The sequence below is a fragment of the Moheibacter sediminis genome, assembly GCF_900176425.1.
GTDB lineage: Bacteria > Bacteroidota > Bacteroidia > Flavobacteriales > Weeksellaceae > Moheibacter > Moheibacter sediminis.
In genome coordinates this window covers 173,015-214,824 of record NZ_FWXS01000007.1, presented here as the reverse complement: position 1 = coordinate 214,824, position 41,810 = coordinate 173,015, and the positions used below count along the sequence as shown (strand labels likewise).

Annotated in this window: 35 protein-coding genes (1 of these 35 cut by a window edge); 18 read left to right on the top strand and 17 right to left on the bottom strand. The window is 37.0% G+C overall.

Features of this window, described 5'->3' with window-relative positions; translation table 11 throughout:
* Window positions 1-113: 113 nt before the first annotated feature.
* Together B8977_RS11550 and B8977_RS11545 are read right to left on the bottom strand one after the other, a co-directional pair.
* Window positions 114-1,448, bottom strand: coding sequence for a PQQ-dependent sugar dehydrogenase (locus B8977_RS11550; RefSeq protein ID WP_084017873.1), 1,335 nt, complete (start codon window positions 1,446-1,448; stop codon window positions 114-116).
* A gap of 150 nt (window positions 1,449-1,598) precedes the next feature.
* Window positions 1,599-2,291 (bottom strand): SDR family oxidoreductase, encoded by a 693-nt coding sequence (locus B8977_RS11545; RefSeq protein ID WP_084017872.1) that lies wholly within the window; start codon window positions 2,289-2,291, stop codon window positions 1,599-1,601.
* 434 nt (window positions 2,292-2,725) lie between these two features.
* Between B8977_RS11545 and B8977_RS11540 the strand changes: the two genes are divergently transcribed.
* Window positions 2,726-4,378 carry a BamA/TamA family outer membrane protein gene (locus tag B8977_RS11540; RefSeq protein ID WP_084017885.1) on the top strand — a complete coding sequence of 551 codons (1,653 nt, stop codon included), beginning with the start codon at window positions 2,726-2,728 and terminating at the stop codon, window positions 4,376-4,378.
* 85 nt (window positions 4,379-4,463) lie between these two features.
* Here B8977_RS11540 and B8977_RS11535 read toward each other — a convergent pair whose 3' ends face one another.
* On the bottom strand, window positions 4,464-4,976 hold the full coding sequence (locus B8977_RS11535) for a YceI family protein (RefSeq protein WP_084017871.1): 513 nt from the start codon (window positions 4,974-4,976) through the stop codon (window positions 4,464-4,466).
* 212 nt (window positions 4,977-5,188) lie between these two features.
* Between B8977_RS11535 and B8977_RS11530 the strand changes: the two genes are divergently transcribed.
* From B8977_RS11530 to B8977_RS11480, 10 genes are all read left to right on the top strand, one after another.
* Complete coding sequence (locus tag B8977_RS11530; protein WP_084017870.1) at window positions 5,189-5,671, top strand: hypothetical protein; 483 nt, start codon at window positions 5,189-5,191, stop codon at window positions 5,669-5,671.
* Window positions 5,672-6,862 carry an efflux RND transporter periplasmic adaptor subunit gene (locus tag B8977_RS11525; protein ID WP_084017869.1) on the top strand — a complete coding sequence of 397 codons (1,191 nt, stop codon included), beginning with the start codon at window positions 5,672-5,674 and terminating at the stop codon, window positions 6,860-6,862.
* A 12-nt stretch (window positions 6,863-6,874) separates the two neighbouring features.
* Window positions 6,875-10,039, top strand: coding sequence for an efflux RND transporter permease subunit (locus tag B8977_RS11520; protein ID WP_084017868.1), 3,165 nt, complete (start codon window positions 6,875-6,877; stop codon window positions 10,037-10,039).
* A 21-nt stretch (window positions 10,040-10,060) separates the two neighbouring features.
* Complete coding sequence (locus B8977_RS11515) at window positions 10,061-11,461, top strand: efflux transporter outer membrane subunit (RefSeq protein WP_084017867.1); 1,401 nt, start codon at window positions 10,061-10,063, stop codon at window positions 11,459-11,461.
* Between the two features lie 689 nt (window positions 11,462-12,150).
* Window positions 12,151-13,524, top strand: a complete 1,374-nt coding sequence (locus B8977_RS11505; protein WP_084017865.1) for a glycoside hydrolase family 28 protein — start codon at window positions 12,151-12,153, stop codon at window positions 13,522-13,524.
* Window positions 13,525-13,573: 49 nt separating this feature from the next.
* Complete coding sequence (locus tag B8977_RS11500; protein ID WP_084017864.1) at window positions 13,574-14,800, top strand: serine hydrolase domain-containing protein; 1,227 nt, start codon at window positions 13,574-13,576, stop codon at window positions 14,798-14,800.
* A gap of 61 nt (window positions 14,801-14,861) precedes the next feature.
* Window positions 14,862-15,350: a hypothetical protein gene (locus B8977_RS11495; protein WP_084017863.1), complete on the top strand. Its 489-nt coding sequence runs from the start codon at window positions 14,862-14,864 to the stop codon at window positions 15,348-15,350.
* 55 nt (window positions 15,351-15,405) lie between these two features.
* On the top strand, window positions 15,406-16,515 hold the full coding sequence (locus B8977_RS11490; RefSeq protein ID WP_084017862.1) for a DNA alkylation repair protein: 1,110 nt from the start codon (window positions 15,406-15,408) through the stop codon (window positions 16,513-16,515).
* 188 nt (window positions 16,516-16,703) lie between these two features.
* Window positions 16,704-19,943, top strand: a complete 3,240-nt coding sequence (locus tag B8977_RS11485; protein WP_084017861.1) for a T9SS type A sorting domain-containing protein — start codon at window positions 16,704-16,706, stop codon at window positions 19,941-19,943.
* 165 nt (window positions 19,944-20,108) lie between these two features.
* On the top strand, window positions 20,109-21,740 hold the full coding sequence (locus B8977_RS11480) for a tetratricopeptide repeat protein (RefSeq protein WP_159447491.1): 1,632 nt from the start codon (window positions 20,109-20,111) through the stop codon (window positions 21,738-21,740).
* Window positions 21,741-21,786: 46 nt separating this feature from the next.
* Here B8977_RS11480 and B8977_RS11475 read toward each other — a convergent pair whose 3' ends face one another.
* From B8977_RS11475 to B8977_RS11460, 4 genes are all read right to left on the bottom strand, one after another.
* On the bottom strand, window positions 21,787-22,770 hold the full coding sequence (locus tag B8977_RS11475; RefSeq protein ID WP_084017859.1) for an aldo/keto reductase: 984 nt from the start codon (window positions 22,768-22,770) through the stop codon (window positions 21,787-21,789).
* Window positions 22,771-22,843: 73 nt separating this feature from the next.
* Entirely contained in the window at window positions 22,844-23,797 is a 954-nt protein-coding gene (locus B8977_RS11470) for an aldo/keto reductase (RefSeq protein ID WP_084017858.1), read from the bottom strand.
* A gap of 90 nt (window positions 23,798-23,887) precedes the next feature.
* Window positions 23,888-24,472, bottom strand: a complete 585-nt coding sequence (locus B8977_RS11465) for a GNAT family N-acetyltransferase (RefSeq protein ID WP_084017857.1) — start codon at window positions 24,470-24,472, stop codon at window positions 23,888-23,890.
* 1 nt (window position 24,473) lies between these two features.
* Window positions 24,474-24,971, bottom strand: a complete 498-nt coding sequence (locus B8977_RS11460) for a metallophosphoesterase family protein (RefSeq protein ID WP_084017856.1) — start codon at window positions 24,969-24,971, stop codon at window positions 24,474-24,476.
* A gap of 386 nt (window positions 24,972-25,357) precedes the next feature.
* Between B8977_RS11460 and truA the strand changes: the two genes are divergently transcribed.
* The 6 genes from truA (at window position 25,358) to B8977_RS11430 (ending at window position 31,406) form a co-directional block, all read left to right on the top strand.
* Complete coding sequence (gene truA / locus B8977_RS11455; RefSeq protein ID WP_084017855.1) at window positions 25,358-26,104, top strand: tRNA pseudouridine(38-40) synthase TruA; 747 nt, start codon at window positions 25,358-25,360, stop codon at window positions 26,102-26,104.
* Window positions 26,097-27,845: an ABC transporter ATP-binding protein gene (locus B8977_RS11450; RefSeq protein WP_084017854.1), complete on the top strand. Its 1,749-nt coding sequence runs from the start codon at window positions 26,097-26,099 to the stop codon at window positions 27,843-27,845. Before truA ends, B8977_RS11450 begins: the two co-directional genes overlap by 8 nt.
* 76 nt (window positions 27,846-27,921) lie before the next feature.
* Window positions 27,922-28,326, top strand: coding sequence for a hypothetical protein (locus tag B8977_RS11445; protein ID WP_084017853.1), 405 nt, complete (start codon window positions 27,922-27,924; stop codon window positions 28,324-28,326).
* A 97-nt stretch (window positions 28,327-28,423) separates the two neighbouring features.
* A complete protein-coding gene (locus tag B8977_RS11440) occupies window positions 28,424-28,783 on the top strand; it encodes a hypothetical protein (protein WP_084017852.1) in 360 nt (119 codons plus the stop codon).
* A gap of 108 nt (window positions 28,784-28,891) precedes the next feature.
* Window positions 28,892-29,911 carry a M28 family metallopeptidase gene (locus B8977_RS11435; protein WP_084017851.1) on the top strand — a complete coding sequence of 340 codons (1,020 nt, stop codon included), beginning with the start codon at window positions 28,892-28,894 and terminating at the stop codon, window positions 29,909-29,911.
* Between the two features lie 115 nt (window positions 29,912-30,026).
* Window positions 30,027-31,406, top strand: a complete 1,380-nt coding sequence (locus tag B8977_RS11430) for a T9SS type A sorting domain-containing protein (RefSeq protein WP_084017850.1) — start codon at window positions 30,027-30,029, stop codon at window positions 31,404-31,406.
* Between the two features lie 110 nt (window positions 31,407-31,516).
* On the opposite strand, the gene B8977_RS11425 is transcribed toward B8977_RS11430, so the two are convergent.
* The gene (locus B8977_RS11425) at window positions 31,517-31,906 is read right to left on the bottom strand and encodes a DoxX family protein (RefSeq protein ID WP_084017849.1); all 390 of its coding nucleotides are present in this window, start codon (window positions 31,904-31,906) and stop codon (window positions 31,517-31,519) included.
* Window positions 31,907-32,048: 142 nt separating this feature from the next.
* Here B8977_RS11425 and B8977_RS11420 point away from each other — a divergent pair, with 142 nt between their 5' ends.
* Complete coding sequence (locus tag B8977_RS11420) at window positions 32,049-33,041, top strand: SDR family oxidoreductase (protein WP_084017848.1); 993 nt, start codon at window positions 32,049-32,051, stop codon at window positions 33,039-33,041.
* On the opposite strand, the gene B8977_RS11415 is transcribed toward B8977_RS11420, so the two are convergent.
* The 9 genes from B8977_RS11415 to kbl form a co-directional block, all read right to left on the bottom strand.
* Entirely contained in the window at window positions 33,042-33,785 is a 744-nt protein-coding gene (locus B8977_RS11415; RefSeq protein WP_084017847.1) for a LytR/AlgR family response regulator transcription factor, read from the bottom strand. It abuts the gene before it with no gap.
* A 45-nt stretch (window positions 33,786-33,830) separates the two neighbouring features.
* Window positions 33,831-34,121, bottom strand: a complete 291-nt coding sequence (locus B8977_RS11410) for a 2TM domain-containing protein (protein ID WP_084017846.1) — start codon at window positions 34,119-34,121, stop codon at window positions 33,831-33,833.
* Window positions 34,108-34,410: a hypothetical protein gene (locus B8977_RS11405; RefSeq protein WP_084017845.1), complete on the bottom strand. Its 303-nt coding sequence runs from the start codon at window positions 34,408-34,410 to the stop codon at window positions 34,108-34,110. The genes B8977_RS11410 and B8977_RS11405 overlap by 14 nt, the downstream gene beginning before the upstream one ends.
* Before the next feature lie 4 nt (window positions 34,411-34,414).
* Complete coding sequence (locus tag B8977_RS11400; RefSeq protein WP_084017844.1) at window positions 34,415-35,782, bottom strand: histidine kinase; 1,368 nt, start codon at window positions 35,780-35,782, stop codon at window positions 34,415-34,417.
* Between the two features lie 21 nt (window positions 35,783-35,803).
* Window positions 35,804-36,448, bottom strand: a complete 645-nt coding sequence (locus tag B8977_RS11395) for a hypothetical protein (protein WP_084017843.1) — start codon at window positions 36,446-36,448, stop codon at window positions 35,804-35,806.
* Window positions 36,449-36,575: 127 nt separating this feature from the next.
* Window positions 36,576-37,706: an MBL fold metallo-hydrolase gene (locus B8977_RS11390; RefSeq protein WP_084017842.1), complete on the bottom strand. Its 1,131-nt coding sequence runs from the start codon at window positions 37,704-37,706 to the stop codon at window positions 36,576-36,578.
* A gap of 111 nt (window positions 37,707-37,817) precedes the next feature.
* Window positions 37,818-38,708, bottom strand: a complete 891-nt coding sequence (gene bla, locus B8977_RS11385; protein ID WP_084017841.1) for a class A beta-lactamase, subclass A2 — start codon at window positions 38,706-38,708, stop codon at window positions 37,818-37,820.
* Between the two features lie 6 nt (window positions 38,709-38,714).
* The gene (locus B8977_RS11380; RefSeq protein ID WP_084017840.1) at window positions 38,715-40,253 is read right to left on the bottom strand and encodes a serine hydrolase; all 1,539 of its coding nucleotides are present in this window, start codon (window positions 40,251-40,253) and stop codon (window positions 38,715-38,717) included.
* 461 nt (window positions 40,254-40,714) lie between these two features.
* On the bottom strand, window positions 40,715-41,810 hold the 3' portion of the coding sequence (gene kbl / locus B8977_RS11375; protein ID WP_084017884.1) for a glycine C-acetyltransferase. Its footprint extends 101 nt past the window's final position; only the last 1,096 of its 1,197 coding nucleotides appear in the window; the start codon falls outside the window, past its right edge; it ends in the stop codon at window positions 40,715-40,717.

Genomic DNA, 41,810 nt, shown 5'->3' with positions numbered 1-41,810 from the left:
ACAGCACCACACCCAATGCGAAAATTTATAACTGTTAACCTAATCTCCCGACAAAAACAACACTCTAAAGATAAAATCGAAACAACTTTATTAAATTATATATAGGTAGTGTTTTAATTTTTGATTACTTTCTGAGTTTTGGTGACTTTTCCTGTGGTTACTGTTACTAGGTAAACACCTTTTGCGTAATTAGAAAAATCGATTTTATCTGTATTTAGCGTAAAGGATGTGAGGAGCTTCCCTTCTATATTATAAATACTAACTTCATTTACAGGTTTGTTACTTTGAATGTTTAATTGATTCATAACCGGATTTGGATAAACGGAAATATTGGTTTTGTCTAAATCGTTTACGCTCATTTCCTCTCCCACTATTTTATATATGGCGCTATTTCCTGCTACATAAAGCTCTCCGTTGGCAGATTCACCAAAAGCAGGAATGAAATAATTTGTATCTGTCAAGAACTCTAAATTGTGGTCGCCATCAACCCATCCTATTTCTCCTGAACAGTAATCTGCAAAGAAATATTTCCCTGTTAAATTTGGATATGATACCCCTCTGTAAACATAACCTCCGGTAATCGAACATCTCCCACCTGAATGATTATAAGTAGCTACCGGAAAAGTCATTGTTTCTTGTGCGGCGCAACCTGATGTGTCATACGTGTTGTTTCCTTCGTAACATCTCCAACCGTAATTCAAACCTGCGGTGTTAGATGGTTCATGGTTGATTTCTTCGATAGCATTTTGACCAACATCGGCAATCCAAACATCACCCGTTTCTCGGTCAAATGAGAATCTCCAGGCATTTCTCAAACCGTAAGACCAAATTTCATCGGATCCCTCGGCGCCTACAAAAGGATTATCTGCCGGAGATGTATAAGTTGTTCCGCTTACATCTATACGCAGCATTTTTCCTAGCAGTGAATTGATATTTTGTCCGTGTTGCTGCGGATCTCCTCCACTTCCACCGTCACCCATCGAAATCCAAAGATATCCGTCTGGTCCAAAATGGATATCTCCTCCGTTGTGATTTGCAAAAGGCTGATCAATGGTTAAGATTACAGTTCCAGTTGTTTCTGCTACGTCGGGATTGTCACTTACTTCGTATCGGGCTATTACTGTATCTCCGCTTGGATTGGTATAATTTACAAAAAATCTTCCGTTGCTTGCATAATCCGGGTCAAATGCCAAACCAAGCAAACCGCGCTCTCCTCCACTGCTGATGATGGAACTTATGTTTAAGAATGGAGTTTGATTGATGGTTCCGTCTGCATTAATGATTCTGATTTGTCCACCTTGTTGGACAACGAATAATCTGTCATCACCTGCATTAGTAATTCCTATTGGAGAAGTAAATCCTGTTGCGAACTGCTGAAGTTCAAATTCCTGGGCGGTTGCTGTTAAAGAAAGGATAGCCACAGCTATCGAGAAGTAAATTTTTTTCATCTGTTTATATTTAATTAATTAAAGGTCAGATGGAATCAGCCAATAACACCCGGTTGACAACAACTTAATTGTTATGTGTTATGGCTCATTTCATAAAAAGCCTTTTCAAAGTCTAAAGATAAACATTTTATGATTCAGTTATGATAAATATCAGGGTGTGGTTGTAGAAAGTTGAATGACTTTACCGTTTTGGTAACGATGGCCATTTAATCCGAAATTATAAAGATATTCGGCGGTTTCTTCTGCGGAGATGGGTGCGATGTATCCCGGAAAGGCTTCTTCGAGCATTTCGGTTTGGACAGCACCAAGTGCGATGCAGTTGATACGTGGTTGGTTTTCGTTAAATTCTTGTGCGAGGAGTTCAGTCAGGGTTACCAATCCCGCTTTCGATGACGAATAAACTCCTAATCCCGGAAATTTGAGCGACCCTTGTACTGCGCCCATGGTGGTAATGTTAACGATGTGGGAATTAAAATCTGTTTTGTCGAGAATTAATTGAATTAAACGAAAGGGTCCTTTGTAGTTGACGTCGATAGAATAATCGATGTCGGATTCTGTGATTTCAGCGAAGGGTTTGTTAACCAATAAGCCGGCGTTGTTGTACAAAACATCAACCTTATTCCAATCTTGAATCGCCTGTGTAATTTGATTTAAGCTATTGTAATCTGCTAAATCCAGAGAAAGGAAACGGAATTGAGAATTGTTTTCGAACATTTTGAGCTCTTCTAATTTTTCTGCGTTTCGGGAGATTGCCAGAACGTTGTTTCCATTAAGTAAATGGATTTTGGCTAATTCTCTTCCGATTCCGCGGCTCGCGCCTGTGATGATGATGTTTTTGTTCATGGTTTTCCGCTTTTGAGCGCGTGAAATTTTATGTTGGTAAATTTAATTATAATTATTGAGGTTGGAAGATGGAAGATGGACGTTCTGTGTATGGAAATGAAATTATTGGCTTGATGAAATGAATTAAAACACTGAATACTATTACTTTATAAATATTTTTTTTTTACTGCTAATCCAGGGAAGTGTATTACTCACTCTGAGAATGATAATTCTCATTTAAGAAATAAAAATGTTTGATTCTTTTAATCAGATGTACCAAATTTGTAAAAAAATTTGAATTTAAATAACAAAGGTTTTAAACAGACAATTTGATGAGTATAGAATTGCACTGACAAATTATTTCAACAGGAGAAATCACCGTCATAAAATAATTGCGCAATATCAATTTCGAAATTTATACTGTAATTTGTTCCAAATTTTTTCGTTCTAAAGAAGTGAAATTCATTCAGGCTTTATTATTGTTGCTCTTATTTTCTTTTGTTTTCGGACAAGAGAAAAAGGATTCTTTGTATCATTTTTATGATTTCAAAAATGAATCTAAACAATATGAACCTGATTTTGAAAGAAAACTCCCCAACGATTCAGCAATTGTAAAAACACTCGATTCACTCAAAACAATTGGCTATTTCACAGTTACTTTGGATTCCCTGAAAGATAAAAATGTTTACCTGAACAAAGGAAAAATGTACAAAAAAATATGGGTAAAAGGTGATTCGCTTTTTGCGCAGAAAGTCGATTGGTTTCCAGTTAATAACTTGGATTCCCTTGTAAAAACCATTACAACAAAATATGCAGCGCAAGGTTATCCATTTTCCAAAATCAATATACAATCGGAGGGATTTCGAAACGGAGAAGCGCAAGTGAGCCTGCATTTGGAATTATTTGCTTCGCGCACCATTGACGGAGTGAAAGTGGAAGGATATGAAAAATTATCCCAAGGCTATATCAGACACGGATTAGGATTGAAAAAAGGTAAAATTTACAACGAAGTTGAACTGAAAGGAATTGCCGAGAAAATGCAGTTCAATAATTTCATTGAAGAAATCCGCAGCCCTCAAACACTTTTCAATACGGATTCTACAACTATTTATCTTTATGTAAAAAAAGTAAAATCAAATCTGTTTGATGGAATTTTAGGATTTGGAAACGACCAAAACGGAGATTTCAGATTCAATGGAAATGTAAAAATCGAACTCAACAACAATTTCAACAGCATGGAACAAATCCGTCTCAATTGGATTGCTACGGCTGACAAAAGTACAACGCTTGACCTGAGTGTACGTGTTCCATATTTGTTTAAATCTGCGATTGGAACGCAGACTGATTTTAATTTATACAGAAAAGACAGCGTGTTTGTAAACACTAAGCTTGAAGAAAGATTGTTTTACCAAATCACGCAAAATTCCAATATCGGTCTCAATCTCAGCTATGAAAGTTCCAATTTCGTTTTAGATGATTATCCTGAAATTGCCAGTTTATATGATGATTTCAACAAGAGCGGAATTGGTTTGAGCTATGAATATATGCTTCCTACAAAAAACAGATTGCTGGAAGGTCGTACCGCGCTTTATCTTTTAGGGAAAACACTCAAAAGAAAAGGTCAGGAAAAAGATGCTGCCACTTCCGAAATTATAACGACGGATGCGCAACAATACGAAGTCGGCATCAAAGCTTTCCGGATTTTTACCCTTTATCCAAAACATTTAATCAAAGCACAGGTTGAAGGATATGGACTTTTCAGCAACAGCGATTTTTATTCGGAAAATGAACTCTACAGAATTGGTGGATTTGGAAGCGTACGCGGGTTTAACGAAGAAAGCATCACCGCTTCAGCTTATGGAATTACTAGCTTGGAATACCGTTTCATGCCCAATGACGGATTTTACGTCTCCGCATTTGGCGATTATGCTTTTGTAGAAAACAAAGCCACGCTCATCAACGAAAACCTGCTCGGCGTCGGCGTTGGGATTTCATTTCTCACGCAATTAGGCGTTTTCAATTTGAGTTATGCCGTTGGGAAACAATCCGATACCAATTTTGATTTCAGGAATTCTAAAATTCATTTTGGGATACTTACCCGATTTTAGATAATACGAAGTTCGAAATTCGCAACAAAAAAACCTTGCCCCAAACGAGAGACAAGGTGGAAATTGTGTAATTAGCTATTTGTGCTTATTGCTTTATGAGCTCCAAATTTACGATTAATTTTACTTTATCTGCAACTACCAATCCGCCCGTTTCAGTCGTTGCACTCCAATTCAATCCGAAATCTTTGCGGTTGATTTCTCCTTCAAATTCAAATCCCGCTCTTTGGTGTCCATAAGGATCGGTGATTACGCCTCCGAAATTTGCGTCTAAAGAAACCGGTTTTGTAGTGCCTTTGATGGTAATTTCTCCATTCAATTTATCTCCGTTCAACTCACTTCCTTTGAATGTTAAAGTTGGAAATTCGCTTGCATTAAAGAAATCATCGCTTTTCAAATGTTCATCGCGCTGGGGATTTTTTGTATTGATGGAATCAATGTTTGCTGTAAATTCAAAACTAGGATTTCCGAAATTGTCATCCTGAGATTCTGCAGATGCATCAAAATCTAAAAATTCTCCTGAAACTGTGGAAATTACCATGTGTTTTACTTTGAATTGGACTTCTGAGTGACTTTTATCTAAATTCCATTTTGTTGACATAATGTTTTGTTTTTAAAATTATAAGGCAAATCTATTTTGAATTAATCGACTGGATATTGACGTATGATAAGAAATTCAAAATCCAATTAAATAGCTAATTTACAGAAACTTAAATTCAAAACCATTACTAAAAAATTAAATAAATGTTAAATTAATTCTTTTTGTTTCGTATTTACCGAACAAACTATAAATTTGCCCAAAAAATTAAGAATTTGATAAACGAATCCAAAAAAGAATTAATCGAAGAGTTTGCTGCACATTATATAGAAGCTTACGGGCTTGCTCCTTTGGCGGCAAAGATCTATGCCTATTTGTTGATGGATTGTAAGCGGGAAGGTAAAACTTTTGATGAGCTAGTTGAAGTTTTCAATGTAAGCAAAAGTTCAGTTTCCAATAGTTTGCATCTTCTTTCGCAACACAAACACATCGAACAATTTACCAAAATCGACCAAAGAAAAAGGCTGTACAGGATTTCTCCTGAACACATCATCCTCAGGTTGAAAAAAATTCACACATTTCTTTTGAGAGAAAAATACCTTTCAGAAAAATACAAATGTTACCGTGAAGATAATTCAGTAGAAATAAATGAGCTTCACCTCAAAGGCTCCCAAATTTATTCTGAACATTTAAATAAATGCATTGCCCAAATGAGTGAAACTGTAGAAAAATTAGAACAATTAAATCAAAATATATAAATGAAAACGACATCGATAATACTTTCGCTGCTCACGCTGACTTTATTGACATCATGCGGAAAAGACCAACCCCAACAAGCACCACCCCCACCCACTATACCTGTAATCGAAGTAGGAACCAAAGACGTTACTGGTTACCAGTCTTTTCCCGTGAATATCGAAGGAAAAGTAAACAATGATGTAAGAGCAAAAATCTCTGGTTATATAACACAAGTATATGTAGATGAAGGACAAGTGGTGACTAAAGGACAGCCGCTTTTCAAATTGGAAACGAATGTTCAGGCTCAAGATGCAAATGCAGCAAAATCAGGAATCAATGCAGCGCAAGCCAACATCAATGCAGCGCAGGCTTCGGTAAATGCTGCCAAAGTGGAAGTTGATAGATTAATTCCACTTGTAGATAAAAAAATCATCTCCAATGTTCAATTGGAAACTGCGAAAGCCAATCTGGCAATGGCGCAGGGACAATTGGAACAAGCAAGAGCTGCTTACCAACAATCCAAAGCCAATTACGCCGGAGTTCAGGCCAATATGGATTTTGGGGTAGTGAGAAGTCCAATTACAGGTGTCGTAGGTGCAATCAATTTCCGCGAAGGAAGCTTGGTAGGACCATCTGACCAGACGCCTATCACGACGGTTTCTGAAGTTGGTGAAGTTTACGCTTATTTCTCTATGAATGAAAGAGAATATTTGGATTTCCTTTCAGGTGCTGAAGGTAAAAATGTTTCGGAAAAACTAAAAAATATGCCGGAAGTAGAATTGGTTTTGGCAAATGACCAGGTTTATTCTGAAAAAGGAAAAATCCAAACAGTTACAGGACAAATCAATCCTCAAACGGGAACAATTCAGTTCAGAATTTCATTTCCAAATAAAGAAAGATTGCTGAGCAACGGAAACAGCGGAACCATCAGAATTCCTAAAGAATACAAAGATGTGTTGGTAATTCCCGAAGCTTCAACTTACGAGCAGCAACGTGTTATATATACTTACAAAGTTCAGAATGACACAGTTTATTCGACAATTATCGAAGTGGAAGCAAGCGTAAACAAAATGGCGATTGTAAAATCAGGATTGAAAAAAGGAGATAAAATTGCAGCGCAAGGAGTTGGGAAATTGAAAAACAAAGCTCCAATCAAGGCTCAGCCAACAACTATCGACGCAATTATTGATTCAATCCAAACCACATTTTAATCGAAAAAAATCATGTTAAAGACATTTATAGAAAGACCCGTCCTATCAACGGTTATTTCAATTATAATCGTAATTATGGGTATCCTCGGTCTGACCGTGCTTCCCGTAACGCAATATCCTGAAATCGCACCGGCAACGGTTCAGATTTCCGCTTCTTATCCGGGAGCAAATGCACAGACCGTTTTGGAAAGTGTGGTAATTCCTATTGAGGAACAGGTAAATGGTGTGGAAGGAATGGATTATATTTCTTCTACGGCAACCAACAATGGTACAGCAACCATCAACGTAATTTTCAAAGCAGGAGTTGATCCGGACATCGCGGCGGTAAACGTTCAAAATCGTGTTGCCAGAGCAAATGCGCTTCTTCCTGCTGAAGTTACGCGTTCAGGGGTAATTACCCAGAAACAGCAAACCAGCGCCTTGATGTTCGTTTCATTTTATTCTGAAAATGACAAATACGACCAGACTTACATCCAAAATTACATGAATATCAATGTCGTTCCTGAGTTAAAGAGGATCAATGGTGTCGGTGATGCGAGTGTATTTGGTGCGAGAAATTATTCCATGCGTGTTTGGTTGGATCCTGCGAAAATGTCAAGTTACGGGTTGGTTCCGTCGGACATTACAGCGGCTTTGAACGAACAAAGTTTGGAGGCTGCCGCAGGACAATTAGGAGAAAATAATGCGGAGGCATTTCAGTATGTAATCCGTTACAGCGGTAAATACAGAACTGAAGACCAATATGAAAATATTGTCATCAAATCCATGAACAACGGGCAGATTCTTTACTTAAAAGATGTCGCCAAAATAGAAATGGGTGCGCAGGCATACACAGGTGTTTCAAGATTAAATGGAAAACCGGCTTCGGCAATGGTAGTTTACCAGACACCAGGTTCAAATGCACAGGAAATCATCGAAAATATCAAAACAGAATTAGATGTAATCGAAACCAAATTACCGGAAGGAATGCATTACACCATCATGTTTGATACCAATGAATTCTTAGAGGCGTCGGTTTCCAAAGTGGTAACGACTTTGATTGAAGCATTCATCCTGGTATTTATCGTGGTTTATATATTCTTACAGGATTTTAGGTCAACATTGGTTCCGTTGATAGCCGTTCCGGTTTCGATCATCGGTACATTTTTCTTCCTGAATTTGTTTGGATTCTCCATCAACTTATTGACATTATTTGCATTGGTACTCGCCATCGGTATTGTGGTGGATGACGCCATTGTCGTCGTCGAGGCAGTCCATGCCAAAATGGAAAAAACCCACGAATCGGGTAAACAGGCAGCTGTAAGCACGATGAATGAAATTTCGGGAGCGATTATTTCCATCACGCTCGTTATGGCAGCGGTATTTATTCCGGTAACATTTATACAAGGTCCCACCGGGGTTTTCTACCAGCAGTTTGGTATTACGTTGATTGTAGCGATTTTCATTTCAGCAGTAAACGCATTGACTTTGAGCCCGGCATTGTGTGCCTTGTTCCTGAAACCTCACGTAGATGAGCACGGAAAGAAAAAGAATTTCGTTCAAAGATTCTTCCAATATTTCAACAATGGATTTGACGCGATGACACGCAGATATACCAAGAGCTTTGGATTTTTATTGAGACACAAATGGATCACATTTGCAATCCTTGCTTCATGTTTGGTTTTGGTATTTTTTGCCAACAAATCGATGCCTTCAGGATTCGTTCCAAACGAAGACCGTGGATTTATCATGGGTAACGTTGAACTCCCTCCGGGTGCTTCATCTGACCGTGTGGTTCAGGTGCAGAAAGAATTCGAGAAAAAAGCTTCTCAGATTCCGGGTGTTGAAGCCATCACTTTGGTTTCCGGATTCAGCTTTATTTCAGGTCAGGGTTCTAACTATGGTATCGCGTTGATTCGTTTAAAACCATTCAAAGAACGCCCGACAGAAGACCTTTCTACCGATGCAGTCGTAGGACAATTATTTGGAATTGGCGCATCTATGCCTGATGCCAAAATGATTTTCTTCTCGCCTCCGAGTATCCCGGGATATGGTATGTCTTCAGGGTTTGAATTAAAATTATTGGACAAATCAGGTGGAAGTTTTGCCGATTTTGACAAAGCAACTCAGGAATATTTAGGAGCGCTGATGCAGCGACCAGAAATCCAATACGCGCAAACTTCATTCAACACCAATTATGCTCAATATGAAATTGAATTAAATATCCCGCGTGCAAAACAATCAGGCGTTTCCGTAAGTGATATCTTCTCTGCATTGCAGGGTTATATCGGAGGAATTTATGCGGCTGACTTTACACGTTATGGGAAACAATACCGCGTGATGATTCAGGCTTTACCGGAAGACCGCGCTTCTGAACAAGATTTAAATTCAATTTTTGTGAGAACTAGTTCAGGTTTGATGACTCCGATTACACAGTTTGTATCCTTGAAAAAAGTTTATGGACCGCAGTCTGTGGATCGTTTCAACTTATTTAGTTCTGCCAATATTACAGGTGCAAGCAATCCTGGTTATAGCTCAGGTGATGCGTTGCGTGCGGTACAGGAAGTGAGCGAAGCCAATCTTTCATCAAGTTACGGAATTGACTTTACAGGTTTGAGCCGTGAAGAGATCAACGCAGGTTCACAGACATTATTGATATTTGTTTTGTGTATTATCTTCGTTTATTTCATCCTTTCTGCACAGTATGAAAGTTATCTGTTGCCTTTGTCCGTTATTTTATCACTTCCGGGTGGTATCATGGGCGCCTATTGGGCACAGAAATTATTTGGATTGGAAAACAACATTTACTTCCAGATTGCGCTCATCATGTTGGTCGGATTGCTCGCCAAAAACGCGATTTTGATTGTGGAATTTGCCGTCCAGCGCAGAAGACATGGCGAAACCATCGCCGCTTCAGCATTGAACGCTGCAAAAGCAAGACTTCGTCCGATTTTGATGACATCATTTGCATTCATTTTAGGATTGATGCCATTGGTATTTGCTACAGGTGCGGGGTATGTAGGTAACCGTTCGATTGCTACAGGTGCAGCATTTGGATTGTTAATCGGTACCATCATCGGTTTGTTCAACATTCCGGTATTGTATGTAATTTTCCAATGGTTACAGGAAAAAATCAAACCTGTAAAATTTGACAACCAGGCAACGGACAACAGTTCCACAAGTTCTGTAACGCATTAATTAATTTGAATTAATTTGACAATGAAAAATATAAAATACATAGGAATTTTAGGTTTAGCCTTATTTCTCCAGTCTTGTTTTGTAGCCAAAGATTACAACCGTCCGGAACAAGTGGTCAATGAAAAATTGTACCGAACAGACCAGTTGTCACAAGATAGTTTGAGCATGGCAAATGTTTCATGGAAAGAAATTTTCACCGACCAGAAACTTGCTGCGCACATCGAAAAAGGATTGAGCAACAACCTCGACATCCGCATAGCTTTACAAAATATCGAAGCGGCACAAGCTTACGTGAAACAAGGAAAAGCGGCATACTTCCCGACAATTACCGGAAATGCGAGTTATACACATTCCACACAATCGATGAATACGCAATTTGGAGCACTTATCGGGCAAAGACAATTCCTGAACCAATATGAATTATCAGGAAGCTTATCTTGGGAAGCAGATATCTGGGGAAAAATCAGAAGTAATCAACGCGCATTTGTAGCGAGTTATTTACAGTCGGTTTCAGCACACCAGGCAGTAAAATCTGAATTGGTAGCTTCCATCGCTTCGACTTATTACCAATTGTTGGCTTTGGATGAACAAAAGAGAATCACGGAAGAAACCATTACCAACCGTGAAAACAGTTTGGAGACCACTAAACTTTTAAAAGATGCAGGTAACGTAACCGAAGTGGCGGTAAAACAAACCGAAGCACAATTGCTCAACGCAAAAGCATTGTTATTGGACATTGACAACAACATCAAACTGATGGAAAATTCATTCAGCATTTTGTTGGGAGAAAGTCCACAGACAATCGAACGCGGAACTTTAAACACACAAGTAGTAAATGCCGACATGAAAACCGGTGTGCCGATTCAGTTATTGAGCAACCGTCCTGACGTGATGGCGGCTGAGTATGCTTTGATAAATTCATTTGAATTGACAAACGTGGCAAAAAGTAATTTCTATCCGGCAATTCGTTTGACGGCGAGCGGTGGACTTCAGGGAATTGAATTTGACAGATTGTTCGACGCACATTCCCTTTTCGGCAGTGTAGTGGCTTCATTGGCTCAGCCGATTTTAAACGGAAGACAGATCAGAACACAGTATGAAGTGAGCAAGGCCCAACAGGAAACAGCGCTTTTAAATTACAAAAAGACCATCCTCAATGCCAGCAAAGAAGTTTCAGATGCCATGTACACATTCCAGACAAATGATGAAAAAATCAAACTGAAACAAGACGAATTCGAAGCCTACAACGATGCGATTACTTTTTCGGAAGAACTACAAATCTATGGTATGGCAAATTATTTAGAAGTATTGACTGCACGTGAAAACGCATTAAATGCACAGTTGAGTGTCATCAATACCCAATATGGAAGATTAAACGCCATCGTCCAGCTGTACAAAGCAGTCGGCGGAGGATGGAAATAATAATGGGTTAGATTCACCAGAGTCTTCCTTGATTTTCATAGTTTTTTAGGTTAAGTGAAAGGCGGTTCTGATTTCAGAGCCGCCTTTTTATTTTAAAATTGTCGTCATGCTGATAATTTAACAATACCACTAATTTCCCTTTTGGGTAGGGGTTTTTGTGAACTTTGAGAAAAACCTCGTCCACTTTATGGTTAAAAATCCAAGCCTATCAGCACCACTCCCGGACAACAAATATTCACTTCAACACTTCCTCTTAAAACCCCTTAATTTCTTAATGGCTAAAACAAAAACAACTCCCGAAACCCTTTCCCAAATAATGACACAAAAACACACCACCACAGCACCCCAAACAAAAACCCTTAACCAAAACGAAACGTTTTATTCAAGGGTTCGGTAGGAATGGGTTGTCAAAGTATCTTAAAAAAGTAACACCTCATTCTTGTGAAATGAGGTGCTAACCTTAACCAACCTAAACCTATGAAAAGCTATTAGCTTTATGGTTTCAAATATAGGCGCATTATTCCCTACCAAAACATACCAATATCTTGGTATTTTTAGCACTTCTACAAAACATTGGTAAACTTAAATTAATACACCCCTCACTCCTATCTTACTCGCTCCGGTCTCTCAGCAAAAAATTAATCTTTATCTTTATCCAAAATCAAATTTTCAATACAAATCCTTTATAGATGAACAAATTTCACAGTTTATTTCTGGTTCTTGCCTTAATGATCATCTCCTGCAAACAAACAAATGAAACCAAAAAACAAGAACTATCAAGAACTGAAAAAATAGAATCCATCTTAAAAAACATAAACCCTCCCGAAATTTCCAAAAATGAATTATTAATTACCGATTTCGGCGGAATAGGTGATTCAATTACTGATAATAAAGTGGCATTTGACAAAGCACTCGCTATTTCTAAAGAAAAAAACGGCGGAAGAATCATCGTCACACCGGGTGTTTATATCGTCAACGGGCCAATTCATCTCCTTAGCAATACAACTTTAGACATTCAAAAAGGCGCTAAAATCATTTTCGGAACCAATTCAAAAGATTATTTACCGCTTGTCCCAACTAGCTGGGAAGGTACGTTCATCAATAATTACAGCCCGTTAATTTATGCTTACCAGGCAGAAAACATCGCCATTATCGGCGAAGGAACCATCGATGGAAATGGAAAAGACGGTTTCAGTTTATGGTACGACCAGCAAAAACCAGCACAGGAATTAACCCGTAAAATGAACCATGAAAATACACCTCTAAAAGACAGAAACTTTGGAGAAGGATATTATTTACGTCCACAAATGATTCAGTTTTACGAGTGTAAAAACATCCTAATTGAAAACGTGACCATTGCCAATTCACCTTTCTGGTGCGTTCACTTTTTAAAGTCTGAAAATATTACTGCAAGGAAAGTTAAGTTTAATTCGCACAATAAAAACAATGATGGTTTCGACCCTGAATATTCGAAAAATGTTTTGATAGAAAACATCGAGTTCGACAATGCCGATGACAATGTGGCCATCAAAGCCGGAAGGGATTTGGAAGGAAGAAATACAGCAATGACTTCGGAGAACATTATCATCAGAAATAGCAGATTCAAGGGGCTTCATGGTTTGGTAATCGGGAGCGAAATGTCTGCCGGTGTACAGAATGTTTTTGTGGAAAATTGTACTTATGGCGGTTATTGCAAAAGGGGAATCTATCTGAAATCAAATCCTAACCGTGGTGGATTTATCCGTAATGTGTATGTAAACGATGTGGAGTTTGATACGGTATTGGATGCAATTTTCATCACTTCTTATTACAAAGGCGAAGGAAAAGGATTTGAGACGGACATCAACAACATCAATTTCGAAAACATCAAAGTTAAACACGCCAAATTAGGCGGAATCATTATCCAAGGTTTTCCGACGAAAAAGGTAAATAATGTAAGGATGAAGAATGTAAAGATAGATTCTTGCGCCGGAACTGCTTTGAGTCTGACGAATGCTGAAAATATTGTCTTGAATGACGTGAGCGTCGGAACAGAAATCACAATCCCCAGCTCTGTGAAGTAATTAAATTGAGAACAGTAGGAATATTTATATTTGATAATAAATCCATTTCATGAAAAATTCGGTTGTTTTACTTTTTCTTTTATTTGTAATTTCCTGCGCGAAAAATCATCAATCTATGGGGAAAGTTAATTCTCCTAAAAAAGATTCGTTGGATCTGGCATTGGACAGCATTTACCAACAAAAATCATTTGCGGGATTTGGTGTAGCTATAGTAGATGAGAATGGAGTTTTGTATGAAAACGGATTTGGGTTTGCTGATATTTCTAATGGAAAAAAATATACACCACATGCGATACAAAATATCGCTTCGGTTTCGAAACTGTTTGTAGGAATTGCAGTTGTAAAAGCCCAAGAGTTAGGAAAGCTGAATCTGGATGATGCAATCGGAAAATACCTTCCTTTCGAGGTTGTAAATCCTAATTTCCCTGACGAAAAAATCACTATCAGACATCTGGTGACGCATACTTCTTCCATCGGCGACAATGAATTTTATCTTTCTAAAAATTATTTCGTCAAACCCGGTCAGAATTTGGACGGATTGAAAACTGTCATCGACGAAGAACAAATCTTAAATACTGAAGAAGCTAAAGCTTCGATGGAATCTTTTCTAAAAGACATGCTGACGGCAGATGGGAAATGGTACAATGAGCACAGTTTCCTGCAACATAAACCGGGTGAAATCTATGAATATTCCAATATGGCGACGACACTTGCGGCTTTCATCGTGGAGCATGCAACGGGAAAATCTTTTGATGAATTTACAAAAGAATATATACTCGATCCTTTGAAGATGAATGATTCGGGATGGAAATTTGAGCAAATCAACTATCAGAATTTTTCGACTTTGTATGAAAATCCTATGACTCCGGTGGCGCATTACGACATGATTACTTATCCGGACGGTGGATTTATCACTTCTGTACATGATTTGGGGAAATTTCTTTCTGAACTGATCAAAGGCTACAATGGAAAAGGAAGAATCTTGTCTAAAAAAGGATATGATATCTATTTTGAACCGCAATTAAATGCTGACAATTTCATTGATAGAAATGAAAGAAATCCTTACAGCGAAGCTTACAATGTGGGTGTATTTGCGGGCTACAGCTATATGGGAAACATCGGTCATACGGGAGGCGATCCGGGCGTAACTTCTATAATGTTTTTCAATCCGGAGGAAAATATCGGGAGGATTTTGCTTGTCAATACCAATGTTACTGACAAAGCCGGGATGGATGCTTTTTACGGAATCATGGATTTGCTGGGAAAATTTAAATAATTGATAATTAAATAAGGCGTGGTATTTGAAAGTCAAAACGAAACTTCAAATAATTTAAACTATGAAAAATATATTATGGATTTCTGCTGTAATTTTATTGGTTTTCGTTTCCTGCAAAACCGCGAAAATCAACTCTGATAACCTCCAAGGCATTTACAGTTATGGCGATGACATCGAAAAAGGACGCGTCGGAACGGTAACAATTTACACTGAAAATAAAGATTCCGCAATTTTTTATGTAGATGTAAATCGCGGTGCGCCGTCTTACAATATGGGACTTTTGTTAGGGAAAGTTAAACTCGAAAATGGTTACGGCATTTATTATAAAAAAAATGAATATTCTGATAGGGGTTGTAAATTTTCATTGAAGTTCAAACCACATGAATTGGCCATCACAACGCTTGAAGACCAAGATGAATGCGGATTTGGAAATGGAGTTTACATCGATGGCACCTATACGAGAACTTCCGATGTGCAGCCTGAATTTTACACTAGCGGCGAAGGTGATAAAGTGTATTTTAAATCAATTAAGCCTGCGGATTTGGATTAAATTCTTTCAAAAAAGATTAAAAAAATCTATTTTTGATGTCTTAAAAATCCCAACCATGAGTAGTCTCCTGAAAGATATTTATTCGCCTTTATTTTATGAAAATTTCTCTAATGTTTTGTTAGAAACCGTTCCGGGATTTGATAAAGAAAATTTCATAAGTTCCATTTTTGATGATGACTGGAACGAAAGAGAATTGAAATCGAGGATGAAACATACGGCGACGGTTTTGTATGAATTTATGCCTAAAGATTTTGAAGCTGCCGGGGAATTAATCCAAAAAATAATTTTAAAAATAAAGGAAAAACCGTTTACGAATTCTTCGTTTCCGTTTATGTTTTTTCCAGAATACATCGAAAAATATGGTTTGGATTATTTTGAAATTTCGGTAAAATTGATTGAAACTGTAACTCAGTTTATAAGCTGTGAATTCACGGTTCGCCCTTTCATCATCCGTTATGGAAATGAAATGATTTCAAAAATGACTGAATGGTCTATACACGAAAATCATCATGTGCGCAGACTTGCGAGCGAAGGTTCGCGCCCGAGGCTTCCTTGGGCGATCTCGCTTCCTGAGTTGAAGAAAAACCCCTCACCTATCTTGCCTTTGCTTGAAAACCTGAAAAATGATTCTTCTGAATATGTGAGAAGAAGTGTTGCAAACAGCCTCAATGATATTTCGAAGGACAATCCTCAAGTTACACTTTCCATCGCTAAAAAATGGAAAGGTCTCGGAAAAGAAACGGATGCTATCATCAAACACGGAAGCCGAACACTCCTAAAACAGGGAAATACCGAAATCATGTCGCACTATGGTTTGGTAAATAGTGATAAAGTTTTTATTTCGGATTTTGAGTTAGTGAATTCAAGAATCAAAATCGGTGATTATCTGGAATTTTCATTTAAAATTGAGAATCAGGAAGAAAACGCAGTTCCTGTAAGATTGGAATATGGAATTTATTATCTTCGTCAAAATGGAAGCTGGTCTAAAAAGGTTTTTAAAATCAGTGAACGAATTTTACTTTCGAATGAAATTTTGATTGTATCGAGAAAACAGAGTTTCAAAATCATCACTACCCGAAAATTTTATGGGGGAATTCAAAAAATATCCATCATTGTCAATGGACATGAACGATGTGTGGAGGAATTTGAGATTATTGGGCAATAAATCCAAAAGCAATTCAGCATTTTTGAAATGCTGAATTAAATTCTTAGCAAAAATTCGCTCAATTTTCGTTGAAATAATTTCACCAAAACTTAACCTCTGTCTATATCATGTTCAACTTTTTTTAACCTTAATTTGAACAAATCAATCAATTTTTGCCTCATTAACATTTTAATCAAAAAACATTAACAATGAGACAAATTTTACGAAACTGGCTATATGTAGCTATATTGTTTATAGGAAGTTGTTGCAGCTTTGCGCAATGCCCTGCGGGGAATGTCTTTCTCGACACGCAAGCAAGCGTTGATAATTTCATCATACAATATCCGAACTGTACAAGTATAGACGGATTGTTGAAAATTCAAGGCTTGAACAGCACCATTTCCAATTTTAATGGATTACAAAACATCACTCAGACCAAAGGACTTCATGTAGAATATACGGCTGCTACAAATTTAAATGGATTGCATAATATTACTGTAATCAACGGTGAGTTGAGGATTAATAATAACAATAACCTGACGGAATTGTCAGCATTGGAGGCTATTACTCAAACCGAAACTTTGCTTATTTCCTCAAATAATAATTTGACTGACATTGATGAACTTTCCAATCTGACCACCGTTACTTATTTTTTGGACATCAACCAAAATGATGATTTGGTTTCTTTGGAAGGACTTTCCGGATTGACTACGGTTGGGGATTTATTTAAATTGAGATTCAATAATGCTTTGACGAATCTTAGCGGACTTGAAAACTTGAACAAAGTAGGTTCACTTGTCATCGAGAACAATGCAGTCCTGACGAATCTAGATGCGTTTTCTGGATTGACTCAATTTACAGGTGCAATGAATCAGCCCGGACTATTGATTACCGGAAATTCATTACTTAACAGTTTGACAGGTCTGAGTAATCTGACCACCATTCACAACGGAAATATCAACATCTCATCGAACTCAGTTTTGAGTTCTTTGGAAGGTTTGGACAATATCAATCCAAATTCTATCTCAGGAGTTTACCTTCTTTCTTCACAATCTTTATCCACGTGCAGCGTGCCGAGCATCTGTGAATTTATAGATAATGGGGGTATGGCAATTGTTAGTGAAAATGCAGTAGGATGTAGATCTACAGGTGAAATCACTGCATTTTGTGGAGAACCCACTGAATGTCCGGCAGGAGATATAACATTTAACACCCAGACCGATTTGGAGATTTTTCAGTCGATATATCCAAATTGTACAGTGATTCATGGAGATTTAAACATAGTCGGCTGGTATTCAGACATTGAAAGCTTGACCCCATTGGAAAATATAGAATCTGTGTTGGGCGACTTAAACATCAACATGAATGTTTTGACAAATTTAGAAGGATTGAATTCACTAACCCAAATTGCAGGAGATTTGAAAATCATAGATAATCCAATGCTGACGAGTATCGAAGCATTGAGTTCACTGGAAAGCATCAATAACCACGCAATCATCATCCAAGCCAATACAGAATTGACAAGTTTGGCCGGATTGGAAAATATCGATCCGAATTCCATCAATCAAGTTGTTTTGGAATCTTCTCAGAATCTTTCAACCTGTAATGTTTTGAGCATTTGTACTTATTTATCATTTTTTGAAAGCAATTATACTATTTTGGGAAATGCCACAGGATGTAATTCTCAGGAGGAAATAATTGAGGCATGTGAAGAAATTTTACCGACTTGCCCAACAGGAGATTTGTCGTTTACGAATCAGGCTGAATTAGATCATTTTTTAGTACAGTATCCAAATTGTACAGTGCTTCCGGGCAATGTATATTTAGGTTATACCACAGCAGGACCATCTAGCATCAATGATTTAACACCTTTTCAAAACATCACAGAAATTACAGGGCATCTTCAAATCGAATGGACTTCATTACCCAGTTTAAATGGTTTAAGCAACCTGACCAAAATTGACGGAGCACTTGTAATTGACCGATTGGGCAGTTTAGAAGGTATCCAGAATTTAACTTCCGTAGAAAGTTTAGAGTTCCTGAATAACCCTGCGATTTTAACTTTGGAAGGATTGGAGAATTTGAGGAATATTAAAAGCCACTTATTTATTCAAGGAAGTAGTTTAACCTCTTTGAAAGGATTGGAAGGATTGACTGAAATTCCAATTGCATTGTCAATAAGTTCTAACCCTAATTTGATAAATCTTGAAGGGTTAAATAACATCACAAAAATTTCACATAACAACACAAGTGGAGAACTATATATATCAGGAAACGATTCACTTGAAAATTTTGAAGGGTTAAATAACCTGACCACGTTAGGATATGGTCAGTTACATGTAAGAGAAAATAATTCTTTGAAAAGTTTTGATGGTTTAGAAAATCTTACAACTATTGGAGGAACACTTCGTTTTGATTCTAATCCTGTATTAGAATCCATAGAAGCATTAAGCAATCTGACCCAGATAAATCTTTTTAATGGTCCGTATGTTCAGATCCATAACAACCCAATGCTGACAAGTATTTCTGCATTTCATAACATTACACGCCTAGGTTCATTATCCATTCAGGGAAATCATTCATTGACCAATTTAAATGGTTTAGAAAATGTAGTACGTCTTGACTATGCTGATGATCCTGCACCAGATGAATTTATAGGAACAAGTTTACAAATCAACGGTAACAATAATCTTGTATCTGTAGATGGACTCAGAAATTTGACTTTTGTAGGAAACAATTTCCATATCATGGGTAATCCTTTACTGACAAGTCTTCAACCATTCAGCAGCTTGGTAAAAGTAGGCTGTGATTTAAGGATCAATGGTAATTATGTCTTAACCAGTCTTCAAGGACTCGAAAACATAGAAGATATCGGGACGTATGTTCATTGCCCTGGCTCTTGGTTACAAATGAGCAATCATCCTTTAATTTTAAATGTAGATCCTTTGGAGAATTTAGTTGCGGCAAAACCGGTTGTCTATGATGTCCAAAACAATGCACAGCTTCAAAACTTGGATGGATTGGAAAATATTGCAGCCAATCAGATAGAATTTTTATGGATAAAAAATTCGCCAAATCTTGTTGTTTGTAACCAGACAAATATCTGCGAATACCTTTCTGACAATGGAGTAAATGATATTTCAGGGAATGCGGAAGGCTGTTCAAGCCCGGAAGAAATCATTGACATTTGCAGATTGAGCGTGGATGAAATCAATTCCATCGATGAAATCACACTTTATCCGGTTCCAACTAAAAATGTTTTGAATGTTTCAATCCAAAATGGAGCAGTTATCGAACATATTTTGATTTATGATTTGAATGGAAAATTGATTTATCAGTCAAATAATGATTCATCCAAATTTGATATTTCGCATTTGGCGAAGGGAACTTATTTGGTTTCTGTAAAGACTTCAAAAGGAGTTCACAATGAAAAAATCATCAAAAAATAAATTTTCTCAATAAGTTTAATTTTAAATGACAACAAGGGGCAAAATCAATTGCCCTTTGTTTTTTATCTTTAGCCCATGAAGGTTTGTAATTCTTTAATTGTCATTTTAATTTTTCTTGCTTCCAATTTGATTTTGGGGCAGGCGAACCAAAATGACACCAACATTTTGAAATCAAAAATTGAAGTTCTCTATAAAAATCAGGACATATTGGCTATCAACAAGATGATTCATGAGGACAATTCCCTCGAACCTGAATATGTATTTGAAAAATTAAATCGAAACATTGAAATTTCGCTGAAAAACAACAATGACAAAGACCTGGCTGACACTTACATTGTTCTTGGAAATTTCTGGCATCAACAAGCCAACAAACTCAAAGCTTTTGAAAACTACCTGCAGGCAGAAACTATCAGCCGTAGAATCAATGAAAAAAAACTGCTGGCGACAGCACTCATGAACAAATCTACCCTGCTCGACGATAAGCAGGAAAAAATCCAAACGCTTCAGGAAGCCTCGGAGATTTTTTCTGAGAAAAAAGATACTGTCAACCTTATCAAATCTTACCTCAACACCGGCGTGATTTACAGCCAGCTGTATGAAGAAGCTGATGACTCTGTTTACAGGCTTTCGCAAATTAATAATTTCAAAAAACTAGGATTTGAGTTTTATTCCAAAGCCGAAAAATTAAATCAGAAAATTGGAAATAAAGAACTTGAAGGCGTTTTATTTATTTATTATGGTGAATGGTACAAACATGAGCGGCAATTTGACAAAGCCATTGAATCTTTCCAAAAAGCGCAAAAAGTTTTGACAGAAACCAAGCACACAAAAGCACAAACTTATTGCTTTCTGATGCTGGCAAAAATTGCTTTTGAAATGAAGGAATTTAATCAGACACATACTTTACTCAAACAAGCAGAACAACTTGCAGAAAAGTATAAATTCAACGACTATCTGGTTAGAATTTATGATGAATATGTGAAACTTTATACTGAACAAAATGATCTCAACAAGGCTTTACTTTACAGTAAATTATATGCCGACAAATCTATTGAATTAGCAGAACAAAGCAATGACAATAAAATGCAGATTTTGAGCCTGGAAAAGAACATTGCAGAAAATCAGTTACAGTTGAACGAATACGAATCCGATTCTAAAATGAACCGATTTCTTCTTATTGTGAGTTTCTTGATTGCTGTATTTATAGGAGGAATTTCGTATTTGATTATCAAAAATAATCGCCGCAAGATTGACAGCATCGAACAAAATAAAATCATTACAGAACTCGAAAAATCAGCTATTGAAATCGAACTAAAAAACCAATTGCTGGAAGAAGAATTGCTCAAAGAAAAAGTGAAATATAGTCAAAATAACCTCATTACTTTTGCCAATCAAGTCACTAAAATAGATACATTTTTGGATGATTTGAAAACTGAAATGAAAGGCAATCTGACAACTGTAGAAAAACAAGAAAAAATAAATGACTTAAAAATTTCTTTTGCAGAAGTACTTAATAATCAAAATGAACTGAAACAAATCAATTCACTTTCATCAGAATTGAATCAAGAATTCTTTTTCCACATCCGCAAAAATTATCCCGCCATTACCAAAGAAGATGAACAGCTTCTCTCCTATTTAATCCTCAATTTGAGCAATAAAGAAATCAGTAAAAAATTGAACATTTCCATCAAAAGCCTTTACACCAAAAGGTACCGATTGCGTAAAAAATTAAATTTAGAAGAAAACGAAAAACTCCTTGATTTTTATAAAAAAGTAGTGGATGAATTTGTAGCATAAAAAAATCCCGCTAAATAAGCAGGATTCCATTTTATAAAATACTATTTTATATTTTTTCCAGTTCATCATTGATGAAGTTAATTTCCTCTTCCGACAATTCGAAATGCATGGCTTTGGCATTGGAAATGGATTGCTCAGCATTTCTGGCTCCGGCAAGTGCAACTGTAATTCCCGGACGATTAACCGTCCAGTTCAAAACCAATTGAGAAAGTGTTGCATTTTTTTCGTCTGCGATTGGTTTTATTTTTTGGAGAAATGCATTGGTTTTTGTAATGAATTCATCAGTAAAAAATTTATTCTGTGCACGGTGGTCTCCTTCCGCAAATTGATGTCCAGATTTCAGTTTACCAGTCAGCAGACCTCTTTCCATCGGGCTATAAGCCAAAATAGACTTTCCCTGAACCAAACAAAACGGTACAACTTCCTCTTCTATTTCTCTTTTTACCATGCTGTATGGCACCTGATTGGAAATGATATTACAAACTTTCTGTGCTTCTTCCATCTGCGACACATCGTAATTGCAAACACCTGCATACCGTACTTTTCCTTGCTCAATCAATGTTGCAACTGCTTCGAAAGTTTCTTCAATCGGCGTTGTACTATCAGGCCAATGAATCTGCAATAAATCAATGTAATCCGTTCCCAACCGTCTCAGACTTTGTTCACATTCGTAAATCACACTTTCCTTTCCGGCATATTTATAAACGTCAATATCTTTACCTGAATTGTCTTTGCTGTGCATGGCAAAATCTCCTTTAGGCAAATCCCAGCGCATTCCGAATTTGGTTAAAATCTGAACTTTATCGCGTGAATTTCCTTTGATTGCCTGCCCGACAATTTCTTCGCTCGTTCCTTGTCCATAAATCGGGGCAGTATCGATGGTGGTCACACCTTCTGCATAAGCTGCCTGAATGGCTTTGATGGCTTCATTTCTGTCGGTACTTCCCCACATCCATCCGCCCGCTGCCCAGGCACCAAATGCGATGACAGAAACTTCTAAATCTGAGCCTGCTAATTTTTCGTATTTCATTTTTATTTATTTAATTATTTAGTTTAATTCAAAAAGAAAATAAACTTTTGCCTTTCAGCTTTTGCCTTTTTATTTAATAAGCACTCGCCTGATTTAACCTCACAATGGCCGAATCATTTAAATCCAACAAAGGCGCTTTGATGATGGCTTCCAACTGGTTTAAACTCGTCGCACTTACAATCGGCGCGGTGATAGACGGACGGTGCAACAACCAAGCCAATGCCACAACGGCGGAAGTGGTTTTATACTCCATTGAAATTTCATCCAAAGCATCCAAAATTCTCAATCCTCTCGCATCCAAATACTGCTTCACGTCTTTTCCACGCTGGCTTTTATCCAAATCATCGTCATTTCTATATTTTCCTGTCAGAAATCCGCTCGCAAGTGAATAATAATTCAAAACACTCAAATTATTTTCCAATACAATCGGTTGAAAATTCTTTTCGTAATTCTCTCTGACATATAAATTATATTCCGGCTGCAAAGTTTGGTATTTCGGCAGACCTTGTTCTTTACTGGCTTTCAGAGATTCTTGCAATCGTTCAGCGGAAATATTGGAAGCACCAATCCAACGGATTTTTCCTTCTTTGATCAAATCCTGAAATGCAGAAAGCGTTTCCTCAACGGGCGTCACCCCATCATCATAATGCAATTGATACAAATCAATGTAATCAGTCTGCAAGCGCAAAAGTGAATTATCCACTTCTTCGATGATGTGTTTGCGCGTAGAATTGGCGTTGTCCATTGTTTTATTGCGCCCGCCAACTTTGGTTGCTAAAACAACTTTGTCACGGATTCTTCTCTTTTTGAGCCAATTTCCGATGATTCTTTCTGATTCTCCACCGTCATTCCCTTTGACCCAATATGAATAATTATTAGCTGTATCGATGAAATTAAATCCTGCTTCTACAAATGCATCGATGATTTCAAATGATTTTTCCTGATCGATTGTCCAACCAAAAACGTTTCCCCCGAAAGTGATCGGAGCTACCTGTAATTCTGTATTTCCTAATTGTCTTTTTTGCATTTCTGAAAAATTTTATTTTTTAAAGGTAAGAAAGACAAAGGAAGAATTCAGGTTTTTCGATTTCATTTTTCTATTGATTTATTTCATGGATTAATTATTTCTCAAAATAATCTGAACCTCATCTGATTGTTCAATTTCACTAAATGGAATTAATTCACTAGGTGGAATTTCATGCTCATTTAAATGTAGCTGCATCCAGCGTGTATGGTGCCATTCATTAAATTTAAATCCTGCTTTGTAAAATCTTCCTACATCATTAAATCTAAAGTTTTCATGAAATTTTTCGCTTTTAGTATTGGGAGAAGTGAGAATTGCATATACATTGATGTAACCTTGAATTTTGAGGATCTCAAACAATTTTTCATACAAAATCTTTGCGAATCCTTTTCCCTGAGCATTGTCTGATAAATATACACTCGCTTCGCAACACCATTGATAGGCAATCCTGTCTCGGTGTTTTGCTGCGTATGCATAACCTAAAATATCTCCCTCCAATTCTGCTACCAACCAAGGAAATTGTTTTGAAACGGTTTCGATTCTTTCTCTCCATTCTTCTAAATTCGGAACAGTATATTCAAAAGTGATGTTGGTATTTTCGATGTAAGGACGGTAAATTTCCAATACTTTTTCGGCATCAGAGATTTTAATCGGGCGAATGATGATTTCAGTTTTCATTTTAAACTCTTTTTCCTAATTCGATTACTTCCGGATTTTCAATTTTTCCGGAATTGATTTCAAAACGAATCATCGTCCTGATTTGATGAAATCCATAAATGCCGCAAGCACCAGGATTCATGTGCAGTAAGTTCAGTTTTTTGTCAGGCATTACTTTCAAAATGTGCGAATGTCCACAGATGAATAATTTTGGTGGATTTTCATAAATTTCCTCACGAATTGCCGGACTGTATTTTCCTGGATAACCACCGATGTGCGTCATCAAAACGTCTATTCCTTCGACTGTAAAACGATTATTTAATGGAAATTCTTTTCGGATTTCAGCATTGTCAATATTACCATAAACGGCTCTCAATTGAGTGGCTTTAGACAATTCATCAGTCACTTTCAAATCGCCAATGTCACCTGCATGCCATACTTCATCGGCTTTGGAAGCATATTCGAGAATTCGTTCATCTATATAACTGTGCGTATCGGAAAGTAAAAGAATTTTTGTCACAAATTTTAAATTATTATGTAAAACTATTCATTTTGAACTTATAAATTTAGACATGTGAAAACTTATAATCTTAAATATTTCTCATGAAAAAGACACGATGTGCCAATTTTGATAAAATTAAAAAATATTTTGAGTTTAAATTCAGCATATTTCAGCCTATTTCAGCTTTTATTCATGGTTTTATTCATGGTTTTATTCCTATATCTGTATGGGAGAGCATTTGGCAGGGTTCATGAAATTTCCTTTTTTAAGTGTCATCAATAATTAATATTGGATTTATAAATAACTTCTAAAATTTTAAAAGATATAGAGACAAAATCTTATAGATAGTTATTTATACTTTTAAACAATCTCTTCGTAAATTTGGCTCTTCAAAATTCAAAACATTGCGTTACTTTCTCGAATTCTCTTATAATGGACAAAACTATTTCGGTTGGCAAAGACAGCCCCGACAGATTTCTGTACAGGAAGTTCTTGAAAATGCACTTTCTACACTGCTCCGTCAGAAAATGGATTTGACAGGAGCTGGTCGCACCGACACCGGCGTTCATGCGCGCCAGATGTTTGCACATTTTGATTTTGAAGAAATTTTACCCGAAGATTTAATTCACAGGTTAAATTCATTTCTCGCAAAAGACATTACCGTTTATCATATTCATAAAGTAAAAGAAGATTCGCACGCCCGTTTTGATGCTACAGAAAGGACTTACAACTATTTCATTCAATGCGGAAAAGATCCATTCAATTTCGATTATACCTGGCAGATCCGCCACGATTTGGATATTGAGAAAATGAATGAAGCGGCAAAATCTCTGATCGGAAAACAAGATTTCAGTAGTTTCGCAAAAATCCATACCGACGTAAAAACCCACATTTGCGATGTGAAATTTGTCCAATGGGAAAGAGTGGGCAACGAATTGAAATTTACCATAACAGCCGACCGTTTCCTTAGAAACATGGTTCGCTCTGTAGTCGGCACACTCGTTGATGTCGGAAAAGGTAAAATTAATTTAGACGAATTTAATCATATAATCGCACAAAAAGACCGTAGCTTTGCAAGCGGTTCGGCACCTGCTCAAGGACTTTATTTGGTAGAGGTCGTTTATCCGAAAAGTACATTTATCAATGAGTGAATCCAAGTTTGATTATTCTGGTTTAAAGAGAGTTGTAAAGATTGGAATGAGTTACCGTGGCTTATTTACAGCTGTGGTAATCGTTGCTATTTTGAGTGCAATTGTTTCTACCTACAGACCTTATTTGATGAAGGACGCAATTGACCAATATATTTTATTGAAAGATTTACCGGGTCTGTTTCAATTTATATTTATAATTGTAGCAGTTTTAATTTTTGAAGTAATTCTTCAGTTCTTCGTCATATTTCTTGCAAATAAAATTGCACAACGTGTTATTAAATATTTACGCGTCAGGCTTTTCAACCATATTATCAGGTTCAAATTAGGTTATTTCGACCGAACGCCCAACGGTGTCTTGGTTACGCGTTCCGTTTCCGATATAGAAACCATTGCCGAGATTTTCAATAATGGAATCCTTACGCTGATGGTCGATGCTTTGCGGATTATTTTTATGATCAGCATTATGTATTACATGAACTGGTCGCTCGCAACGATTGTCATCCTTATCCTACCTTTGATGGTTGTGATTACCAATTTATTTCAGAAAGCATTGAAAAAAGTTTACCAGGCAGAACGAACTTTGACTGCGAAACTCAACACTTTCGTACAGGAAAGATTGACAGGAATTAACATCGTTCAGCTTTTTAATCGCCAAGCTGCTGAATTTGAAAATTTTAAAGTAATTAACAAAGAATTGCGTACTGCATTCCTCAAGACAAATGTTTATTTCGCATTGTTATTTCCGGTTGTAGATGTTGTTTCTGCGGTTGCTATCGGGCTTTTGCTTTGGTTTGGCGGATTGAGAACAGCACTGGAAGGTGATGTTTCTGTTGGAGAGATGATTGCATTTATCTCATATATAGGAATGCTTACGCAGCCCATGCGTCAAATTGCCGATAGATTCAACGCAATACAACGCGGATTGATCGGAGCCGATCGTGTATTCAAAATATTAGATGATGACCAAACTTTACCTAATAAAGGAAATGAATTCCTGAATGAAGTAAAAGGCGAAATCGATTTCAAAGATGTTCAGTTCTCTTACATTCCCGACAGCCCTGTTTTGAAAGGAATTTCATTTCATTCCGAACCTGGACAAAAAATCGCCATCGTAGGTGCAACCGGTGCAGGAAAATCTACAATCATCAATTTACTTAGCCGTTTTTACGACATCGATTCAGGAGATATTTTGATAGATGGCAAAAGCATATACTCTATGGAGTTGAAGAATCTGAGAAGCCATATCGCAGTGGTTTTACAAGATGTATTCTTATTCAATTCAACCATTTACGAAAATATTATTTTAGGAAAAACAAATATTTCACTTGAAGAAGTGCAGAAAGCTGCGAAAGATATCGGCATCCATGAATTCATCATGTCACTTCCCAAAGGTTATCATTCCGAAGTCAGCGAACGCGGCGGAACTTTATCTGTCGGTCAACGCCAGTTGATCTCGTTTTTGAGGGCATATGTTTACAATCCACAGATTTTGGTTTTGGACGAAGCAACGTCTTCCATTGATACAGAATCTGAATCTTTAATCCAAAACGCCACCGAAAAACTGACAGAAGGACGAACTTCCATCATCATCGCACACCGTTTGGCGACCATTCAAAATGCAGATCAAATCCTTGTGATGGATGACGGAAAAATCGTTGAACGCGGTACGCACAGTGAGCTTCTGAAGCAGGAAGGTTATTACAATAATCTATATGAAGTTCAGTTTCAAACCAATGAATAAATGTTGGCATGTTTTTTGAAATTTTAGGAATTTAATGAGTAATTTTGAAATCTATTAACAAAAAAAATTAAAAACGATGAAAAAAGTATTTTTAACTTTAGCAGTAGCAGGGTTGGTAACATTAACTTCTTGTGATAAAAAAGAAACTGATCCAGCAATAGAAACATCTACTGAAACAACAACTGAAACTGATGCACAAACTGAAGCTCCGGTTACAGAAACTAAAGCTACAGCATCTGTAGAAGTTCCAAAATTCAGCAATTCTGATGTACAAAAATTTGCTGATGAGTATGCTTCTTTCTCTGCAGAAATGATTGCTGCAGCAAATGCTGGTGACCAAGCTAAATTAACAGAGCTTCAAACAAAAGCTGTTGAATGGGCTCAAAAAGCAAACGAGTTTACACAAAAAATGACTCCGGAAGATGCTAAATTATGGGCAGAATGGTACCAAAAATTGGCTGCTGCTCAAGCTGGTCAATAATTTTTGATAAATTGAACACAAATAATAATCCTTCTCAAAAGAGAGGGATTTTTTATGTCTAAATTTTAAGTATTTTTGAATCAAATCGATTTGAAAAATGAAACAATTATTCAGCTTAACATTTATTTTAATCCTCTCCACTTTTTGTTTTGCACAAAATGATACGATTTCATCTGAAAAGAATGAAGTCAAAGAATTAACTCAAAAATCAGTCGTCGAAGTTCCAAGATTCAGCAATGCAGATGTTCAGAAATTTGCAGATGATTACAATCAATTCTATTATGAAATGATTGATGCTGCTAAAGCTGGCAATCAAACAAAAATGACAGATCTACAAACAAGAGCAGTTGAATGGGCACAAAGAAGTCAAGAAGTTACAATGAAAATGAGTCCGGAAGACATGGAAAAATGGGCAGAATGGGCGGGAAAATTAGCAACTTTTGCTGCTGGTCAATAATTTGATCTCATTTAAAAATCATAAATCCTATTCATTTCGAGCAGGATTTTTTTATATCTGATTTTTAAGTATTTTTGGATTAAATCATTATCCTAAAATATATTAAAGATGAGGTATTTACTTTTACTTGTTTTAATTGCGCTGAACATTCAGTGTTCACCACAAAAAAATCTCACCAAAGCCGACTATGACCAATCGCTCCCAAAATACATCAAAACCATAAAAGCTGACGAGCTGAGCAAACATCTTTACATTTTTGCTTCGGATGAATTTGAAGGACGCGATACGGGAGAACCCGGACAAAAGAAAGCAGCTGAATACCTGCGTGAATTCTACAAAAAACAAGGAATTATTTCTCCAAAAAGTGAATTGGTGAAGGATTATTTTCAGCACATTCCTGCAGGAGCTTATCCGAGAATTAAAAAAGATACCGAAAACGTTTTGGCGTTTATAGAAGGAAGTGAAAAACCTGAAGAGATTCTTGTAATTTCTGCGCATTATGACCATGTGGGAATGGAAAACGGAGAGATTTACAATGGTGCAGATGATGACGGCTCGGGAAATGTTGCGATTTTGGAAATTGCGGAAGCCTTCCAGCAAGCAATTAAGGATGGATTTAAACCGAAACGTTCTATATTGTTTTTACATGTTACGGCTGAGGAAATCGGGCTTTTGGGTTCGAAATACTACACGGACATACAGCCCATTTTTCCATTAGAGAATACAATTGCGAATTTAAATATTGATATGATCGGTCGCATAGATGATGCGCATTTGGAAAATATAAATTATGTTTATCTGATTGGTTCCGACAAATTGAGCACAGATTTACATAACCTTTCTGAAACGGTTAATAAAAAACATATCAATATGGATTTGGACTATACTTTCAATGATGAAAATGATCCGAACCGTTTTTATTATCGTTCCGATCATTACAATTTTGCAAAGAACAATGTTCCGATTATTTTTTATTTCAACGGTGTGCATGCGGACTACCACAAACCGACTGATACGCCCGATAAAATCGATTACAATTTGTTGGAAAAGCGTGCTCAACTGATTTTTGCGACAGCTTGGGAATTAGCAAATGGGGAAAACAGACCATTTGTTGATAAAGCGAAGTAAAAATTTGTTAACCTGATTTTTTTGATTTTGAATTCAATTTATTTGTTAATTTGTGGCGGATTAATTATTTATAATTAATTGATAACAAATACGCTAAAACAATAAAATTGATTACATGAAAAAATTTCTCCTATTATTTGGTTTGTTATTTATACTTCAAATCGAATTGAGTTTTGCTCAAACAGTCACAACATTACATAATTTCAATAATACTGATGGTGCTTTTGCAAGAGGAAATCAACTCATAAGTGATGGAAATTATTTTTATGGCATGACTACTTTTGGTGGAAGTCATAATGAAGGAACGATTTTCAAGATAAAAACAGATGGAACCGCATTTGAAAAATTGCATGATTTCAATGGAGAAAATGGTGCTGATTCTTATAGTTCGCTGACTTTGATTGGCGCACAACTTTTTGGAACCACAATGCATGGCGGTTCTATCAACAGAGGAGTATTATTCAGGATTAATACAGATGGGGCAAATTATACAAAAATGATTGATTTCACAGGGGGCAATGGAGATTTACCACATTCTACATTGGCTTTTGACGGTTCGTTCTTGTATGGCTCTACTTACAGCGGGGGTTATGCGGGTGGGGGTTGTATTTTTAAAGTAAGACCGGATGGAACTGATTTTACTATCATTCATAATTTCAATGGATCCAATACCATCAATGGCTCACAACCCAATGTAGATTTCCTGCTAAATACGGAAAGTGGCTACCTGTTTGGCGTTACATTTTTGGGAGGAGAACATAACAAAGGTGTCATTTATAAAATAAAGATGGATGGCTCTGACTTTGTTAAACTACATGATTTTGATGGTTTAAACGGTGATTACAGTAGTTCTCTCATGCTGCTCAATGGCTATTTATACGCAGCAACTCTGAGAGGCGGCGCAAATGAAAAAGGGATCATCTACAAAATCAAAACGGATGGTACAGACTTCACAAAATTACATGATTTTGAGCAACTTACAGGAGCTGAATGTTGGAGCAGATTAGATTTCAAAAACGATTTTCTATACGGAACAGCTATCAGCGGTGGTGCAGGAGGCGGTGGTCTTATTTTTAAAATAAAGACAGATGGAAGCGAATATTCAACTGTTTATAATTTTAACAATGAGAGTGGTATAAGTCCTTGGGGAGGAATGTATTTTGACGGAACGGATTTTTACGGTATAAATGAAGGCGGAGGAGTTCATGGTTATGGGACGATTTTCAAATTTGATCCGGATGGAATACTTGCTGTCAATGAAAATAATTTTTCAAATGAATTAAATCTATATCCAAATCCGGCAAAGGACAAATTAAATATAAGTCTGAAAAATTCTGAAGATGCAGAAATTTTGATTTATGATATGGCTGGAAAACTGGTAATGAAGAAAACTGTAAAGGGTAACTCTACTCTAAAATTAAATATTAGCCATCTAAAAAAAGGTGTTTACCTCGTTAAGTCTGCTAGTAAGTCTGTGAAGTTTATAAAGGAATAAAGTTACTTTTGGAATCTTATTTCATTATTTTTTGACTTAAATTAATGTATTCTTTGAATCAAATATTGATTTTTTTTTAATGAAAGTAGTTGTTTAAATAAGGTCTATAACTATTTATTATCTGTAGCTTTAATAGCCCAAGCCATCAACAAAGGCTGCATGAACAAACGTGCTAATCTTTTGTTGTCTGAATCTAACCCAAAGGCATCTTTCCTGTTGAGATATTGAGAAATGTTTCCTGGAAAAACAGCGGCAAAAAATCCTGCTGCGATTTTTCCAACTTTGGTTTCTGCGTGTTTTTCTGAAATAATCAAACTTGTACCCAAAGCTATTTCTACCAACCCCGAATAAACAACCGTATCATCTTTTTTCAAAGGCGTCCAATCGGGAACTTGTGCCTGAAACTCTTTGCGTGCAAAAGTGAGGTGCCCTATGCCCGCTGTAATCAGAATTCCTCCTAAAGTATATTTTGCGATTTTCTTGATTTTTGAATGATTCATAACTGTATTTTAATATGTTTTAAACAAGAATGGTTCCGTTTTGTGAAAATTAAATTTCGATTTAAATAAGAAAAATACAAGGATGGTATATTCTTTGGATTTCTGAAAAAGGAAAAATTCTAATAATAAAAAATCATTTGCTATGGAAAATTACGATGAATTTTATAGTTTGAAAGGAAAAACAGTAGTCATCACAGGGGCGTCGAGCGGAGTTGGGAAAGCAACGGCTGAAGCTTTTGCGTTGGAAGGATGCAATGTGGTATTGGCAGCTCGTGGAAAAGAAGCTTTGGACGAAGCTGCAAGCGATTGCCGAAAATTAGGTGCCATCGCCCTGAGCGTTCCCACCGATGTTTCGGATGCGACGCAAGTTCAAAATCTCACCAATGAGGCTTTGCAATTGACGGGACGAATTGATATCTGGGTAAATAATGCGGGTGTGATGGCAAGTGGGAAATTTGAAGAAATCCCAATCGATACCACCGAACAAGTCATCAAAACTAACCTAATTGGTTATATCAATTGTGCGCACTCTGTTTTGCCAATTTTCAAAAAACAAAAGGAAGGTGCCTTGCTTAATAACGTTTCCATTGGAGGCTACATTCCTGCGCCATATAGTTCCGCTTATTCAGCCACGAAATTTGGGATTCGCGGGATGATTGAAGGATTGAGAGCAGAAGTTTCGAATTATCCCAACATCCATATTTCGGCGCTTTATCCTGGGTTGCAGAGGTCAACCGGAAATATGCATTCGTCTAAATATTCAGGGTTGGATTTCAAGATTTCTCCTTTGGCAGCAGACCCGAAAGTGATGGCAGACGCGATGGTGAGAACGGCTAAAAAACCTAAGAAAAATGTTTATCCAAATCTGAGTTCCTGGCCATTGATTAAAATTTACAGATTGTTTCCGGGATTCATCGGCGCAACTGCGGCAGCTGGAATGAGATTGATGATGAAGAAAAATACTGAAACCGACACAGACGGAAATGTTTTACGTCCATCACAAGGTCCGATGCAGATTTACGGTGAGACTTCATTGCCGGTCCCATCTGAGAAAACGAAGAAGCTAATGCTGATTGGCGCTGCGTTTGTCGCAGGATTTACAATTGTAAACATGGCAAGAAAATGCAGGAAATAGTTATTTCTCGAGCCATGTCTTGAAATCATTGACGCGTTCGCGCGAAACGATTAATTCTTCCTCCACGTTTTTGACGAATAAATTGTAACGGCTTCCGGAATGTGTCGCTATATTTTCAATGAAACGAAGATTGACGATTGCATTTCGGCTGATGCGGAAGAAATCATTAGGATTTAATTGAGATTCTAAATCGTTCAAAGTTTGCTCAATCGGGTATTCCCGGTTTTCATGACAGAGGTAAGTTCCTTTATTTTTAGAATAAAAACAACTGATGTTTTCCGTATCGATGGTTTTGAGATTACTCCCGATTTTTACCAGAAAACGTTCGCGGTATTTGTTCTCAAAATTATTAACTAATAATGATTTCAACTGAAAAGCATCCCATAAGACCGGCGTACTTTTTTCATTGAATTTTGCAATTGCACGTTTTAAATCTATTTCATTAATTGGCTTAAGTAAATAATCTATCGAATTGAATTTAAATGCCTTTAATGCATATTCATCATAAGCAGTTGTAAAGATAATCGAACTTTTTGGCTGAACCTGCTCAAAGATTTCAAAGCTGATCCCGTCACCCAATTGAATATCAAGAAAAATCAAATCAGGCTCCGGATTTTCCTTAAACCACTGCACTGCTTCTTTGACACTGTGCAACATGACAATCGGTTCGATTCCCTGATTTTGAAGCATACGAAGCAAGTATCGCGCTGCCGGTTTTTCGTCTTCTATGATAATGGATTTCATTTTTGTCGTTTTGCAAAATTGGATTTTGAGTTTCAAACTTCGAAGTTAAAGATTAAATTTTCTTCGTTTTTCAAGTTCTTTATGGATTTGCTTGTCTTTCCATGAATTGTTATTAAAAAAGCCAAAAACACCAATCCCATGAAAGGCTAATCCGATCCCCCAACCTACCATCGGCCATATCGCCCAGAAATATCCGCCGCTTCTAACGCTTAAGAAGACGAAGTAGCCATTTACTAAAATATATGCTGCCAAGTGTACATAAAATCCTAATCGTTCTTCTACGGCTTTCTTTGCCGCTAAATATTCTTCAGTTGAATAATTTTTATTGTTTTCCATGATTTTGTTGTTTTGAAGTTGAATTTAATTCTCTCTTTTTCATTTCTCTGAAAATCATTTTGCTTTTTAATGGAAAAGAAAATGCAATAACGGCCATCCAAATCATACTGAACGTCATCAAAATCCATGAATAATATGCCCAGTCATAACTACCGTCTTTCAAATCGATATAATGCAAATACCCTGTCATCACTACATATACAAAGAGAATTAAGTAAAAATTATGCCTGCCTCTGATAGATTCTTCCAATTCAGAGTATTGCTTTAAGTAATCTTCATTTGATTTCATAATATCAATTATTTACATTGTCAAAAAATCTATCTCTCTCATTCTTTCTCCGCTCCAATTCTTTCTGAACCTGACGGTCTTTCCATGATGAAGAATTGAACATTCCAAATACTTCAATCGCATGAAACGCAATACCAATTCCCCACCCCATCAATGGCCAATAAGCCCAGTCGTAGGAACCATCTTTCAGGTCGAGAAAATGCAGAAATGAGTTGATAATCACATAACTCGCAAGATTCCAATAGAACCCCTGCAACTCTTCCACGCGCTTTTTAGCGGCTTTAATTTCTTCTTCTGTATAATTTTGAATGATTTCCATAGTTGTAATTTTTTCGTTTAACAATGGTAATTTAACGATGAATTCATCATCTGTTTGCTGAATTTCTACTTTTTTACGTGTAAAGGTTTTGTAACGTTCAATGATGTTCTTCAAGCCTTTACCAGTACTTCTATATAATTGATTTTTAATTTGTAAATTATTTTTAATCAATAAATAATCATATTCTATATAAACTTTTACTTTCAATATTTCATCTGAAGAAATCCGGTTGTGTTTGATGCAGTTTTCCAATAAAATCTGGAGAGAAAGGGGCACAATCTGAAAGTTCGGATTAAAATCTTCCACCACTTCGAATTCCAATCCATCCTCAAATCTTTTCTGCACTAGATTCATATAAGTCCGGCTAAAATCAATTTCTTCTCGAAGCGAAACCAGTGATTTGTCATTTTGCTCCAAAACATAACGGTAAACCGACGAAAGCTCACTTACAAATTCCTGTGCTTTGTCCTGATTTTCAGAAATCAATCCGTTCAAAACATTTAAACTATTGAACAAAAAATGCGGGCCTATCTGTGATTTCAAAGATTCATGTTCAGTCGAAATCTGGACAATTTTCTGCGTCTGCTCTTTCAGTTTATTTGCCTGAAACTGCTGAATGAAAGAAAAAGCGTGAAACGTAACGGAAATCGTCGCAGCAATCCAAATCAATTGCTGAAAAGACTCTACAGACTTCACAGACAAAAGCCAGTCTTGTATTTCGTTCCAGTTGTTTCCATTGATAAAAAGCATGATGATGTACAAAATACTTCCGGCGATAATCGTTGTGATGATGCTGAAGAAAACACCTGCCAATAAACGCTTCAAGAATACTTTCCAATCATTGCCTTCAAATTTCTCACGAACCAACAATGAAACCGGAGCATTTGCCAGATACAATCCATAAGTGAAAAACGCAGTCCACCCCAAGTTACTAAAAACATCATTCCACGTCGGAATTTCACTTGTATTAATTATATAAATAACTAAAAACAATGTGTTGATTATCAAAACCAAAAAAGTAGAATACCTTAGATGTATGAGTATCTTTTTCATTTCAGTTCAAATGAATGATTGTTATTTTTTACAAGTTGAATTCAGGATTTCATCTACTTGTTCTTCTCCCCATTTAGGTTCGAAATTTTCTTTCTTCTCAGATGAAAAAAGTGTTTTTGCTTTTTCGATTTGCGGACAATAATCCTTTGGATCTTTTCCCCAAAATTCTGCGCCGCCCATATTGTACTGCGCCAAAAGATACATTGCACGCGGATTGTTTGGATTTAATTTCAAAGCATCGTCATAGTCTTTGATAATCGCTCCTGAAAGAGACATTCCATAAGTCATCGGGTCTTTAGCCACTTTTACCGTGCGAAATAAACCTCTCAAAGTCAAGACTTCAGATTTGTCAATGTTTTTCATGTTTTCCAAATTAGCATACAAACTTTCCAATTCGTCAACTTGTTTCAGCGCTTTATCTTTATCCAAAGAGAAAGCATTTAAAGTTCTGATAAACATGGAATAATACAAAGGCAGCCATTTTTCAGTTTCAACTTTTGAAATTCTATCGAAATGCTGTGCCGCTTTTTCCATGTCGTCTTTGGTTTCAGATTCGCCGAATTTGGTCAAAGCTTTTCCCATTTCGGTTTCGTACTTGGATTGTGCGTTGGATGGAATTAAAATCCCTGCCAAAACAACTGTGATAATAAAGATTAAATTTTGCATAGTAACTTGTTTTTAGATTATAGAACAAAATTCGTCTATGCATTAAATGTATCAAAAAAGTTTTGGATGAATTGCAGAAATTTAGGGATGAGTTGTAACGAAGCTCAAATTTCGCTTGAGAAAGAAATTATTTCAATCCGCCCCACCATTCTTTGTAGCTGTAAATAGAATCATTCAAATGAATCGGTTCACCGATCATCGGCGTAAGCAAAGGCATATTTTTCTTTTGGGCTTCTGCGGTGACTCTCACCATCGGTTCGTTCCATGGGTGATTTCCTAATTTGAATTTGGAATTGTGCACCGGCATCAAACGTTTTGCGTTCAAGTCTTTTGCGGCTTTCACAACCTCTTCCGGTAACAAATGAATATATTTCCACTTTACATCGTATTGCCCATCTTCCAAAAGCACCAAATCAAAAGGACCATGTTTCTCACCGATTTCTTTGAAATGCGTATCATAACCGGAATCGCCTCCCAAAAACAATTTGATATTTCTCGTTTCTAAAATGAATGAAAGCCAAAGTGTATTGTTTCTTTTGAGTGTTCGTCCTGAAAAATGACGTGCCGGGACGGTATAAATCGTAGTTGAATCATACAAATTCACAGATTCATTCCAATCCAATTCAGTTATAATTTCCGGTTTGTAACCCCAATATTCCAAATGCGAACCCACGCCCAAACCCGTTACTACTTTCTTCACTTTTGGAATAATTGCTTTAACCGTTGAATAATCCAAATGGTCGTAATGGTCGTGTGTAATCAACAAATAATCAATTTCAGGAATATCATCCGTCAGGCAGATATCACTTCCCGGAAAAGCTTTGGTGGTTCCGGAAATTGGCGAAGCATTTCCACTGAAAACAGGATCTATCAAATATTTTTTCCCTTCTAATTGAATGAAATAAGACGAATGACCAAACCAAATCAAAATATTATCTTCCGGTTTTAAATTATTCCAATCCACTTTTACCGAAGGGATCGAGTCCAAAGGCGAAGTATTCGGATATTTGGTAAACAAAAAATCCCAAAGAACACCGCTCATTGTATAACCTTCCGCCAAAGAAGGTGTCAGATTCAGATTTTGGAAAGCACCATCTTTATAGTTTTTTGATTTTTTAATTCTTTCCAGACGTTCGCCGGATGGTGCTTTTCCGAATTGCGGCTGTTGCATGTAGAAATACACTCCTGCAACAATTGCGAGGACAAGGACGATGATTGTGATGAACATTCGTTTGAGGATTTTGGTTATTTTTTTCAATTTATTTCTGTTTAATTAAATCGCATAAGTTTTCGATACACATCGCACTCGAACTGACGATTCATTCCAAATCAGGAACAAATATATTTCACAAATGAATAGTTTAACAATTTATTTTTGAGTAGTAAAATAATTATAAGTTGCTTTTGCTATATCTGCCAATATTTTTTCAGTAACTTCTCTTTCTTCCATAATTTCAGTCAGATAAATCGACAAGATGTAATGTTTTCCGTTGGGTAATTTCACAATTCCAATATTATTCATTGCCACGCGCAATCCCGCTTTGTTTGTATTGGAAATTCCGGTTCGGTGCGCGAGTTCCGTACCTTCAGGCAATCCGGCTTTCATCCAAGTCAGCCCGCGAGAAGTTTCGACCATGATTTGGTACAAGTATTTTGTTGTTTTCTTTTTCAGAATTTCTCCTTTATAAAATTTCTCTAATAATTCAGTACTGGCTAAAGGAGATGTAGTGTTCAAATATAAATTATCCCAATTGGACATTTCCTCCTCATTGACTTTGATTGTGAAATCTTTAATTCCTTGTAAATTGATGAATTTTTGGACGGTTTCAGTTCCTCCTATTAACCTCAAAAGGATATCGCAACCGTTGTTATCGCTATGCGAAACGGTGTAACGCAACAATTGGTCTAATGTCAATTCCATATTTCCTTGGGGAAATTCCTCGCGAATCGGACTCCAAGTATCAGAAAGTAATTCTTCTTTTTTGACGAAAATTTTCTGATTGAGTTTTAATTTTCCTTTATCGACTTCGTTCAAAACAGCAAGCGCAATGTGAAATTTAAAAACACTCATCATCGGCATCGATAAATTTCCATTGACACTCAATGTATCTTTGACTTCAATTCCTTTGATGGAAATTCCGGCAGTTAAATTCTTGGATGAAATGAGTTGATTTATCTCATTTCTTAAATTATCAATGGTTTGTGCATTGGAACTTAAACTGATTGATAAAATAAAAACGAACAGGAATATTGATCTCATTTGAAGTTAATTTTTACTAAAATCCAAATCCTGAAAATCATAACTGAAATCGGTCAGCGGAGAAATCGTTTCCATTTTCAATCCTGAGACTTTACCATCTTTCATTTGAACAAAAACAAAAGCGTCAGCATGCAAATATGCATTGTCCCATTTCACAGCATAAGTATTGTCTTTGTAATAAAACATATCGCCTGAAAGTTGCGGTGAACGTTTGGAAACGAAACGTAATTTTCCTTTGTTTTCTGAAATCGTAATTTCACCGAACCAGTTGTCTTTGTAAGTTCCGATGATATTTTTGGCATCTGGTGATTTTGATTTTTTATTTTTCTCAACAGTTTGCCAAACTTCGTCGGTGATTTTATCGGCTTCTTCCCCTCTTTTTGAAATCAATTCGTCATATTCTTTTACCCAATCTTTTTCGGGCAAACCTAAATAATGATCTTTAATTGTATTGGAAACTGCCATGAAGGCTGCACCTTCTTGTTGGTTCGTTAATACTATAACTCCTAAATTCAATTGTGGATACATTACAATTTGGGTTACAATTCCTTCGAGTCCACCGGTGTGTGAAACTTCCAGTTTCCCTGCGACATCCTGCAATTGAAAACCTAACCCGTACGCTCGGAATAGTGAGTTATAAGGTGGTTTTGTAGCGATAGGCATCAAGGTTTGGGGTTTGGTCATTTCTCGGATTTGGGCTTCTGAAATGATTTGATGGTCGTTATGTTTTCCTTTGTTTAAATTTAATAAAACCCATTTCGACAAATCATCAATATTAGAATAAATCCCTGCGGCGGCATCGAAAATGGGGTTGGTATAGCGATCGATTACTTTTAATTCCCCATCTATGGGAACGTGTGGCGCGATGGCGTTGGATTTATCTTTGAGCAAATCCCAGTTAGGAGCGGTTCGGTCCATCTGTAATGGATTAAGAATTCTTTCTTGGATGAATTTCGTCCAGGTTTTGCCGGAAATTCTTTCTATGACAACGCCTGCGATGATATATAATAAATTGTCGTAATCATATTTGGAACGGAAGTCTGAAACGGGTTTCAAATATTGGATGTTTTTAATAATATCTGTGGGGGTGAAATTGTGCCCATCGGGCCAAACCATCAAATCGCCTGCTCCTAAACCTAATCCGCTGCGGTGGGTTACCAAATCACGAATGGTGAATTCCTGCGTTACATAATCGTTGTACATTTTGAACTCTGGGATGAATTGGATGACTTTGTCGTCCCATTTCATTTTTCCTTCATCTACCAAAATGGCGATGGCGGCAGTGGTAAATGCTTTGGAGTTGGATGCAATACCGAAATTGGTGGAGGAATTTACTTTTGCGCCAGTGGTAATGTCAGCGATTCCATATCCTTTTGCGAGGATTATTTTCCCGTCGTGAATGATGCCGACTGCGATGCCGGGAACGTTGAAGGCTTTTAGGGTTTGATTGACTAAATCATCTACTTTTTTCTCAGGGATTTCTTGGGAGAATGATATTGTACAAAGTAGAATTGTAAAAATCAACAAGTATTTTTTAATATTCATTTGATGATGAATTTTGGATGTTAAATTTTAAATGAGTTATTTCTCAAATTTGTTTTTGAAATTGATTCAAATTAAAGGATTTTTTGTGAGAATAGAGGTTTGAAATTCGGAATTTGAAGCCTGTAGTTTTAATAGTCCGTGCCGATAGTTTAATTCATCTGTGTAGATGATACCTTCTTTGAAATATAGGTATGCGCCCGTGATGTGCAGGGCGGCGGTGTGCGAGCCGGTGCGAGCGTGAGCGAGTACGGAACCCCGGAGCAGCGCGAGATGGCGCCCAAGTTTCTCAGGAATTTTAGAAGACAAAAGTAAAAGGCAGAAGGTTAGAGTGGAGAATTTATGATTTGACTTGTCGAGCTTACGTTTCTGTTTTAGAATTTAGGAATAAAAAACCTTGTCAAGGTTTGGAGCCTTGACAAGGCTGAGATTAGAAATTTATAATTCAAAACTTAATTATAAGATTAAATCACTCCCAACTCCTTCCCTACTTTGGTAAAACCTGCGATAGCTTTGTCGAGTTGTTCTTGCGAATGGGCTGCGGAAAGCTGTACGCGGATACGTGCTTTTTCGCGAGGAACGACGGGGAAGAAAAATCCGATGACATAGATGCCTTCGTTTAGTAGTTTTTCTGCCATGGCTTGCGCAAGCTTGGCGTCATAGAGCATAACCGGTACAATGGCTGCGTCTCCGTCAGGGATGTCGAATCCGGCGGCTTTCATTTCTTTTCTAAAATATTCTGCATTTCGCATGACTTTGTCGCGAAGTGAGGTATCGGCTTCTAGCATGTCAAAAACCTGCAATGCTGCACCTACAATTCCGGGAGCCAATGAGTTTGAAAATAAATAAGGTCGGGATTTCTGGCGAAGCATTTCGATGACTTCTTTTTTGGCTGATGTGAATCCGCCCATGGCACCTCCCATTGCTTTTCCGAGGGTTGATGTGATGATGTCAACGCGTCCCATGACGTCGTTGTGTTCGTGGGTTCCGCGGCCTGTTTTTCCGATAAATCCTGTAGCATGGCTATCATCTACCATAACGAGTGCGCCGTATTTGTCGGCCAAATCACAAACGCCTTTGAGGTCGGCAACGATGCCGTCCATACTGAAAACGCCGTCGGTAACTATGATGGTGAATCGGTGGTTTTTCTGAGCGGCTGCTTTTAATTGTTCCTCCAAATCATACATGTTGTTGTTTCGGTAACGGTAGCGTGCGGCTTTACATAAGCGTACTCCATCAATGATGGATGCATGGTTCAATTCGTCTGAAATGATTGCGTCTTCTTCAGTGAACAATGGTTCAAAAACTCCTCCGTTGGCATCAAATGCTGCGGCATATAATATAGTGTCTTCCATGCCTAGGAATTTGGAAATCCTGGCTTCGAGTTCTTTGTGGATGTCTTGTGTACCGCAGATGAAACGCACGGATGACATTCCGTATCCGCGATCGTCGAGCATTTTTTGGGATGCTTTGATGACGTCTTCATTATCTGATAATCCTAAATAATTGTTGGCACAGAAATTTAATAATCGGCTTCCGTTTTCTAATGTGATTTCTGCT

Excerpts from the sequence above, each read along its gene's own strand:
- B8977_RS11445 (WP_084017853.1), top strand. The coding sequence starts at position 27,922 with ATGAAAAAAGTATTTTTAACTTTAGCAGTAGCAGGGTTGGTAACATTA.
- B8977_RS11520 (WP_084017868.1), top strand. The coding sequence starts at position 6,875 with ATGTTAAAGACATTTATAGAAAGACCCGTCCTATCAACGGTTATTTCA.
- B8977_RS11535 (WP_084017871.1), bottom strand. The coding sequence starts at position 4,976 with ATGTCAACAAAATGGAATTTAGATAAAAGTCACTCAGAAGTCCAATTC.
- B8977_RS11430 (WP_084017850.1), top strand. The coding sequence starts at position 30,027 with ATGAAAAAATTTCTCCTATTATTTGGTTTGTTATTTATACTTCAAATC.
- B8977_RS11475 (WP_084017859.1), bottom strand. The coding sequence starts at position 22,770 with ATGAAATACGAAAAATTAGCAGGCTCAGATTTAGAAGTTTCTGTCATC.
- B8977_RS11465 (WP_084017857.1), bottom strand. The coding sequence starts at position 24,472 with ATGAAAACTGAAATCATCATTCGCCCGATTAAAATCTCTGATGCCGAA.
- B8977_RS11495 (WP_084017863.1), top strand. The coding sequence starts at position 14,862 with ATGAAAAATATATTATGGATTTCTGCTGTAATTTTATTGGTTTTCGTT.
- B8977_RS11515 (WP_084017867.1), top strand. The coding sequence starts at position 10,061 with ATGAAAAATATAAAATACATAGGAATTTTAGGTTTAGCCTTATTTCTC.
- B8977_RS11380 (WP_084017840.1), bottom strand. The coding sequence starts at position 40,253 with ATGAATATTAAAAAATACTTGTTGATTTTTACAATTCTACTTTGTACA.
- B8977_RS11420 (WP_084017848.1), top strand. The coding sequence starts at position 32,049 with ATGGAAAATTACGATGAATTTTATAGTTTGAAAGGAAAAACAGTAGTC.
- B8977_RS11440 (WP_084017852.1), top strand. The coding sequence starts at position 28,424 with ATGAAACAATTATTCAGCTTAACATTTATTTTAATCCTCTCCACTTTT.
- B8977_RS11485 (WP_084017861.1), top strand. The coding sequence starts at position 16,704 with ATGAGACAAATTTTACGAAACTGGCTATATGTAGCTATATTGTTTATA.
- B8977_RS11545 (WP_084017872.1), bottom strand. The coding sequence starts at position 2,291 with ATGAACAAAAACATCATCATCACAGGCGCGAGCCGCGGAATCGGAAGA.
- B8977_RS11435 (WP_084017851.1), top strand. The coding sequence starts at position 28,892 with ATGAGGTATTTACTTTTACTTGTTTTAATTGCGCTGAACATTCAGTGT.
- B8977_RS11395 (WP_084017843.1), bottom strand. The coding sequence starts at position 36,448 with ATGCAAAATTTAATCTTTATTATCACAGTTGTTTTGGCAGGGATTTTA.
- B8977_RS11410 (WP_084017846.1), bottom strand. The coding sequence starts at position 34,121 with ATGGAAAACAATAAAAATTATTCAACTGAAGAATATTTAGCGGCAAAG.
- B8977_RS11400 (WP_084017844.1), bottom strand. The coding sequence starts at position 35,782 with ATGAAAAAGATACTCATACATCTAAGGTATTCTACTTTTTTGGTTTTG.
- B8977_RS11500 (WP_084017864.1), top strand. The coding sequence starts at position 13,574 with ATGAAAAATTCGGTTGTTTTACTTTTTCTTTTATTTGTAATTTCCTGC.
- B8977_RS11425 (WP_084017849.1), bottom strand. The coding sequence starts at position 31,906 with ATGAATCATTCAAAAATCAAGAAAATCGCAAAATATACTTTAGGAGGA.
- B8977_RS11470 (WP_084017858.1), bottom strand. The coding sequence starts at position 23,797 with ATGCAAAAAAGACAATTAGGAAATACAGAATTACAGGTAGCTCCGATC.
- B8977_RS11490 (WP_084017862.1), top strand. The coding sequence starts at position 15,406 with ATGAGTAGTCTCCTGAAAGATATTTATTCGCCTTTATTTTATGAAAAT.
- B8977_RS11505 (WP_084017865.1), top strand. The coding sequence starts at position 12,151 with ATGAACAAATTTCACAGTTTATTTCTGGTTCTTGCCTTAATGATCATC.
- B8977_RS11450 (WP_084017854.1), top strand. The coding sequence starts at position 26,097 with ATGAGTGAATCCAAGTTTGATTATTCTGGTTTAAAGAGAGTTGTAAAG.
- bla (WP_084017841.1), bottom strand. The coding sequence starts at position 38,708 with ATGAGATCAATATTCCTGTTCGTTTTTATTTTATCAATCAGTTTAAGT.
- B8977_RS11405 (WP_084017845.1), bottom strand. The coding sequence starts at position 34,410 with ATGAAATCAAATGAAGATTACTTAAAGCAATACTCTGAATTGGAAGAA.
- B8977_RS11550 (WP_084017873.1), bottom strand. The coding sequence starts at position 1,448 with ATGAAAAAAATTTACTTCTCGATAGCTGTGGCTATCCTTTCTTTAACA.
- B8977_RS11525 (WP_084017869.1), top strand. The coding sequence starts at position 5,672 with ATGAAAACGACATCGATAATACTTTCGCTGCTCACGCTGACTTTATTG.
- B8977_RS11415 (WP_084017847.1), bottom strand. The coding sequence starts at position 33,785 with ATGAAATCCATTATCATAGAAGACGAAAAACCGGCAGCGCGATACTTG.